This window comes from Arthrobacter sp. 2RAF6 (assembly GCF_052115205.1).
GTDB lineage: Bacteria > Actinomycetota > Actinomycetes > Actinomycetales > Micrococcaceae > Arthrobacter.
In genome coordinates this window covers 1-41,338 of the sequence record NZ_JBFRGF010000044.1, presented here as the reverse complement: position 1 = coordinate 41,338, position 41,338 = coordinate 1, and the positions used below count along the sequence as shown (strand labels likewise).

Genomic DNA, 41,338 nt, shown 5'->3' with positions numbered 1-41,338 from the left:
TGTGCTTCTTCATGTACTGGTGTGCCGGGTGCTCGGGGTTCGGGGCCTCGGCTTCGAGGGCGAGGAGGAGGCGGACGGTGGTCTCCTCCGTGAGGACCAGACGCGCCGCCCCGGCAGGGTCCCAGTCGCCGGAGACCAGCTCGCTAGCCATGGACTCGGCTGTCATGCGTGAGCCGATTTCCTCGTCGGCGAGCTCCATGGCCGCGACGAGGACGTGGTCGCGGGAAGGGAAGTGGTACATGAGTGCGGTCTCGCTCATGCCCGCCGTCGCTGCGACCTCTGCGGTGGTCAGGGCCTTGTGCCCCTTCTCTTGGATGATGTCCAGGGCGGCCCGGGCGACGGCCGCACGCCGTTCGGCCGTCTTGGCGTAACGCCCTCGCGTCTTCGTCTGCTCCATGTGATCCACGTTACGCGAATTTTGAATAGACCACAATATATGTGACCAAACTAGGTGAATCCAATCGGACCAACGCCGGATTCACGATTAAAAAGATGGTCTTCCTCCATTTTGATCGTTTACTGCGTCGGGGCGCCGGTAAACCTCGAATGGCCGGCAGACCTTGTGGGTCCCGAGGTGCTGTCGGGACCCACAGGTTGATTAGGCAGACGTCGGTATTGTCTGTGTCCGTTTCAAGAAAGGTGCCGGCCCTTCATTTGATGGCGCCGGCTCCGATCCCCTTCACGATGTGTCGTTGCGCCAGGAGGTAGAACACGATGACGGGCACGATCGAAATCGCGGTCGCCGCGAGAAGGATCTGCTGTTGCGGTGTCTCCGCCGAATTGAAGCTCGTCAGCCCCCGCTGGATCGGCATGAGCGAGTTGTCGTCGAAGATAACAAGAGCCATGAGGTACTCGTTCCACGCGGCTAGTCCTTGGATCACCGCGACCGCAGCCAGACCGGGCTTCGCCAGGGGAAGGATGACGCTTGCGAAGATCCTCAAGGATGACGCTCCGTCGAGGGCTGCAGCCTCCTCGAGATCCTTGGGTTGGCTGGCGAAGAAGCTGCGCATGATGAGAGTCGCCATGGGGATCCCCGATGTGATGAGGATAAGCACGTAGCCGACCCTGCTGTTGGACAGTCCCAGAGCGACCAGAAGACGGTACTGCGCAAGGAACATGGCGGGCGCCGGGATGATCATCACGGCGAGGATCAAGAACGTGAAGATGTTCTTGCCCCAGAACTCGAGCCTTGCAAGCGCGTACCCTGCCATGCTCGAGATCACGAGGATTCCGAAGACCGCGGTCAGCGTGTACGTCACGCTGTTTAGCAGGTACGTCCCCAGGTCGCCCTGGACCCACGCCGTGACGTAGTTGCCCCATTGAGGGGCGCCGGGAAGGAGGCTCTTTCCTGACAACAGCTCGTCGAGGGACTGAAGCGAGCCCGACACCATCCAGAGGAGAGGGAAGAGCGCGATGAGCGCCGCGACGACGAGCAGACCGTACAAGCCGACCCGGTCTGCCCGAATAGGATGCCTGCGACGTGTCTGGGGCTGAGGGTCAGGGGCAACGGGGCGTCGCGAACCCGTCTCATTCCGTTGGATCTGCTTGGAAGACATCACCATCTCCGTTCAACTTCCGTGATCGTCTTCATGCTCGAGACCGCCGCGCCGAGATACCGAGCTGGATGAGGGACAGCACGACGAGGGCTCCTCCGAACAACACCGACATTGCGGCCGCGCTCCCGTAACGGTGGTTGGTGAAGGCCTCGGCGTAGATCTGTAGGGTAGGCACCATCGTGTGATAGCCGGGGCCGCCGTTCGTGAGCACCTGGACGGTACCGAAGACCTGCAGGGCGGCCAGGAGAGTGAGCAGGCTGACGATGGTGGTAACCGGCGCGAGTTGAGGCCAGGTTATGTAGCGGAATTTTGCCCACCCGCGTGCGCCGTCCAACTCGGCCGCCTCGTACAGCTCCGCCGGGATGTCCTGCAACCCCGCAAGAAAGAGGAGGAAACCGAATCCCCAATGGAACCAGATGAACACAGCGACAACGGACGGCAGTGCCACGGCGGGATCGCCGAGCCAGTTCTGCTGAAGCCCGCCAAGGCCGGCCATCTCGAGCAAGCGGTTCAAGACACCGGTCCGCGGTTCGAACAACGATGAGAAGATCAGGCCGACGACGACGACCGAGAGCACCCCCGGCAGGTAGAACACTGTGCGGAAGACCGACCGCAACCGCCTCGCGCTGTTGACCGCCAGTGCCATTGCTATCGCGACCCCGTTGCCGACGAAAAAGCCGACGACGCCAAAGACCGCCACGTTTGTCATCGACGCCCAGAACGCTTCGTCCTTGAAGACGAACTCGTAGTTCTGCAGCCCCACGAAAGGAGTGTCCGGGCTGACACCATCCCAGGACTGGAAGCTCAGAAGGATGGCCTGCGCGAATGGCGTGATCGTGAAGACGCCGATCACGACAATCGCCGGAGCCAGGAACAGCAGCCCCACGAGATTCCGGCGGAGAACCCGCCTGCTTTGCGGCGCCCGGATGGAACGCCGCAAAGCAGGCTGAATCAGCTGGGACATCGTCAGCCTTTGTTCTGCGCGGTCTGGATGTCATCGAGGACCTGATCCACCGTGAGCTCTCCGAGCACCAGGCTCTGGGCATCGCGGACGATCGTTGTGTTGACATTCGAGGTGGGAGTGTTCGGCAGAACCTGCATGTCCTTGACGCCCGCTCCGAATCCGGCGAGCTGCGGGGGCAGCCCGCCGTTGGCCAGGAGAGCCGGGTTGGTCGGCATAATACGGCCCACCTCTGCGAAGACCTTCTGCTGCTGGGGCGCGGTCAGCCACTTGACGAAATCGAGCGCCTCTTTCGGATGCTTGCCCTTCGGGTTGACGACGGCGCCCTTACCGGGAATACCCGGAGACCGCGGGGCTAGCTTGCCGTCAGCAGCAGGCGGCAGCCCGAGGGAGAAATAGCTGTTGTAATCAGGGGCGGTGCGCAGACCCACCGAGACGCCGGGTGAGGCGTCGAACACAGCCCCGACGTCGTGCTTGCTGAAGAACGACGTCTCGACCGTGGGATTGTCATTCTGACCGCCAGGGAGGGCACCGTTCGCAATCACACCGGCCTTCTTCAGATCGACGAGGAGCTGGAACGCCTTGCGCCACCCATCTGACTTCCAGCTTGTCTTTCCATCGAAGGTCGCGGAGATCTCTTGGTCCGTCAACCAGTTGGACGCGAATCCCTGGATCAGCTGCGGCGTCAGGGATGCGGCCACCGAGAATGTGCCGTGGCCGTCTTTGCTCGCGGAGGCGAGCTTGGTGACGAGCTCTTCGCTCGTCTTCGGCAGCGCGTTCGGATCGATTCCCGTCGCTTTGGGGTCTACGAGCAAGCCGTAGGTCTGGGTCTCCCAGTGCGCGGTGTAGATGCCGGCTGGAACCCCGAGGTTGTTGCCGTTCGCGAAGGTCGACATCTTGATGACCGCAGGGGTGAAGTTCTTGCCCCAATCGCCCTGGAGCTCGGGTGCAAGGTTCATCGCCCATCCAGCCTTGTAGAACGGGGCCATGTCGGTTGCGTTGAAGGACGAGTAGATGTCAGGCATCGAGTTCGACTGTGCCTTGGCCTGAAGCTTAGGCAGGTAGTCGGTTGGACCGGGCGAGTCGACGGTGATCTTGATGCCCGTCTCCTTCGTGTACTGCTGCGCGAGCTGATTGAGTGCCGCTTCCTGCCCGCGCGACTGGTTCAGGAAAGTCAGCTCGATCTGACCGCTGGAACTGGAGCCATTGCCGGTCGAGCATCCCTGAAGCATAAGAGACGTGGCGACCGTGAGGGCTCCGAGCGCCAAGGCTACGGAGCGGCGGCCAATGGAGCGGGGTGTGGGATTCGTGATGCTATTTCTACGCATGATTCTCACCTTTGAAAGGACGTAGTGGAATGTGATGGATCGGATGCCGCTATAACGGCGTTTGACTCAAGGCGTTGGGCTTCATCAGCTCCGGTGGGGCCGGACCGCCTGAATGTCGCACTCTGGCACCGGAAAATTTGGAACGGATCACGTCCTCACCCCCGATTCCGTGATGTTGAAGCCAAGCAGGGTCGGCTCTGTGCTCATACAACTACCTGCTTCATCGGGCTCGAACCGGGCGAACCGGGTGGGACGACTGCTGCGACCTCCTGTGGCGCGAGAACCCGCCCGGATGCCGGTTCTCCACTGTGCAGATCGGTCCCGTCGATTGCGAGGGTGACCGGTTCGTCACCGTGGTTGATGACGAAGGTCAGCCCGCCGCGGCGCACTGTCTCGACCCAACCCGCCGTCGTCCCGTCGTGCACGGGCGTGATGGCAATGCCGGCTTCGGCGAGCATTGTCTGGACAAGCGCTGCGACTGCGTCCGGTTCCAACCGTGTAGCGAGATACCAGGCGGCGCCTTTCCCGGTGCCTCGTCGTGTCAGAGCGGGCAGCCCGTCGAGAGCTCCGCCTACAAAGGTCGCCTTCACCTCGGCGTCGCGGACCCGCACAACCTCAGCCCACTCAACGCCGGTGGCACGGCCACCGGGCAGCAGTTCGCCGAGCAGCTCGATGGTCGGCGCGATCGTTGCCTCCGGTCTGACAGGCACGAACCCGGGACGCGCCCACGCTCCGGCGAGCGGTGCGAACTCCTCGATCCAGAGGCCGAGGGTCTCCTGTAGTCCGCCTAAATAGCCGTTGAGCCGCACCCGCAACGACTCGTCGACGATCGCCGACTGTGCGGTCACGAGCACCGTTGACCCGGCATAGGCAGCGGCATCGAGCGCGGCAAGCTGGGCCTCGGTTGCCACGAACATGTTAGGCGCGACGACGAGAGAATATCCGGTGAGGTCCTCGTCACCGTGGACAAAATCGACCACCGCACCGGCCCGGGTCAGGGCAGCATGCCACGGCGCGATGAGTGCCAGGTACGTGGAGTGCACCGGCAGTCCGCGCTGTTCGATGGCCCACCAGCTGTGCCAGTCGAGAACAGTCGCGGCATGGGCCGGTACCGGCTCGCCCATCACTTGTCCAAGCCCGCGCAGTTCCCGGCCGAGCTGCTTGACCTCGCGCCAGACGCGGGTATCGGTGCCGGAATGCGGCAGCATCCCGGAATGGAACTTCTCGGCGCCGGCCGCCGACTGCCGCCACTGGAAGAACAGGATCCCATCCGCACCGCGTGCAAGCGCCTGATAGGAGAGTGCGCGCATCTGGCCAGCCGCCTTCGGCGCGTTTTGCGGACGCGTGTTGACGGCGCTGGTGGCCTGTTCCATCAGTAGCCATGGGCGGCCGCGCCCGAGCGAGCGCATAAGGTCGCGTGCCATCGAGGCCTTGAGCGCCGCGTCCGGATCGGCCGGGTCGGGGTAGAGGTCATCCGATATGACGTCGACGTGCGGCGCCCATGTCCAGTAGTCGATACCGCGGAACAGTCCCATGAAATTCGTGGTCACGGGCACATCTGGGGTCACCTCGCGCAGGATGGCTTTCTCGGCCAGAAAGCATGCGAGCAGCTCGTCGGAGCTGAAGCGGTCGAAGTCGAGCAACTGGGTGGGGTTGCCGTAGGCCGGGGTCACTCGCGGCGGCATCACCTCATCGAAGCTTGCGTAGCGCTGCGACCAGAACGCCGTGCTCCAGGCTTGATTCAGCCCGTCGATGTCGCCGTACCGCCACTCGAGCCATCTACGGAAAGCGGACGCTGACTCGTCACAATAGCAGCGCGAGACGTGGCAGCCGTATTCGTTGTTGATGTGCCATAGTGCGAGGGCGGGGTGGTCGCCGTAGCGCGCCGCAAGTGCACGCACCAGACGACCTGCAGCCGCCCGGTAAGCCGGCGAACTCGGGCAATACGCCTGCCGTGATCCCGGCGATAGCCGGACTCCTTCCGCGGTCACCGGCAGCGATTCGGGGTAGGAGTGCGAGAGCCACGGAGGCGGCGAGGCCGTCGCCGTTGCGAGGTCCACCCGCACGCCGCCGAGGTGCAGCTCTTCGAGCACGCGGTCGAGCCAGCCGAAGTCGTACTGGCCCTCACGCGGTTCAAGCATCGCCCACGAAAAGACACCGACGGTAGCGAGGTTGACTCCGGCGCTCTTCATGAGCCGCACGTCTTCACCCCACATCTCTTCCGGCCACTGCTCGGGGTTGTAGTCGCCGCCGTACCACGGCGTGGAGGAGAACGCGGAACGCATGAATGCCTTTCGGGAAGGAGGGTGGGTAATGGAGGGGCGGCGGCGGCGCCGCCGGGTTCTACCGATCAGGCAGAGGAGACGGGGGTGTCGACCATGCGGCGCTGTGTGCCGAAGCCTTCGGCCGTTAGGCTCCACCCCGCCGGAAGTTCAGCTCCGCCTTCGACAGCCGCGACGAGGTGGGCGATCGCGGCGAGCAGACCCCCGTTCGCGGGGAGGTAGAGCGTTAAAAAGCCGGGCATCTGCGGGTTGTGGCCGTTGGCGAGGAACTGGTTCTTCGACGACGGCAGAAGCACCGCTTCCAACGCCCTTTCGACATCACCCAGACGCGCGGCGGTCATGGCCATGACCGGGTAGTCCCAGCCCCAGCTGCTCTGCAGGTCCCAATTGCTCCATACGGCATCGAGGGTTGCTCCCATGATGCCGGCGTCGATGATTTCGGTGTCAGGCAACCAGCCCAACGCCATGAGCATCGAGGGGTGGTCCTTGCGCAACAGATAGGGTGGCGTCGCGAGCGCTGCGTAGGTGCCGTCCGGAAGTAATGCCGGGCGGTGCATCCGGCGCCCGACCCGCTCCCAGTCCTCGCGGATCGGCAATCCGAGCCGCTGGCGCCACTCATTTGCGACCCGGAGGGCCCACGACCAGTAGGCGAGCTCAAAGGTCGGGTCAGTGTTGGTGGCACGGTCGACGAGGTAGCTCTCCTGTGCCGGGATGAGCGGTGGCGGAAGCACGAAGCTGCCGTCTCGCTCCTGCGCGAAGTCGGCCATGAAGTCTGCGGTGGCCTCGATCAGCGGGTAATGCCCTTCGAGGAACGTCGCTGGACGGCCCTCGCTGTACAGCAGTTCGAGGAGGTAAATCAGGTGCGGCTGCTGCCAAATAAGGAATACGCCGATATGGCTCGGTGACTCTTGCGCGGAGTTGTCGGTCTGCTTCGGCCAGCGTGCGCCTTTGTATCCTTGACGCCGGGCGGTGTCCCGCGCCGCCGGTAGGGCATCGTGGTACCAGCCGAGGCTGCGTTCGAGCAGGGCCCCGCGTCCCCAAAGCGGGAAGTGTGCGGCGTGCCACCAGTGCATTTCGAGGTGGAACTTGCCGTTCCAGGTGTTGTAGGTCAAGCCGGTCTCTGCCGGGGGGGTCGAGCCGGCGCTGTTTACCGCGGTGAGGTATTGCGAGAGAACGGTGCGCCGCTCAAGCTCCTTGGCACGGTCGTCGCTGCTGCCCTCGAAACTGACTACGGCGCCGCTGCCCCAGTAGTCCTCCCACCACGCTGCGGAAGCGTCATGCACGGAAGAGAACGTTGCGGGTATCCTGGAGGACGTCGCGGGGGATGGGTCCTCCTCATGGAGGGTGACGACCACCTCGAGTTCGGCCTCATCTGTGACCGCCGTGACCCTTGTGGCGCCATCGTGGGAGCTCAGCCGCCCGGTTGTGTCGATCTGGACCATGTAGGTCGTTGACTCGACACTGCGGCGGCCGCGCCAACATCCAGAGGTGGACTTCTCCCAGCTCACGTCCTCGGCGAGTGGTAGTTCAAACGGGGCGAGGTCGTCTCGCTGCGGGTCGAAGACCCACGACACGGCGAGCCCGCGGCCGAGCAGCGGAGAGCTTACGCGTACCGCGAAACGGTGGGCCGTGGGATGGGCGACCGTCGTCACGACGACGGGGGCGCCGTCGAGCTGGTACTCGGAGTGTACGGTGCCCGACCACAGGTCGAGCTCGGAGCGCGCGTCGAGCAGCTGGTTTGGATGCTCGATCAACGGGCCGTCTTTCGTCGCGTCGAGTGCGAGGCGCCCGAGATGCATCCGCCTCGGGTTGTAGGCAAACCAAGCACCTGGCGCGAGCTCGTCCGGGATCGGATCGGCCGCGCGCTGGAGTCCCATGCGGTCGAGGTACGGCACCGGCCCGCGCATGGTCTGGTACTCGGTCGCCGCTTCGTCGAGGCCGTATTCTCGCTCGGCGCGGGTGCGGTACCAGCCCCAACTGGACTGTGTGCGCAACGGGATCTGGAAGTCATCGCGGTCGAAGGGTCGCTGCCGCTGCTCGGGAAGGCCTGTGCTGCCATCGGCGACCACGCGTAGCGGATCCGGCCTTAGCTCGTGGAACGACGGGAAGGTTTGCAGACCCGAGAGGTCCACCGTCATCGCGATGTCGCCGTTGCCCACCGTGAGGGTGTCGACAGGATGCGGTGCGGTCAGCACAGGGTTGTGCCGACGGATCAGTCGGCGCCGATCCACCGTCACTTGAGTGCTCCCGCCGCGGGGAACGTGTTTCGGGGGATTGAGAGAGGACCGGCCACCGGCCGGTCGAGGGGCGTGCTTTGGGTGGGCATCCTTGCCTCCTGCGCCAGAACCAGGCGCGAATTCTGAGTCGACTATAATTTTGTTAGGGATAGCGTAGCCTTAACTATTGAAACGACTCAACCCCCAATTTTGAACGGAGCTGCGATGGCAGAGAAACGTGGCACCTATGCAAAGTCGAACAAGCGTCGGCAAGCCCTGAGCGAGGCGACCCTCAAACTCGTTCAGGCGAAGGGGCACCGCAGCGTCACCGTCGCCGAGGTCGCCGAGCTGGCAGGGACGAGCGAGCCGACGGTGTTCTACCACTTCCCCACCAAGGAGAGCCTGCTCATATCGGCGCTAAAACAGTTCGATGACGAGAACATCCGCGGCGCTGGTGCCGAAGCCGGCGCGATAGGCGACATGGGCCGTCGCGCGGAACTGGGTGTGCGTCGCCAGCACATCCCGTTGCTCTACGCCGAAATGGCAGGGGCCGCCGTCGACCGCGAGCATCCGGCGAACGCGTATTTCCAAGAGCGCCTGGCCCGATCGCTGAAGGTCATCTCGACTGACATCCGCCGGCTCCAAGCCGACGGCGCCGTGCCGAGGGACATTGACGCGGAGGTCGCCGCGAGAATCCTCCTGGCTGCTTGGGAGGGATTGCAGTTCCAGTGGCAGCACGGACCCGAATTCGACATCCGACTCCACCTGGAATGCCACATCCGGGCGGTCCTTGGTCCGGACGCACTCATTGAGCAGACCGCCCCCGGCTTCGAATGAGGCCGCCACGCGTTGCGCCTGCCGATCGCCGGACCTTGGCGTTGAAGGCGAGGTGCCGACCCAGTTCCCCTCATCGATCAACTTGCGGACGTCGGGCCCACCCGAAGGGAATTCGATCGGGCCGCAGGATTGGGGGAATGTGGTCGTATCCGTCCGCGGCAAGGACCTGCGCGTGACACTCCGACTACCCATGCCGGACCATTTGGCGTGTGAAACGCCCAATGTGTTCACTTCGGCGGTGCTGGCCCCGGTGATGTCGGATGACCTCGACTTGACCCTCGGCGCACGCGTGCCGAGCTCTGCCGGAGCTATGCTTCTGACGCCAGCGATAGCGCCCGCTATGGCAATCAAAAATTTAGGTCATGGCGTGCGGTTCGACTGTTCAATCGCTCCATTTCTGACCTGATGGCGCGCAGGCCCTTTTCAAGGGCCTTTAGATCATGCAACTCGAGTTGGGCGAATGTCCGCACCGAATTCCGGGTGGGCGGCTATGAGGCGACGCAGCATTGGGCGGCACTTGGGTGTGGCGTTCACTCTTCGGACCTATCCGTCTTCGGCGTCTTCGGAACGGGCCGCCGCGCCTTGGGTGACAAGTCCGTCCAGGAGGCCTGACATGGACGCCATGCACTCGCCGAACGACCGGGACAGCCCCGTCCTGTTACCCGTCTTCAGTCGTTGCCAGGACCGTCAGCACTTTGACCTGCTGGATCGTCAGCCCGATCGCGCGCAAGGGGACCACGGCCCCAAGACGCGGAACCGGATGTGTGCGAAGTTCACCGGGTTGGCGTCCTTAAGCGGGCCGAGGTGGAAGAGATTCGGAAAGCCGTGGCTGTAGAAACCGTGCAAGCCTGTCTGGGGCATGCTACGTTATGCGGCTCGTGGTATCGCATGATCATCCGGTTCAGCAAACAGATTCATGTAATTCGCCGGGTTCCGGTGCAGCTGCACCTAGTCACCGTGGACTTCGTCGGCGAGGGTCGGGACGTTCGAGGTCGGCACGAAACGAAAAATTCCCCCGGCAATACTGCTCGGGGGAAGTCGTAGTCACTGTCGGGGGCAATTCTTAAGCCAATGCAGCAATCATGAGACCTCGATCGCAACGGCTACCACCGATCTGATGACAAACGCAAACGGCTCCGGGGAAATCGGCGAGCTGCCGCTGCTGGTGAGCCCACAGATGCCTCCTTCACCTTTAAGAGCGCTAAAGCTAGGTGACGTCATGTCGCTGCTCTCCGTCCCCTCCATGAAGTCGTGAGCCCACACAGCTCATTCCTCTGGAAAACGACGGACGGAGCACTCGATGTTGCTGGCAGCAGTGGATCCCGGGATCACCCCGAATCCTAACTTCCCCTTTCTTGCCTCGTTGAAGGAGATCGGGGGCGGCATCCTCGTCGGTGCCTTCATTGTCATCGCTATCGTCGCGATTGTCGGAGCGGCGATGCTTCTGGCCGGCAAGTTGAGTCAGTCGTCGCGGTTGGCGTCCGGGGGCGGCATGATCTTGCTCTGGACTGGCCCTGTGGCTGCGATCCTGGGCGGGATCAACGGCTACATTCTCTGGTCCCAATCGGCATTCCCGCTCGGATTCTAGGTCCGATCTGTTATGCCGGTTCAGTGTGATCTGGATGGGTGGTGGCCGCCCGGGTGCGGGCTCGTCTCCCAGGCGAACGATGGTTTCCTCGGGGCTGTCACGGCCCTTTTTGCGAATATTCTCCAGAACATCGCGTCCTGGATTTGGTCATTTATCACGGGGGCATTCAGCGTCTCGAACGTTGATGACTCGCAGTGGATCGCCGTTCAGGGGCTGACGAATTGGTGGGTGGTCGTCATGATGACGCCGCTCGTCGTGGCTATGATCCTTCAGCTTCTATCGGGCCTGATCAGCCAACAGCCCCGCCGCTTGGTGAGGGCGCTTGTAGGCGGTGCAGCCGCCATTCCCATGGTGGCCGGAGCAGTTTTCCTAGCTCGCCAGCTCACTCACATCGGCGACTCCGCGTCGCAATCAATCCTCGACTCAATGGGGACGGATCCCTACGTGGTGTTCATGCGGCTCTTCGGCTTCGAGCGGGCACCCGCGGGATCCGGCCGGGATTGGAACGTTGTGTCCTTGGCTCCCGGCTCTAGCAGTGGGGCGGCCGGGGCAGTGATCGTCACGGCGATGGCCGTCATTGTTGTCTGGATTTTGGCCTTCATCCTCATGTGCTCGATGATCTTCCGGTCCTTCGCGCTCATCGTGCTTGCCGCCGTCGCCCCGGTCGCCCTCATGCTCATGCCGTGGGAGAAAACGAAATCCTGGGCACGACGGTGGTGCGAGATCGTCGTCGCACTGCTGCTCGCCAAGCCCCTGGCCGCGACCGTTCTGGCGGCCGCCATCAAGCTCTTCGCCGAGTCGAAGTCGTTCGCCGGACTGGCTGCCGGCGTAGTCGGAATGACACTGGCGTGCGGCGCTCCTCTGATGGCCTTACGGCTTGTCGGTTTCGCCGGCGGGGAACTGGCGGCGGCTGCCCAAACTGCCGGCGGCGGCCACATCCTTTCGCGCAGCTCCAGCTTCACCGCCAGACAGATCAGCCGACAGACCGGTGGTCGATTCACGCTCGCTGGCATGGCTGCCCGCTCGTCGATAACTCGCCCGATCCCATCGAGTCGCCCCCAATTTCCGACGACCGCGTTGCCGCCCAGAGTGCCACTTCCGGGAACGCCGAGCGGCACGGCTGCGTCGCGAACTTCCGTCGGAAGCGCCCCTACCTTGATGCTCGACGTCGACGCGTCATCTCCCGATCCAGCCTCGCCTCTGGCGCGGGGCACCAGTGCGTCACCGGCGACGTCTGGGGCGCAGGCCCATGGATCAACTCACGGCATCATCGACGATCGGCCGGGGCCTTCGGCGTCACGTCCTTCGTCTGTTCCTAATGCCTCTCCATCACTAGCGCCGTCGGTGCCACCACCTGTTCGACCAAAAACGATCGGGCAGCCCCCGAAGGACGGTGATTCTCGTGTCTGAGAATTCGCGAACCCTCGAGGCCGTCAAGTTTCCTCGTTACGAACGTCGCGGCTTGTTCATGGGCTTGAAGTGGTATCAGTTGCTCCTGCTGGGGTGCGGCGTCCTTGTGGCGAGTGTAGCGTCAGCCGCTAACGGGCCGGTCGGACTATTCGCGTCGGGACCGATGTGGCTCGGGCTGATGCTGCTCGGATTGCTGCAGTACTCACGGATTCCATACCCGGTATGGGCCAGTCACGCCGTCGTGTATTTCTATCGATCGGTCATCAACCAGACTCGGTTTTTCGTCAGGCCCGAGCGGGCTGTCCTTGCGGGCCGCCTGGCCCTCCCGGGCGGCATGGGAAACCTCGAGCTGCGTCGAACCTCTCGGGGCGAGTCCTTCATCATTGACGCCCGGGGCAACGAGGCCATCGCGGTACTGCGGTGCAGTACAAGGTCTTTTGCGCTCTTGGACACGGACGACAAGGCCTGGGCAGTGCAGGCCTGGTCCCGTGTTCAGGCAGGTATGGCCCAGCGCAGCACCGTCGCGAGAATTGCCGTCCAGGACTACACGGTTCCGTATCCGTCGCAGGCTCTGCGTGACTTCTACGAACACGCAGTACCGCATCGAATTGGAGACACGAGAGAACTCACCTGGGGCGAGCGTTCGTATGAGGATCTGATTTCTGCAGCTGGGTCGGCGATGAGCCATGATCTGCTTTTGACCCTTGTTGTGGACACGGCCAAGGCCCGACGGCGGATCAGGGAGTCCGGCGGGGGAGCGGTGGGCGTTGAACGTGTGCTCCGCCTGGAGGTGGAGGCCATGATCACCGCACTCGGAACACACAACGTCAAGGTCGAGGAGTGGCTCCCCGAGGGCGAAATCCTTAACGTCTTACGCGGTGCTTTCGACCCGGCCGCAGTTGCCGCTCCTGTTCGGCCCCCGGCGCAATTTGGCGCGCACCCCGACCCCGAAAGTGATTCGGATTCCAAACTGCCGTCGGGGCCTATGGCTGTCGAGGAGCACTGGACCTATGTGCGCACTGACTCCGGTTTTCATCAAACGTTCTGGGTCGCTGAGTGGCCGCGGCAAAAGGTCTTTCCGGGCTTTCTGCATCCGCTGATCTACGTAGGAGATTTCCGCCATACGGTGACTGAAGTGATCCGGGCAGTGCCCACAACTGAGGCACTGCGGGATATCCGTTCTGCCCAGGAGGCCCATGAAACCCGGCGGCGAATCAACACAAGATTCGACAGGCCCCTCACGCGTGAGCAAAAGGCAGAAGAAGAGGAAGTGGCCCAGCGCGAGGAAGAGATCGTCGCTGGCCACGGTGACGTGCGGCCCGCGGCGTACGTCACGATCACGGCAGCCACGCTTGAGGATCTGGCGAGACACAGGCAGGAGCTTGAATCGGCGGCGGCAGGTGCCTTTGTTGAATTGCGGCTGCTGGCGGGGCAGCAGTGGGCGGCATTCGTCGCCGGTGCCCTTCCGTTCGGTAGGGGGCTGCGATGAAGCGGACCATCCAAAATGTTCAATACCTGCCGTCGGGTGGCAACCGCCGGCAGAGGAAGGAACGACGCCGGCACAAGGTAGCGGGGGAGAGCGGACTGGGGGTGTCGGCGCTGCGCAGCTTCGGAGAGAGGCTCGACGACCGGCTGGACGGGGGCGAACACCGTGGTGATTGGGGGAGTAGGGAACCAAACTCTTTGCGTGGTCCGCATCGGCTGCGTCCAGCACCGCACCGCGCTTCCACGCTGACGTTTGCGGCGGCCTATCCGTTCATCACGGAATCGGGCTTGGGCCATGAGGGAACGTACATCGGCACGGACGTCTTCGGGTCTGGAGCTTTTTCCTACGATCCGTGGATTCTCTATGACAAGGGTGTCATCAGTGGCCCGTCGATCGTTGTCATCGGCACCGTGGGCACTGGCAAGTCCATGTGCGGAAAATCGTTGGTGGCCCGTTCGATCACGCTGGGGCGGAAGGCGGCCGTGGCGTCAGACCCCAAGGGCGAATGGGTGGCCGTGGCCAAAGCTGTTGGGGGCAAAGTCATTTCTGTTGGCCCCGGCCGCTCAGCCCGTGTGAACCCCCTCGACGCGGGTCCGCGTTCCAGCGCGCTGAGTGAGGCGCAGTGGCAGGCCGTGGTGCGCCAACGCCGTCGCTACCTGCTCGTGGCGTTAGTGTCCCTCATGCGGCAGGGGATGCCGCTCCGGCCCGTCGAGCATACGGCGCTGGATATGGCGCTGATGGAGACTGTAGCGCAGAACTCGAACCCGACACTGCCCATGGTGCTGGATCATCTGTTGAATCCGTCGAGGGAAACGATTGGTCTCGTGGGCAGGGACGGCGGAACGGCTGTCAGCCACTCGCTGCGACGAACGGTGTCAGGCGACTTGGAGGGCATGTTTGATGCTCCTTCCACTGTCGCCTTCGACGCCGATGCGCCCATGATGGTGATGGATACCTCCGCCCTGATCGGCTCTTCTGAGCAGGCCCTGTCACTCGCCGCAGCGTGCGGGGCGACCTGGCTGGAAGCGGCGGTCACCAATCCCGACGGCGGCAAGCGGCTAGTGGTCTACGACGAGGGTTGGCGGATGCTTGCCGATCCCTACATGCTGGCCAAAATGAGCGAGCAGTGGCGACTCGCCCGCACTTACGGGATCGCGAACCTGCTCATCATGCACAAGGTCGCCGATCTCAACGAGATCGGCGACAGCACCAGCGGGCACCGCCAGAAAGCCCTTGGGCTCCTCACGGAGGCCGACACACGGATCATTTACCGCCAGAAGCACGACGCTATGCGCCTGACCAAAGAAGCCCTCGGCCTGACGGAAGCCGAATGCGACCACGTGGAAAACCTCCCCAAGGGCGTAGGACTCTGGAAAGTCGGAAACCGCTCCTTCATCGTTGCCAACCGCGTCACCACGGACGAGCTTGAAGTCTTCGGCACCGACGACCGGATGATCTGATGTTCACCCACCCACGAGCAGGAAACACCAGCCCCCTCATCACCGCCGGACTCGTCACGCTCTCTGGCTTCGTGGGCCTTTCCTTCTTGGTTCAGGGAGCGGCGCGCCTCGTCGTCACGTGGCGGTGCGGCACCACGCCGCCGTCGCCCCCAAACCCGGCCGCCGCCGTCGGACTCTTCACCGGTCGGATCGATTGGATTGTGCGCCGCGATCCCGGCTGCGAGGTCAGCACGGGCGATGTGTGGTGGTTGGTCGCCCCGGTACTGGTCGCGGTTGCTGGGCTCGCGGTGTGCGGGATCTGGGCGTGGCGCAGGTGGACGCAGTCAGGGGCTTGGCTGCGGCAGGAGATCCTGAATCGCGATGGCATCGCGCGCCGCTCGGAGATCCTGCACGATTTCGGTGCCCGAGCTGTCCGTAGGCGCGGGAAGTTCACCCGTCCCGGGCTAAGCGACCCGAGTATTCAGGACGTTTCCTGGACGCTCGGCCGGTCGCGCGGAGTCACGATCCACGTCTCGACCGAAGAATCCATGGTCATCCAGGGCGCGCCCCGTTCGGGCAAGGGACTCTACGTGGTGATCAATGCCATTCTGGATGCGCCCGGCGCCGTGGTGACGACATCTACCCGGGCGGACAACCTCGTCGTGACGATGAAGGCCCGCGCCGCGGGGGACAGGCCCGTGATCGTGTTTGATCCGCAGGGAATGTCCGGGCTGGCGTCGACGCTGCGCTGGTCTCCGGTACGTGGCTGCCAGGATCCGGATATCGCGACGCGCCGGGCCCTGGTCATCACGGCTGATACGGAGATGAAAGGCGAAAACGCGGCATGGCAGAAGCGCTCCTTGATTGTCCTGCAGTGCCTTCTTCACGCTGCTGAGTTGTCCGGGGAGGGGGTCCGTGCCTTTCGGCGTTGGTCCTCGAACCCGGTGCTGGCCCGTGAAGCCCTGGAGGTTCTCAGCCGCCCCGGGGCTGCACTGGGGTGGCAGGCCGACCTGATGGGAATCCTCGAAGACGACCCCAGGAACACCTCCAACTCATGGATTGGCGTCTCGGCAGCCGTCGCGCCGCTGTCCTCGCCAAAAGTGTTGGCTGCGCTGGACCCCCAGGACGAGTCGGAGGAATTTGATCCGAAGAGTTTCATCCGTGATCGCGGCACGCTCTATCTGATCGGCACACGAGCAGGAGCCGCCGCGGCAGGCCCGTATCTTTCCGCGTTGATTGACGACATCGACTATGCTGCCCGGGAAATGGCATTCGTCTCGCCGGGTGGTCGGCTCGACCCGCCCTTGTCTTTGATCCTGGACGAAATCGCCAACCTCGCCCCGTGGCCCGGCTTGCCCATCGCTCTGTCGGACGGTGGCGGCATCGGCATCTCGACCCTTGTCGTGCTCCAGTCGCTCTCCCAGGCCCGGACCGGATGGTCCATCGACGAAGCAGCAACGATCTGGGACTCGGCCATCATCAAGGTGATCTTCGGCGGCGGCTCCGACGAACGCGACCTCCGCTCGCTCGCCGGACTGCTCGGGGAGCGGAGCCTCACGTTGACCACCCGTTCGTGGTCCTCACAAGGACGCCAGGACGGCGAGCAGATCCGCGAGAGCCCCGTCATCGCACTCGATGAGATCCGCCGTTTGCCGGTCGGCACGGCCCTCATGCTCGGCCGGCGGACCAGACCGATCCTGTTGGACCTGCGCGAATGGCACAAGCGCAAGGACGCAGCCGAGCTCGGACGCTCCAAGGCAGAGACCGAACGAGCCTTGACCGAAGGCCACAGACAACGCCAACAGACAGCCGAAGGAACCAGCGATGGGGAACTATGACGACGTCGAACACTTCGACATCCCGTCAGCCGGAGCGGACGACGACGAACTGACAGCCGAACTCTTCCGCTCAGCCTTCCGCGCCACAGGCGGATCCCCCGGAACGACCCACCGCTGGCGGGACATGGGCCCGCAGCAGGCCGAAAGCGTCTGGGCTGCGCTCGCAGCCTGGGTGAGGTGGCTGGTCGCCACCTATCAGCTGACGACGTCGGTTGTGCCGGACTGCTGGTGGAAGCACCAAGAGATCGTCGCCGAGCTCTACGCCCTGCAGCGGGCAGAGCAGGTCTCCTACGCCACCGACGATGCCGGCTTCGGCCCCCTCGCGTTTCACGAGAGGCTGCCACACGCTGTCGAACGCCTCCGGAACCACACCCGGACGGCCGGCTGTGTCGGGCTGCAAACGCACAAAGAACCAGCCCCGAGGCTCCTCGCGGTTGAGGAACCGGAGTTCCTGGAGTGGCAGACCGCTCACCATCAACCTGGTGTTGAGCTCTGACGTCATGCCGTGAGCCCGGCAGGGGGACATGAACGGATATCCGCGTTTGCGGATTTCAAGAGGCATGGAGGTGGCCGTTGTGGCTTCCAGAGGTGAGAGCGCTCCGCGTTCAAAGTGGCCAGACACCGATGCGGCCGAACCCGCTACGTCGCGCCTGACACCGGAAGAACGCATCGCGGCACTCACGGACGGTCTCCACACAATCCTGGAAAAGGCCGTCGAATCGCCGTCGCACTGGCAGGTGCTGTTGGACGCTTCGGCCACTCTTTGGCGATACTCTGGCGGCAACGTTGCCCTGCTCATGATGCAGATGGCCCAGCGCGGCACCGAGGAGCCGACGCTCGTGGCCGGGTTCAGGGAATGGGAACGCCACGGGCGTTCAGTTCTGAAAGGCGAACACGCACTGTGGGTGATCGCCCCGCGCACGGCACGCATGCAGGAGTTCACGCTACCCGACGGGACCCGACAGCGGATCCGCGTAGGCGAGAAGCCTCCCACGGGCGCCGCCGATGAGGGGAAAAAGACCGTCATAACAGGCTGGCGCGGGCAAGCCGTCTTTGATGTCTCGCAGACTCAAGGGACTCCGCTGCTGGTGCCGCGGGACGTGGCTCGGCCCGGCGTCGTCGCCTCGGAGCTCTTTGACTCGCTGGCGGAGGTCGCACACAAGCATGGCTTCGAGGTCCACGTCGATGACGCCCAGTACGGGCTGACCAGCGGTTACACGGATTTCGCCGAGCACCGCGTCCAGGTGGGGGAGTGGCTGAGTCCCGAGGAACGCACCGCGGTGCTCGCGCACGAGCTCGGACACGTCCTGCTGCACGGCCCGGACGACGCTGTCGGGCGGCTTTACGGCAGCAGCGCGGACCACCGCGGGCTGGCCGAAGTCGAAGCGGAATCGGTCGCCTACACAGTTCTGCGGGCGCACGGGATTGACCGCGGATCCCAGTCGGCGTCGTACCTGGTCGGATGGGCAGACGCCGTGATCGAGACAGAGACCGGTGCGTCGGGGTGGGATGCGGGCAGCAGAATGCCTGCCTCTCGTGTGGATATCGCGAAGTCCGTGCTCGGACGAGTCACGGCTGCGACGAGGGGGATCCTTGACGTCACTCATCCACCTGGGTTCGGTGGCAAGGTCCCCGCCGTCGAAGCAGGTCCTCGCCTGACTGAGCCGGTGTCCTACTCGGGCGTTGGGCTGCCTAGGCCATCGTTAGACGGACCTTCGATCGCGGGCCCTGGACTTTGACTCCAGCTAATTGTCCGGCGGGAGAGACCCGTCGGCGTCGGAAAGGACAAAACTATGAGCACCAAAATCCCGATCAGCATCGCCGGCAACCTCGTCGCCAACCCGGAGCTCACCTACGGTGACTCCGGAGTGGCCCACGCCAAGCTGCGCGTCGCTGTTAACCAGCGAATCCAGGGACCCGATGGGACCTGGCAGGACGGTGAACCCGTCTTCCACAATGTCTCGGCCTTCCGCGCGCTCGCAGAGAACGCATCGAACTCACTGAAGAAAGGCGACCCCGTTACTGTCGCGGGAGAACTTGAATTCCGTTCCTACGAGAAGGACGGCGAGAAACGAGAAGCCCGCCGCATCGTCGCCGACACCATCGGACCGGACCTGCGCTTCGGTACCGCCGCCTACCAGCGCTCGGCACACACGGCGGTTTCTGGGCCGGAGGCTGGCATTCAGGTTGGCCCTGAGGTCTCGGCAGACGCGGAGGCCGCCTCGCCGGTGTACAACATTGCGACGAAGAGCCCGGTTGTGGTGCCCCCTTTCGGGGCAGCGGCGGGAAATGAGATGAGCTATTAGCACAGGCAACTCGTCTGGATGGGTGATGGGACCGGGCACGGGAATAAACTTTGCTGCTTTTTGAGGGCCGAGCAATGTGTCCGGTCTCAGCATTGCTGAGTCCTGACGTGGGAATTGACAGGTTGAATCTGACGAAGAATGGTCGTTGCCGTCTCAACGAAGGTCTCAGTTCCGTAAGATCCGCCGGCCAGACTGAGGCCAGTGGGCCGCTGGTGCATGACCACCGGCACCCAACGCGGAACGTAGTAATTCCAAGCGAATTACAAAATTGTAATTCAAATACTAGAATCCCCGGTAGCGCTCACCGCAGCGCCGGCTGACGGCGCGGGGCTGCGCCGTCTGATATTTGAATGGGGATCTTGTCTTGTCGAATCACATACCACCGGGAAAGTGCCGGTTCCGGCTGCCCGTGTCCACGATTGTCGTGGGCATCCTCCTGCTCCTCTTCCTTGTTCCCGCCGCCTTCGGGTCCGGGATCGGCGGAGTCCTGATCATGGCCGGAATTTTCTCTTTCCTGACAGGTCTCTATGTCGTCGCGACAGGCCGGCGTTCCTGGGCGATGGTGCCCGGAGGCCGCAAAGCCGGGGCTATCGTCCTGACCGGTGCACTCGTGCTCCTCATTACCGGCGGCGCCCTTACCCCGGCGAAGCCGAACGACGGCCTTCAGGCGTCTCCGACCAGCGCCGACAGCCAGAAACTCGCGGGAACGGCAGCTTCCCCGAGTTCCAGCCAGACCCCTACCCCGACGGTAACGGAGACAGGAACACCGCTGGATCCGGACAGCGTGACCGAGCTGTCCAGGACGGCCAGCTACACGGCGCCCAAATCCCAGCCGGGCTATGCCACTAAAGCCGTAGATCTGCTGGCTACCCTGCCGGTGAAGGGCCGGGCACCGATGACCGGGTATGACAGGGACCAGTTCGGGCAGGCCTGGGCCGACGTCGACCACAACGGCTGCGACACCCGCAACGACATGCTCAATCGCGACCTGACACAGGCCACCTACACCAACAGTGTCCACTGCAAGGTCCAAAGCGGCACTTTGACCGACCCGTACACGGCGAAAACCATCGGCTTCGTCCGCGGCGCCACGACCAGCAGCGCCGTGCAGATCGACCACGTCGTCGCTCTTGGCGATGCCTGGCAGACCGGCGCCCAGCAATTGAGGCTGGAACAGCGCACCGCCTTCGCCAACGACCCGCTGAACCTCCAGTCCGTCGACGGGCCCACCAACACGCAGAAGGGCGACGGCGACGCCGCCACCTGGCTGCCGCCGAACAAGAGCTTCCGCTGCGATTACGTCGCCCGACAGATCTCCGTCAAGGCCACCTACAACCTCTGGGTCACCGAAGCCGAACACGACGCCATGGCACGCGTCCTGGGTGACTGCCCGAACGAGACAGCCCCCACCAACCAGAAGCCGCCGGCAACACCCGAACCCACACCGGCCGCCCCGGTCGCCACGGCCCAGGACGCTGCACCTGCACCGGAAGCGCCGGCCCCGGTAGTTCCTGCGGCACCAGTGCCCGCAGCGCCCGCGGCCCCTGCCCCTGCTCCGGCTCCGGTTCCGGTTCCTGGCGGGGGTGCGACCGCACTGTGCAACGACGGCACGCTGTCCTTCTCCGCGAACCACAGCGGAACGTGCTCGCACCACGGCGGCGTGGCCATCTGGTACAAGTAACGTCCCATGTCGGCTATGGCTGGAACGCCTGACGCCGTTTGCGCAACTGCCAGCGGCGTCGGGCGCCACCATGCGTCGTCGTGAGTGGGGCGGATCCTGGACGCCGTCACGCCTCGGCGGACACGGGCTTCGGAAATGGCGGCAAAGGGTGGACAGGATCAAGGGGACTCTAATTAGGAGCGCGAAGAGCCAGCCGACCCGGCGAGAAGCTTTCCGATCAATTCAGCTGGGCGCAAAAGGGATTCGGGCTACTTGAAGCTCATCGATTTACCTCCGGGTCCGATATCCGGTCTTGAGAGAGTTTCGCTATTGGGGGCCCAGGCAAGGAAATTCGAAGCCTGTACATAGTACAGGGCCGGCCATGGCGAACCAGGCCTGACCTGGGCTGGATCCGGTGATATCAACAGAACGGACCCTGCCCAGATGGGTTCTGCCAGGGCTTCGAGCCATGCACTCTGAACGTGACCGAAGCGGTTCCAATTGATTGTGATCCACGAGCCGGTGGGTTCCAGGGCGTCGACGCTGAGTACTGTGATTTCTGCGGTCGTGCCGTGTGTTCGCTTCGCATCCTCGAGGTGACGCCATTTTGCGCTGGCTTCCAGAAGCCACGCACGACGGCGACTGGACCGTATCATCCACACTCTGCCGACGATGACGGCGGAGCTGAGTACAGCAGCCCAGCCAAGCACATAGGCCGGATCAAGTTGCCAACCGACCGCCAAGCTTCCAAGAAGGTATGCTGCGCAGAGTGCCACCACCGCGCTGGCGAGAATCAGAGCGGGCGTCGCGACCTTCGGCTTGATGACTGGGTTCGAGATCATGGCATGCCTTCCCGACCAGTTTAGAGTTGCCAACCGACATTGATAAGGCTGGCCCCTCGGGAAACCGAATCTTCCACCCACGAACCAGGCTGGGGGTGCGCGACGGAGCTGAACCTCGTCTGGTCAATAGAGCGCCGAATGTTCTCGAACTGCGATTTCTGTTCCCACTCGTAGTCCGCTGGAATAGGTCCGAGCGGAAGCGGCGAGTTGTCGATGCCCCATCTGTCTCGGTAGGCAGCGACCCTGCCAATAACGGGGACTGTGTCATCCACGCTTGCCACCTCCTGCAGAATCTCGAGGAGGTTTCGCTTCCATTCGGGGTCCGTAATGAGTGCTCTTCTGCTGACCTCATCGGCCCTGCGCTTGATCCGTTCCGCCACCTGGCTGATCATGTCGGTGAGATCGGGCCGGTCCGTGTGAACCGGGTCTGGGATAAGTGCAGGTTCACGTTCGGACATTCCTGCCACGAAGTTACGGAGCCGGGCATGGATGACGGCAGTGGCGTCTTCCGCTGTCGTGCTTGTCTCCAAAGCATTTGCAACGATCCGCTGAGCAGTTGATCGGCTTATTCCCGTCGATCGGCGCCACGTTGCTACAGTCGCGCCCCACGAAGGGGATTGCCGGAGTTCGCCAACATTGCCAGGGCTTTGCACCCGGAGGAATTTGGTCAGGTCTTCCGCGGATGCGATTTGTGCGAGGTAGTCGTATTCGGCGCTGAGCCGTTCCAAACTGTCGGCGCTGAGCTGTTCGGCGTCGCGGACTTCATGGGCGGTCCGTTCGGCACCTTCGGCAGCGAGTACCTCGCCCAAGATCTCCCGCCATGATGGATGCGAGGAAGGATCAAGAGGCTCGGCATCGTTAGGGTCAACGTCGCAGACATAGGCGTAGTTTCCCAGGCGTCCGCGGGTCATGCTCACGTACAGAAGCTCGCGTGTGAGTCGGCCCCGCGTGACGATGCTGTGCCCGGCATCTACCGTGAGCCCTTGGGAGCGGTGGGCGGTCGTCGCGTATCCCAGCTCCACTGCAGACTCAACATAGTCTTTGTGCAGCATGACGGTGGCTCCGGTATCCCTGCGGACCGCGGTGAGGGAGCCGGCGCGTTTGCTGACACGTACGACGTCAAGCACGGTCCCGTTGCGGATGAAGTCGCCGTTGCTGTCGGCAACGGTACGGTCGTTTCGGCGCGCGATAACCTTGTCACCACGCCCTGCACGCAGGCCGTCGCCCAGAAGTACCACCTGTTCGGCGTCCACATGACCCTGGATCACCCGGTCTGCCTGGGCGCGTTCGTTGAGCATGCCGACGGTGTCGTTGTCCGCCGCGATGAGGATGGACGACCTTCCGGCCAGGATGTCAGCTCGCCAGTTCAGATAGGCCTGATCGACCATGGCCAGATAAGCGCCGTGCCGGATCCGCTGATGTTGGTCGTAATCAGTAATCGCCGTGATGTCCCCTCTGCGGAGTTTCAGCGAGGCCTCGCGTTCCCAACGCTGCTCGAACCGCCAGATGGTGCTCAGCCGCGCGGTTTTGCCCCGCCGGTCCAGCCAGCCGAGAACACCGCCGGCGTCAATCGCATCCAATTGCCCGGGATCGCCCACCAACAGGACCTTCGCCCCGGCGTCCCTGGCCTGATGCACCAGGGCCGACAGCTGAAGGGTGGACACCATCGAGGCCTCGTCGACGACAACCAACTGGTTCCGGTGGAACCGCCACCTGTTCTGCTCGGCAGCCAGACGCGTAGCCTCCTGGACGAGCCGGGTATTCGCAGCCACCGAACTGCCAAGGTGCTCCTCGACGGCGAAGAACCGCCCAGCCCGCCGGCCAGCTCCGCCGCCCGCGGACTCGTAAAGCCACTTCGCGACGTTCTCCGTGACCATCGACAGCTCCCGCCCCAAGACCTCGGCGCTCGCCGCCGCCGGAGCCAACCCGACGACGCTACCGGTCCCGAATTCCGCTTCCCAGGCAGCCTTGACCGCGCCGAGGGTGGTGGTTTTTCCCGTACCGGCGGGACCGACGACGGCGTCGAGCCGGTTCCCGCTCACCAGCACTTCGGCAGCGGCGGCGCGCTGGTCAGAGTGCAGGCCGAATTTGCCGTGGTGTTTGTACCCGACGAGCGATTCAAACGCAACCGCCGCGCCCATTGCAGGGCCGCCGTCGTCGTTCCTTGCTTCCATGACGGTCTCCTCGCACGCGAGGGTGGTGGCGTCGGTGTAGAGGCGGGACCCGTGGAAGTCGAAGACGCTCCGCTTGCCGAGCCGGAGATCGGGCTGCGCGTCCGCGGGTACGCTGTACCGGTAGTCGTTGAGGGGCAGCGATTGGGCTTCGGCAGCGGTGGCGACGGCGTCGATCAAGGCGTTGCGGTCCTCCGGTGTGTGGCAGCGAATCGCGGCGCAGACCCGTTCGGCCTCGGCGAGGAGGTTCCACCGGTTCCAGGTCGCGCGTTTGGCCGCAACACGATCCCGAGTCAGGGAAGCCACGGCGTCGATCCAGCCGGCGGTGAAGTCGGTCGAACGGAACGGATTGGTCCGTGACCGCCGGACGGTGGCGGCGAGAACGAGGCGGGGGTCGAAACCCTTGTCGATGGCCCGTGCGCGCCACGCGGCGGAGAGCTCGTGCAGCGGGGCGATGGCGTCGGGCTTTGGGGTTCGGGTGGAGAGGGTTGCCTGCTGGCGGAGCTTGATGGTGGTTGTCGCCGTTGGGGGAGTGCCGCGGATTGCGGTCCATTCGGCGACGAGGCGGTCGGTTTCCTGATCGATGAGGCGGGAGCGGTGGGAGAATTCGCGGATCAGGGCGCCGTCGACGCCGGTGAGTTGCGGGCCGGGATTGTGTGTGTTCGCGGCGGGTTCGCGGATCTCGGCGTCGGTCCCGAGGTTCCGTTGGAGGGCGTCGAAGAGGAGCCCATTGTAGTGCTCACTCGCGGCGACGGCGGCCTTGTAGAGCGTCCTGGAGTCCAGGGTGACCCAGGCGCCGTCGGTCGTCCGTTGGACGCGGTTGGCGATGACCAGGTGGGTGTGTAGCTGCGGGTCCCCGGAGCGCGATTCCCAGTGGTCGAACGCGGCGGCGATGGCGCCGCGGGTGCCGATGCGGGCGACGCCGTTGCGTCCCGCACGGGTGTGGATGACGAACTCTTCCAGCCAGTCCAAGGTGGCGGTGACGGCGTCGTGATGGGTTTGCAGGATCTGGTCCTGGATGCTTCTTGGGCTCAGCGCCCAGAGCACGGACACGGACTTGGGGACGCTGAACGTCAGGTCGAAGCCGGCGACGGCGCGGCGTATGCCGCTTTGTCCTTGGGTGTTTTGGCCAATGGTTGGCTGGCCGTGCGGCCGGCCGAGGGGAGCACCGGTGTCTGGATGGATCGCGCTACCGAAGATGGCTTTGGCGTCGGTTTCGGTGACTGCGTCACCACTGGTTCGGTTGATTCCGTTCAGGCCGGAGCCGAGCCAGCGCCCTTGCGGGGTCGCGGCCTTCATGTAGTAGGTGGTTGCGTCCGAGGGAGTGGGCGACACATCGTCCATCATCGTTGTCTTGAACAGGTACTTCAGGCCCGACTGCGCCGAGAGCCTGGCGATTGACATGGTCATGGCGTTGGGGTGGGGGATTGTTGACGGGTGGGTTTCCATCCGCGACGGCGAAGGATTTCCAAGGTTGGGCGGTCTAGTGCGACACGTTGGGCATTTGAGACTGCAACCAATCGGGCGGCGACGTGCGCCAAGTCCTGGATATTGGTCCGTTGGGCGCGTTTCAGGCGGGCAAGTTCGGTTTGGAGGAGTCTGATGCGGTCGTGCTGCTCCGTGTTCTCAGCTTCGAGGTGTTCGAGTTCTGAAGACTGAGATCGGAGTGCCGTTTGGAGGGTGTCGATGCGCAGTAAGTAGATCTTGATAGGTACGTTGTGTTCTTGGCTCGCGGCAGATTGGTGGGCGCTGAGCTTCGAAGCGCGCGCCGTTTCGGGGCCTTGGGTGGTCGCCAGCGGGACCCTCGCTCCTCGCGTCCGGAGCCGCCGTCGACGGTCACGATTCCTGTCGGCGCACCGTGTCGTGCAAAACCGCTGCGAGGTGCGAGAAGGCTCGAAGTCTTCGCCACATTCGTCGCAAGCTCTCTTGTCCACGTTCGTTCATCAACCTCGGATCCCACCGCGACATGACATGCCGTGAGTCATCGCTCACGGTCTACTGGCGGAGGGGTCGTATTCTGATGGGTCGAGTTTAGCGTTGCGCGATGTAGGCGTTCCAGTTTCGGGAGGAGAGCGCGGCCCAGCGGACGGCGGTGGTCGTGGAGATACCGAGCAGCTCTGCCAGGATGGGCGTCGGGATTTCGCCGGCGAGTTGGAACAGGGCTGCTTTGCGGGAGTTGTAGGGTTTGATGCCGTGGTCGACGAGTTGTCCGCGGATGTTTTCAGTGGCCAGGTGGTTGCCCGGAATCCCGCCGGGAAAGAGCCAGCGGCTGTTCCGGCTAGCGTAGGAGGCCTGGCCGCGCCGGTTCATGTGCTCGATGATGATCCGGTCCAGGGGTTCGGGCATGAGGATCGGTGTGCGCTCGAACGTGACGGTGACCTGGCCGTCGTCGGTGAGGGTGACTTGGTCCGCGTGCATGCGGCAGATCGTGGTCAGGGGCTGGGCGAACAGGAGCATGAACAGGCCGCCGATGCGGGTGTAATGGCGCATCGTTTGGTCGTGGAGCAGGGTCTGGACGTGGCCCCACCGTTCTTCCTCGCTCATCGTGACGGAGGAAAAGCGCCGGGGCTGCTTGGGGATGCGCAGGCTGGTGTTGATGCCGCTGGTGCGGACCCAGCCGATGAAGGCATGCTGTGATGTTTCGCTGCCTGGGTGGGTGATCAGGTAGCGTTCCAGATCGGCCTGGCCCATGCCGGCGAGCGTGGTGTCGTGGCGGGTCAGCCAGGCCAGGAATCGGGCCGCACCTTTGATCTGCGCACGGCCTTGCAGGACCATGGATTTGGTGAGTTCATCGTGCGCGGCCTTTTGCCGCAGGTGGCGCAGGACACGCCAGTGGGCGAACCGCCGGACGATGTCCGCGTCGGCTTTCGGGATGGTGTCCAGCAGGTCTTCGAGCCAGGGCAGCATCCGCTCGATCCTGGCCTCGTAGTGGGGGAGGACCCCGAGCGCGGTGAGGAAGTCGCGCAGGTAGTTGGTGGTCTTGTTCGAAGGCAGCTGCTGGAATGTTTCGTGGCTGATCTGCAGTTCGCCGCTCGCCATCCGGTGCAGGATGCGGGGTCCTTCGGAGCGGCGGAACCAGTAGAGCGTGGTCTGCGGGCGGTCCACGTTCATGAGCGCGTTGAACACCGGCTGCAGTTGCTGGTGGATCTGGCCGGTGTCCGGGTCGGTGAGCAGCTCGGTGGCACGCTCGGTGAGTGTGCAGGGGCCGCAGTTGCGCCCGTAGCAGTTGTCTTCCCGGCCGCATTGCCGGCAGGAGTAGGTGGGTTTTTCCCCGGCACAGCCGGCGCAGATCTGCCTGTTCTGCCGGTCGTGGAACGCGAGCACGCGGTGCTGCCGGCAGCCCGGGCAGGGCCCGGGGTTGCGTTGGAGTCGGGTGCGGCAGCCCTGGCAGATGCTTTTGCCTTGCACGGTGATGGCCGCGGGCCGGTTGATGCCGCACCGGGAGCACGCGGGTGGCTTGGATGCGGGGCCGGTCACTGTGGCTCGTGTGGCCTGCGGATCGTCGCCCGGATCGGTCGGAGCTCACCGATGCCCGGGCCGGTGTCGCCGGCGACGTGGCGCAGCTCGCGGACTTCCTCGATGCGGAACTCGAGCAGGTCGGCTGCGGTGCATCCGAGGATGTCGCAGAGCGCGGCGAGCAGCTCGATGTTGACCCGTTGCGGGGGCTTGGTCACCAGGCGATGGACGTATTGCCTGCTCAGGTGGACGTCCCGTTCTTCCAGCAGCGGGATCAGCTCGCTGGTCTGGAACAGGCCCTTGGCGGCCATGAGCTGGCGCAGGTTCCATTGCATGCTCAGTTTCCGTGCCATCTACGGCTCCTTTGTCGGCGTCGGGGTGTAAACGCGTTTCAATGCGGCCTGGAGGGCCTTGTTTTTGAAGTCGTTGCTGACCGAGGTGTAGATCGCGGTGGTCGAGGCATAGGAATGGCCGACCTGTTCCTGGACGAAGCGTTCCGGGTAGCCGAACTCGATCAGATGCGTCACGTAGGAGTGCCGCAGGCAATGCAGCGTGAGCGCCTCGTCCAGGCCTGCTTCGGCACGAAGCCGGTTGAACCGTTTGTCCAGGTGCTTGGCCGAGACCCGGCTCAGCCGCTCGCTCACCCAGAGCGCGGCGTGGTTCCTCGGGCGCACGATCGGGCGGCCCTGCTCGACCCACTGCTTGAGACCCTCGATCGCCCAGTCGAACTCGGGGACGGCCAGCACCGTGCGCCGCTTCGGGGCCCCGCCCTTGGACGATTTGCCGTGGCGGACGTGGATGGACCCGTAGGTTCCCCAGTGCGGCATGTGCGGATTAGGCCGCAGGTCGGCAACATCGAGCTGGCACAACTCGTTGCGGCGCAACCCGAACGCGTAGGTCGTTTTGATCATCTGCGCATCCCGCAACGCGGCCAGTGCGCCCTTGCGGCCCGAGCGTGCCACCTGCTCCACCCGGGTGTCCAGGAAATCGAACAGGTGCTGCAGCTCGTCGTAGGTGAACGGGCGCCGTTCCGGCCGGCCCTCGTAATCATGCAGATGCGCGACGGTATTGAAGTCATGACATACCTGGGAGGGGATCTGCTCGAACCGGTCCGCGCATGCCTGGATCCACCCGTAGCGCCCGTCGGTCAGATAGTCGCAGAACAGCCGCAAGGTGAAGTGGTAGCCGCGAATCGTCGAGGGCGCCAAACGGGCGGTGCCGGACATCAGCGAGACCGTGAAGTCTTCGAGATCGCCGGCGGTCCACTCCCACGGATAAGAGCCGGAAAATTCCGTGAACCGCCGCAGCAACGCCATCCGGGGAGCAATCGTCGTATCTGCCAGCAAGCGGGACTTCTGCTGCCGCTCCCACCCCGTCAGCATCGCCTCGAACACGGCCATTTCCTCGTCAAGGTGGGTGATTCCGTCCACCAGGATCAACCGCGCCGATCCCGGAGCCTCGGTCACTCCTACCCCCAATGATGTCTACGTAAATCTTACGATGTCACCTTTAAGTTACCATGATCGAGGAAGGCCAATCACCGCGCGGGTCGCGCACCAAGACATTGGAGAATAGACCCCAGGCCCCAGTGCTGGGCTGTCACCTTTCCGTCTATAGGCGTGAGTCCGACCTTTGGTGCCAGAGGTGTAAACGGATGGGGAAGTTCCTTCCGTTTGCAGGGGGATGAGAATTGTGGTGCCGCTTGGCGACGTCGAGGCACACTGGTGCGGGTGAGCCCGTAGAGGTGTATGACGCGGGGTCTGTGGGTGTGCCGGATTGTTGCGGTAAAGCACGTGGGTCTGTGTCCTGATCAGAGGATCCTCCAAGCGGCGTCGATATCGATTCTCGCTTCAAAGGATGGGTGATTCTGATGGACGTGATGTTCGAGCGCGTTGCCGGGTTGGACATCGGCAAGAAGTCGGTGACCGTGTGCGTGCGCACGCCCGGGCCGGGGGTGTTCGTCATGGCGAGACGCGCACGTTCCGGACCATGACCCGGTCACTTGAGCTGATGCGGACTGGCTGGTCGGGCAGGGCGTCACGCTGGCGGCAATGGGTTTCGTTGCCTCGTTGAAGCGCCTCCGCGATGCCTAGTTGTTCCAGGCGCGGTTGACGGGTTTGAGGGGTGCTGGTTTCTTGACTAAGGCCAGTGTTTCCAGTTGCCCGGTGAGCGCCAGGATCTGGCGTGAGAGGGCTCCGGGCTTGATGCGTTTGAAGGCGGCGTTCATCTGGATGACCGGGCGTTTGTGCATCCGTTCATGCCGGATCGCGCGTTGGTGGGGTGTGGCGGGGGCGTCGTGTTTCTTGGTGACTTTCGCGCCGTGTCGCTGCTTGGAGAGTAGCTTCTGCTGGGGCAGCAGGTAGTTGGTGAAGACGCGGTCCAGCTCCCAGATCTCGTTGAGTTTGGCCAGTTCCGCGGCGGTGTCGTAGCGCAGGTAGCCGACCAGTTCCCGGACCCTGGCCCAGTTCTTCTGCTCCACGTGGGCTCCGTCGTTTTTGTTGCCGGGCCGGGAGCGGGTGAAGGTGATCTCGTGCGCGTGGCAGTAGGCCAGCAGATGCTCGTTGATGAACTCGGAACCGTTGTCTGAATCGATGCCGATGATGGGGAACGGGAACACGGCAGTGACGTGTTCGAGGGCCTCGAAGACCCATTTGGCGGCCTTGTTCCGCACCGACCGGTTCACGGTCCAGCCCGTGGCGATGTCTGTCACCGTCAGGGTGCAGCAGAACTCCCCGAAGCTGCTGCCTCCTTCGTGGCCCACCAGATCGATCTCCACAAACCCCGGGACGGCGTCATCCCATTGGGCCCAGGTGCGGATCGGGATCTGGGATTTGAGCAGCGTGCCCGGCTTGGTATGGGACCGTCCCCGCGGGAAAAGTTTTGCCCGTTCGCCGGCGAGTTTCCGGTCGATGGTCGCTGCGCTCATCCGCATCAGCAATCCGGGTTGTTCATCGGTCAGCTCAAGCTCCCGGTCCCGGCGCGGCAGCGGCACCAGGACAGGCAGCATCGGGGCCAGCAGCCTGCGGGCAGGGGCGCGCAACACAGCCCAGCACTTGATGAGGGCAGGCAGCAGATCAGGCCCGTACACCGGGGTCCTGCCCGGTCTGGGCCTGACGATCTTCAACACCACGGCATCCCGCAACCCCGCACGGGCGTAGTCACGGTGCCAACCGGTCAGTTCGACCAGTTCGTTCAGGATCCGGGACTTCCCTGCACGATCAGCACCCCTAGAGGCGAGGGCCTTCTTCTTCGTCACAGCTTGCCGCTGGGCCATCGTTAGCTCCATGAAAACGGGCATAGCCGCTAACCGCCGCCCCACATGCGAACCATGCCGCTACGCGGAGGTTTTCAATGAGTCAACGCGCCCTCTAGACAACCCATTCAGTAACCACGTAATATCTTTACATTCCCTAAAGGTTAATGGAAACGTTTACAACGACTCTTGTAAACGTTTCCAAGACCCTGTGGGTCAAGCCGAGAACCGAGCCATCCCTGCCCAGTGATGGAAACGTTTACAACATCTCGGAGTACTCAACAATTCCATCTCAATGGAGAGAAGCATGCAGGAAAAACCAAACCTTCACCAGGTCGCCAAACTGGCGGGTGTTTCTATTGCCTCGGCCTCGAGGGCACTGACCGGTCAGTCTGCAAGTGCTGAAACGGTGAAGAAAGTGCGTTCTGCGGCCAAGCAGCTGGGTTATGTCCCGGACGCGACGGCGCGATCGCTGCGTCTGGGTGGAACCCGCCAGATCGTCTTCGCAGTGGATGACATCGGCAACCCGAATTACGTCGCAATGCTCAGGGCCATCGAACTTGAGGTGGCCCATCGCGGGATCCGGCTGAGCGTCTCCGCTACAGGACGCGAAATGAAGCAGACGCTTGATCTTGTGCGAAGCCTGAACGCAGGCGTGGCCGATGGCCTCATTATCTCCCCGATCAGAGTGACCCCGGAACTCCGGCGGGCCCTGGAAGAGTGCGTCGTACCGGTCGTTGTTATCGGATCGCTCAACAAAGAGAGGGTCGCTATCGACCGGGTACGCGTTGACTCCACCAAAGCCGTGGAAATGGCCGTTGATCACCTTGTCGAGACGGGGCGCCGGCACCTCGCCTTCATTAACGGTCCGCTCGATACCAACCCGGGCGCTGCACGGCAACTCGGATTCGAGTCAGCAGCTTCCAGCCACGGATTGACTGTCTCATCCGGGCAGATGATCTGCGCGGACGACTTTACGGCCGCGGCTGGCCTGGCTGCGGCCAACAAACTCCTCAAAAACATCAGAGGAGCAGGTGAACCCATCGACGCCATCGTCGCAGCAAACGACCTCATCGGCGTTGGCGCCATCAGCGCCTGCGTGGCTGCAGGACTTCAGGTTCCCACCGACGTCGCTGTCACCGGCATAGATGACACCGAGATAGCGGCCGTGTTCAATCCACCACTGACGAGCGTGTCGCTGAGAGCGGCAAAACGCGGCCGGCAAGCCGCGCAACTGCTGCTGAAAAGATTCGAGGATCCCTTCCGCGACCCTGAACTGCTGACCGTCGATCCCGTTCTCAAGGTCCGTGCATCCACCCTCCCACCCCAGCTGGAAGGAACCTACTAATGCCGCTGGACTTGAAAGCACGCAGCGAAGCGACAGTGCCCAAGCCAACAGCGCGTTCGGGAAAGCAGTCGGCACTCGCCAGACGCCAGCGCAATGAGGCGGTCGCGCTGGCGGTACCCGCACTCATCCCGGTCATCGTTCTCAGCGTGATACCGCTACTGATCGGGGTGTCACTGGCATTCACCAACTCCCAGCTGATTAGCGAATCCCCGCCCGAATTCGTCGGCGTCGACAATTTTGTGCGGCTGCTGCGAAACGGAGCCTTCTGGAACGCTTTCGGTATCGGAGCCATCTGGTCGGTCTCGGTGACAGCGCTCCAATTTGTCGGTGGACTCGCCCTCGCACTGCTGCTGAACACGGATCTGAGGTTCCGCGGAGTCGCACGGCTGCTGGCGATCATCCCTTGGGCCATGCCACCGGTAGTCGTCGCAATCATGTGGCAGATGATCTACTCGCCCACAAACGGGCCGCTCAATTGGTTGATCACGAGCATCGGCGGACCGCGCATCAACTGGCTGGGCGACTTCTCACTCGCGCTCCCGGCCGTGATCCTGGTGGGCGTGTGGGCCGGGATGCCGCAGAACACGATCAGCTACCTTGCCGGTCTGCAGCAGGTTCCGGTCGAACTGCTGGAGGCAGCGCGCGTCGACGGAGCCGGGGCCTGGACGCGGTTCGTTCACGTGACACTGCCGGCGCTCAGGCCGATCATCATCTCAATCGTCTCGCTGAGCTTCATCTGGAACTTCAACTCATTCGGGATCATCTACGTAATGACCGCCGGCGGACCCGGCGGCAAGACACTGCTGCCGATGCTGTTCGTCTACATCGAAGCATTCCGGAACGGCAACACGGGCATGGCCGCTGCAATGACCGACGTAATAGTGATCTTCCTGCTCATCGTGCTCTCGCTCTTCCTGCTCCGCCGCTTTCGGAAAGGGGTCAAGGCGTGAAAACCCAACAGGTTGTTATCCGAACCCTTCAGTACCTCTCGCTCGGGGGCTTCCTGCTCTATCTCGGATTCCCTTTCCTTTGGCTAATCTCAACAGCATTCAAGTCACCAGGTGAGCTCAACTCGCTCATTGTCAACCTCGTGCCGCTGCAGCCGACCCTCGACAACTTCACGGCGGCATTCGACGCGCAGGGACTCGTGCGAGCGGCATGGAACAGCGTTTTCGTCTCGATCCTGACAACCGTGATCGTAATTGTTATCTCGGTGCCCGGCGCCTATATGATGGCCCGCTACCGCGGCAAGATCAGGGCCATGGGATCGGGCTGGATCCTGGTGAGCCAGATCGTGCCGGTCGCGCTCTTCATGCTGCCACTCTTCGTCATCCTGCGGATGATCGGGCTGATCGACTCACTGGGCGGTCTCATCGTCGTCTACGTCGTCTACACCCTGCCCTTCTCGCTATGGATGCTGCAGGGCTATGTCGCGGCGATCCCCGTCGACGTCGAAGAGGCCGGGGCCACCGACGGCGCCACGAAGCTGCAGGTGCTGAGCAGCATCGTTTTCCCGCTGCTGAAGCCCGGGCTCATCGCGACAGCAATCTTCACCTTCGTCGCCGCCTACAACGAGTTCTTCTTCGCTCTTGTTCTGCTGCAATCACCCGATAACTTCACGCTCTCCGTCGCGTTGAGCACCTTCTCGAACGGGGAGGGCCTCTCCCAAATCGGTCCGCTCGCCGCCGGAGCACTCATAGCGAGCATCCCAAGCGTGATCTTCTTCGCCATTCTCCAGCGTCGATTGACAGGAGGGCTCCTCGCCGGGGCCGTCAAAGGCTGACGCCGGTCCCGGCAAACAGGTCAACGCAGCGCCGCAGCACCTCAACGCACCACCGCACCGAATCCGAACCGAAAGGAACGAAGTAATGAAGCTTCGCCACACGATGGTAGCGACGACCGTCGCCCTGCTCGCGCTGAGCGCGTGCTCGAGCCCAAGCCCTAGCGAGAGCGGCAAAACTACCCTCACTTACCAGTACTTCAACAACCAGCCTGCCGCCATAGCAGCCACCAAAGCCATGGTTGACGGCTGGAACAAAGCCCACCCGGATGTGCAGGTCAACCTGGTTCAGGCCCCGGCCGACAACCTGCAGGACAAGCTCAAAACACAGTTCTCAGGCGGTGTGGCTCCCGACATCATCCAAAACGACGCACCCAGCAACATCCTGCCGTACGCCAGCTATCTGGCTGACTTGAGCAAGTTGCTCCCGTCCGAGACCATTAGCGACATCGACGCGGGTGCCAAGGATTCTCTGACCACCGCGGGTAAGCTGATCGCCGCTCCGACCGAGGTTCAGACCTACGTCGTGTTCGCCAACAAGAAGCTGCTCGAACAGGACGCCGTGAAGATCCCGACCGGCGACACCATGACCTGGGACACCTTCGAGAAGCTTGCTCAGGAGACCACCAAAGACGGTGTTCACGGTCTGACCTGGGGTCTTAAGAGCCCGACCTCGGCGTTCGCTTACCTGGGCACGGGGTTCGGCGCCAAGTACTTCACCGGTGAGGGCAGCGAGGTGAAGGCAGTCTTCGGCGACTCCGAACTGCAGGTGCCCGAGCGCGTCCAGGCGATGATCAAGAGCGGATACATCGACCCGACCGGGGTAACTCAGTCGAGCTCGGATGTGCTGGCCACGTTTTACGGCGGAAAGGCCGCTATGACAGTAGCTGGCTCGTACCAGATCGCGAACATTGATTCTGAGGTGCCGGCCGGATTCGACTGGATGGTGCTCCCGGCGCTCGAGGGCAGCCAGGGCGCCTCGCAGCTCGCTTCGCCGATCACCCTCTCGGTGAATGCGAAGTCGAAGAATGTGAAGGCCGCGGCGGAGTTTGTGAACTTCTACATGCAGGCCGACAACCTCGCGAAGATCAACCTCGCCGACGGGCAAGTTCCGCCCACCAAGTCGGGTCTGGACGCGCTCTCCAAGCTGACCGCCGACAAGAACGGCTGGCCCCAGATCATCGCCTCGGGCAAGAACCTAACCAATCCAGCCTTCAACAGCCTCAAAAAGTACAACAGCTGGAAGACAACTATCGCCACCCCGGGCTACCAGCAATACCTGGCCGGGCAGATCTCGTCGGAACAGCTCAGTAAGCAAATGGTCGACGGCTGGACCGGAATCAACCAGTAGCGGCGAACAGCCGAGGAATACAGCGAAAAGGAACCCACATGAACTGGATTCGTGAACGAACGGCGGCCGTCCTGGCGGGCTCGGCCATCGGAGACGCCATCGCAGGCGCAGCAGAAGGCTTGAGCCCCGAAGCCATCAACGAACGCTACAACGGTCCCATCACAGGGATCGTCCCCCCTTACTACGGCGACAACTGGAAAACCGCGCGACCCGTAAGCCCGTACCACAAAGGTGACGGCCACATCACCGATGATACCCTCATGACCCAAGCACTCATCCAGGTCTACGACAAGCACCGGGACCACCTGGACGCTTTCGCGATAGCCGAAACGCTTGTCCCGCTGCTCCAGACAGAGATGCGCTGGATCCCGGAACTGGAACGCGAGTCCATCCTTCTGCAGCGTGTCTTCCTCGCAGAAAAATGGCTGGTCACCCGGCTCCAATACGGCCACGTTGATCCGCGGGAAGCCGGCGTGGGCAACGTCGTCAACTGCGGCGCCGCCATGTACATGGCGCCGGTCGGCATCGTAAACGCGGGCAACCCCCGGCGCGCGTACACCGAGGCCATCGACATCGCCGGCGCGCACCAGTCCAGCTACGGACGAGAAGCAGCCGGTATCTTCGCCGCAGCCGTGGCAGCCGCAGTAGCACCCGGAGCCACGGTCGGCTCAGTCATCGATGCCGCCCTTCGCTACGCCCACGACGGCTCAAAGGCCGCCATCGAAGCGGTCGTCCGAGCAGCAACGTCCATTTCAGACGATGCAACAGACAAAGAGATCGGCGTGATCCTGCGGAACGCAATCCGGCCCTTCGACACGGTTGGCGACAAGTATCGCGAACCCAACATGGACGCACGCCTGCCCTCCCGTACAAAGGCAATCGAGGAGCTCCCGGTTGCACTCGGCTTGCTTGTGGCCTACAACGGCGACTTCCGAAAGACCATCCTAGGGGCCGCAAACTACGGCCGTGATTCCGATTCGATCGCCAGCATGGTCGGTTCCCTCGCCGGCGGGATCGGCGGCATGGCAGCAGTAGCGACCGACTGGCTCGATTCCATCGCAGAGGCCAGCCGCGTGGATTTCGATGCCTATGCAAATCAACTTGCCAACATCGCAGTGGAAATCTTCCAGAAGGACCTGGAACGGGCGCACCATGACGCAGCAGTCATTCAGGCCCTTGACCTGGAACAGCCAGGACGTGCCCGCAGCATCGACATGGCGCGGGCAGCTTTCAACGGGGTAGCCTGATGCTTCGCCTGAGCTGGACCCAGCCTGAAGACCTGCTGCCGCACGCACTGGCTGCCGCAGAACTGGACGGCCGTGACGTCGCAGACATCAGAAAGCGTTGGGAAGGGTTCGGGGGAGAACCTCACGCCGCCGTTTCCGGCGCGACGCAGCACCCGGCACCGCCATCACTGCGGCGCCTTGCCCGTGAGTTGCTCACCGAGCTAGACGAGCGGCCCGACCCGGCCGCGCTGGTGGCCGCAGAACCTGACGTGCTTGAAGACATCCTCGCAGCCGGCACGGGCACGGCCTTCGGCTCCGCCTCAGGTGCCCGTGCCGGAGATCTGAAAGACCGGGTACTCGGTGGGTGGCTGGGCCGGGCCTCGGGGTGCCTTCTCGGGAAACCGGTTGAAAAAGTCTCCCTGGCAGGGATCCGGGCGATCGGCCAATCGACCGGGAACTGGCCCCTAAAGTCGTATTTCACCGGGGTCGGGCTGGGCGCCGGGACGGCGGCACGCTATCCCTGGAACCGCCGCAGTGGGCAGAACAGCCTCGTGGAAAACATCGATGGGATGCCGGAGGACGATGATCTGAACTTCGCACTGATCGCACTCGGCCTCCTGGAGTCAGCAGGGCGCTCCTTCACGACAGACGATGTGGCCCAGTCCTGGCTGGATAATCTTCCCGGCGGCCGCGTTTTCACTGCCGAACGGATTGTCTACCGAAACCTATTGGACGGTATTGAGCCAGAAGTCGCCGGCTGGCACCAGAACCCGTTCCGTGATTGGATCGGCGCCCAGATCCGCACCGACGTGTATGGTTGGGCAAACCCGGGAGACCCGATCGCCGCGGCACGGCTAGCCTGGGTCGACGCACGCTTGAGTCATGGCCGCTCCGGACTCTACGGGGCCATGTTTACTGCCGGGGCATGCGCTGCCGCTGTTACAGGGGCGACCGTGCAGGAGACGATAGCCGCCGGCCTCGCCGTCGTGCCGGTGGGGAGCCGATACGCTTCCGCCATCAGACACGGGGCGCAGCTGGGCCAGGGTGACCTTAGTGACGAGGCCGCCGTGGACGCCCTGCACGCCGAGTTCGGGCACCTGCACTGGGTACATGTACTGAATAATTCGGCCCTGCTCGCATTTGCCCTCACCAGGGGCAACGGCGACTTCGAACGAACCATCACCCTTGCCGTGTCCGGGGGATGGGACACCGATTCCGTGGGTGCCACCGCAGGTTCAATCGCCGGTGCGCTCAGCGGCGCCGCCGCACTGCCCGCCCAATGGATAGACCCTTTGGACAACAGGCTAGCGACCTCCGTGCCTGGTTTCTCCGGTGCGAAATTCAGTGACCTTGCCAACCGTACCCTGGCGGTGGCTGCATGAGCACGGTCGTCCTCGGCAGCGCCAACCGCGACCTCGTATACCGGGTGGAACGCATCCCTTCCCCCGGCGAAACGGTGCTGGCCGGACACGCAACCGCGGTCGCAGGCGGCAAGGGCAACAATCAGGCCACTGCGGCGGCGCGTTCCGGAGCCAAGGTTACGTTCATCGTCGCACTGGGAACCGACGAACCCGGTGATCGTCTGGCCGCCGAGGCCACAGCGGCCGGAATCACCTTGCAAGAACGTCGCGTCACCGAACCCACCGGAACGGCAATCATCACCGTCGACGACAACGGGGAAAACGCGATTGTCGTAGACTCCGGCGCCAACCGCCTCCTAGAAACCCTGAACGTCAAGGAAACAGCGGCCATTGCAGCCGCCGATGTCCTCGTACTGCAGCTGGAAACCCCCCTGAGTGCGGTCATCGCCGCGGCCAACGCCGCGAACGCGGCATCCACGACCGTCGTGCTCAACGCCTCACCCATCCAGCCGCTTCCTGCCGAACTTCTGGCCTGTGTTGACGTCCTCATTGTCAACGAGCACGAGGCGAGGCACCTTGCGGCACATACCCACCGCATTCAGACCCAACACGGGGATGAGAACGACCTTGCCTCGGCTCTAAGCAAACTGGGCCCAGCCGTCATTCTTACCCTCGGCCCGCGGGGTGCCATCGTCTGTGTCCCAGGTGAACCACCGGCGCTCGTGCCGGGACGTAACGTTACCGCTCTCGACACGACGGGCGCGGGGGACACCTTCTGCGGTGCCCTGGCAGCCGCACTGGACCAGGAAACCAACAGAGCCCTTGACCTTGGCACCCTGGTCCGTGCTGCCGAATTCGCCACCACGGCAGCAGCAATCTCAGTCCAGCGGCACGGTGCCGTCCCGTCCATCCCCACTTTGGAGGAGATCCGTCATTTCCATTCAGTCAACTAAGCCAGACTTCGACCCGGACGAAGAGAACACCAACGACTTCAACCCGCTCGTGCCACGCGCCATCGACAAGCCAACCGCCTTGCCACAGGGCGGGGCGATAGATCCCTCTGTTGGGGACATCGCCAAAATCTTCGCCGCACCCGAGGATCCCGCCGACTGGCCCAGATGGCGTGAAGACCTGGCAGCATGGCGAAAGGAAGCCAAGGCCCGGCTGGCCTACAGCGGTGACGCCTACGACCATGAAGCAACACGTTGGGCCAGCACCGCCTATGCCGTCGCGCAGGTGTGGTTGTGGGACGAACGACTGTTCGACCACGAACGGCAGGAGTTCACGGTTGACGCCTTCCTCGACGCGGTCGCGGACCAGGGCGGGCTTGACGGGATAGTGCTCTGGCACGCCTACCCGGTCATCGGCATCGATAACCGCAACCAGTTCGATTTCTACCGCGACGTGCCGGGCCTGGGTGCAGTCATTGCCCGCCTGCACGAACGCGGCCTGCGCGTGTTCGTCGACTACAACCCCTGGGACACGGGCACGCGCCGGGCGGCACGGGACGACGCCGGCGAACTGGCCGCGCTCGTCTCCGAACTCAACGTCGACGGCGTGTTCCTGGACACCATGAAAGAGGGAGATACACACCTCATCCGCGCCCTCCAGGAAGCCACGCCCCCGCAGGTCCTGGAAGGCGAGTCGCGCGTCCCGAACCAGCGCATCGAAGACCACCAGCTCAGCTGGGCCCAATGGTTCGCTGACTCCAAGGCCCCGGGCGTGATGCGTGCCCACTGGTACGAACGCCGCCACATGATGCACTCGACCCGGCGCTGGAACCGCGACCACAGCGCCGAGCTCCAATCCGCCTGGATGAACGGCACCGGCATGCTCGTCTGGGACACCGTGTTCGGGGTCTGGGTAGGCTGGAATGAGCGCGACAAAGCAACACTTCGGCGGATACTCCGAGTGCAACGGCAGTTCTCGGACCTCCTGATCCACGGTCACTGGTCACCGCTGGAGGGCGCGACCGCCGAGGCGATCGATGCCGGTGTCTACATCTCCCGCTGGTCAAAAGCCGGCACAACGTTGTGGACGATCGTGAACCGCAGCGAAAGTGACTGGACTGGCGACCCGCTCGCAGCCGTCCCCGCACCAGGAACGCGGCGCTTTGACGTCACTGCCGGAGCCGCTGACGTATGCGGGGTGAAAGTGCCAGCGCGTGGGGTCGCTGGCATCCTTCAGCTCGAACCCGGCGCACCCGAACCTGCCGGGGTCGCGGCCCTGATGGCAGCGGCCGCCGCCGATACCGGTTCAGCCGACACCCGCTTCCCGGACCGTCAAGCAATCCGCGTCACCCCCCGGCCGGCCAAAGTAACCGCCTTCCCGGCGGCCGCCCTTGTCCTCGAACCCGGCGCCCGCGAGCTTGAAGTAACCTTCCGCCGTCGTGAAACCGGCTTCTACGAAGGGGCCCCGTACGTCGAGGAATGGAAGCCTCTTCCTCCGCGCCTGCACGACCAGCGCAGCGAGCAACTAAGTGTCACGATCGACAGACCTGTCGCCGTGGCACCGCGGGAAGTGTCGGTTGAGGACTTCCGCGACTTCATCGTACGAACCGGTTATCGGCCCAACGTTGACACCCGATTCCTGGCAGGTACGGAAGGCGCACCGAGTGACGCCCCTGTCACCGGCGTTTCCCTGGCCGATGCCCGCGCCTACGCCACATGGGCCGGCGCGCGCCTCCCCAACGAGTTTGAATGGCAGCTCGCGGCCGAACAACCGGGATTCGAACGCCGCACCCGCGCAGTCTGGAACTGGACTGAAAGCGAACACAGCGACGGCATCACCCGCTTCGTCATGCTCAAGGGGGGAAGCGACCGCCTCACCACAGGCTCCGACTGGTACACCGACGGAGGCGTTCTGGACCCCTCGTTCAGCCTGAAATTCCTAATGCCCGGCCTCGGTATCGAACGCTCGTCAAGCATCGGCTTCCGACTCGCATGGGATGCCTAGGAGTGCACTGACTTGTAATGACAGCGGGCAGCACGCTGCCGTATCTTCAAGGCCGGGAGCAGCGCCAGGTGGATACCGTGGCCGGTGACCATAACCACTGGGTCTACGGGAAACACCCGCCTTGAAAAACAGTCACGTTCCTGGACCGTCAGGACCGCTGCCCGGCAGTGCCCCGCGGGCCCTCTGCTGGTCCTGACGGTTTCACGCAGGTCGCCCAGGGTCCGCGGACGCCCAGGCGCAAACGCTCGCCTGAAGTCTCCCGGTCGAGCGCCATCGCCCAATCCTCGGATGAGGCCAACTCCCCAGCCCACCTCAATTCGAATATGGGTTATTGGATAAAACGTGTGCAAATCCCGGGTGTCATGAGCGTCCTGCCGAGGCTGTGCGGTGCCAGAGGCCTTCATCCGCAGCGAGACTGGTGCTGTAGAGCTCCGGTCCGGCTCCTGGTCGGTGATGGTTACGGCGTCGGTTTTGGCGGGGCGGTAATGCTTGGCTTTGATGAGTTTGGCCGGTGGCAGGGGCTGTTCACTCTAGAGCTAGTAAGAGATAACCCTCGTGTTCCGGGGTTCCTTGGTTGGGCTGCGAGGGTCCATTCCCCACGGTACTAGGGCGTTCCCGTTCCTTCAGGTGCTCATCGGCGTTTTGATTCAACTTCAGCTTTTGTGAAGGGGTATCGTGAAAGTCGAGG

At 63.5% G+C, this 41,338-nt stretch carries 31 protein-coding genes; 19 read left to right on the top strand and 12 right to left on the bottom strand.

Annotated features, from left to right (window positions below; genetic code table 11):
* The 6 genes from AB4Z38_RS22235 to AB4Z38_RS22210 all read right to left on the bottom strand — a co-directional run.
* Window positions 1-397: TetR family transcriptional regulator (locus AB4Z38_RS22235; protein WP_441431711.1), on the bottom strand; the 397-nt coding region annotated here is incomplete at its 3' end.
* 253 nt (window positions 398-650) lie between these two features.
* A complete protein-coding gene (locus AB4Z38_RS22230; protein ID WP_441431710.1) occupies window positions 651-1,556 on the bottom strand; it encodes a carbohydrate ABC transporter permease in 906 nt (301 codons plus the stop codon).
* Window positions 1,557-1,587: 31 nt separating this feature from the next.
* On the bottom strand, window positions 1,588-2,520 hold the full coding sequence (locus AB4Z38_RS22225; protein WP_441431709.1) for a carbohydrate ABC transporter permease: 933 nt from the start codon (window positions 2,518-2,520) through the stop codon (window positions 1,588-1,590).
* Between the two features lie 2 nt (window positions 2,521-2,522).
* Window positions 2,523-3,845: an ABC transporter substrate-binding protein gene (locus tag AB4Z38_RS22220; protein ID WP_441431708.1), complete on the bottom strand. Its 1,323-nt coding sequence runs from the start codon at window positions 3,843-3,845 to the stop codon at window positions 2,523-2,525.
* A 203-nt stretch (window positions 3,846-4,048) separates the two neighbouring features.
* Complete coding sequence (locus tag AB4Z38_RS22215; RefSeq protein ID WP_441431707.1) at window positions 4,049-6,130, bottom strand: beta-galactosidase; 2,082 nt, start codon at window positions 6,128-6,130, stop codon at window positions 4,049-4,051.
* A 65-nt stretch (window positions 6,131-6,195) separates the two neighbouring features.
* A complete protein-coding gene (locus tag AB4Z38_RS22210; RefSeq protein WP_441431706.1) occupies window positions 6,196-8,364 on the bottom strand; it encodes a hypothetical protein in 2,169 nt (722 codons plus the stop codon).
* Between the two features lie 204 nt (window positions 8,365-8,568).
* On the opposite strand from AB4Z38_RS22210, the gene AB4Z38_RS22205 reads away from it, so the two are divergent.
* From AB4Z38_RS22205 to AB4Z38_RS22160, 10 genes are all read left to right on the top strand, one after another.
* The gene (locus tag AB4Z38_RS22205; RefSeq protein ID WP_441431705.1) at window positions 8,569-9,180 is read left to right on the top strand and encodes a TetR/AcrR family transcriptional regulator; all 612 of its coding nucleotides are present in this window, start codon (window positions 8,569-8,571) and stop codon (window positions 9,178-9,180) included.
* Between the two features lie 1,300 nt (window positions 9,181-10,480).
* Window positions 10,481-10,768, top strand: a complete 288-nt coding sequence (locus tag AB4Z38_RS22200; RefSeq protein WP_078108165.1) for a hypothetical protein — start codon at window positions 10,481-10,483, stop codon at window positions 10,766-10,768.
* A 12-nt stretch (window positions 10,769-10,780) separates the two neighbouring features.
* On the top strand, window positions 10,781-12,178 hold the full coding sequence (locus tag AB4Z38_RS22195) for a type IV secretion system protein (protein WP_441431704.1): 1,398 nt from the start codon (window positions 10,781-10,783) through the stop codon (window positions 12,176-12,178).
* Window positions 12,171-13,667, top strand: a complete 1,497-nt coding sequence (locus AB4Z38_RS22190) for an SCO6880 family protein (RefSeq protein WP_441431703.1) — start codon at window positions 12,171-12,173, stop codon at window positions 13,665-13,667. Before AB4Z38_RS22195 ends, AB4Z38_RS22190 begins: the two co-directional genes overlap by 8 nt.
* Window positions 13,664-15,124 (top strand): ATP-binding protein, encoded by a 1,461-nt coding sequence (locus AB4Z38_RS22185; RefSeq protein ID WP_441431702.1) that lies wholly within the window; start codon window positions 13,664-13,666, stop codon window positions 15,122-15,124. Before AB4Z38_RS22190 ends, AB4Z38_RS22185 begins: the two co-directional genes overlap by 4 nt.
* Entirely contained in the window at window positions 15,124-16,941 is a 1,818-nt protein-coding gene (locus AB4Z38_RS22180) for a type IV secretory system conjugative DNA transfer family protein (protein WP_441431701.1), read from the top strand. The genes AB4Z38_RS22185 and AB4Z38_RS22180 overlap by 1 nt, the downstream gene beginning before the upstream one ends.
* Entirely contained in the window at window positions 16,928-17,437 is a 510-nt protein-coding gene (locus AB4Z38_RS22175) for a hypothetical protein (RefSeq protein ID WP_441431700.1), read from the top strand. The genes AB4Z38_RS22180 and AB4Z38_RS22175 overlap by 14 nt, the downstream gene beginning before the upstream one ends.
* Window positions 17,438-17,516: 79 nt before the next feature.
* On the top strand, window positions 17,517-18,680 hold the full coding sequence (locus AB4Z38_RS22170; protein WP_441431699.1) for an ArdC-like ssDNA-binding domain-containing protein: 1,164 nt from the start codon (window positions 17,517-17,519) through the stop codon (window positions 18,678-18,680).
* Window positions 18,681-18,734: 54 nt separating this feature from the next.
* Window positions 18,735-19,247 carry a single-stranded DNA-binding protein gene (locus AB4Z38_RS22165; RefSeq protein ID WP_441431698.1) on the top strand — a complete coding sequence of 171 codons (513 nt, stop codon included), beginning with the start codon at window positions 18,735-18,737 and terminating at the stop codon, window positions 19,245-19,247.
* 364 nt (window positions 19,248-19,611) lie between these two features.
* Window positions 19,612-20,928 carry a GmrSD restriction endonuclease domain-containing protein gene (locus tag AB4Z38_RS22160; RefSeq protein WP_441431697.1) on the top strand — a complete coding sequence of 439 codons (1,317 nt, stop codon included), beginning with the start codon at window positions 19,612-19,614 and terminating at the stop codon, window positions 20,926-20,928.
* 248 nt (window positions 20,929-21,176) lie between these two features.
* On the opposite strand, the gene AB4Z38_RS22155 is transcribed toward AB4Z38_RS22160, so the two are convergent.
* From AB4Z38_RS22155 to AB4Z38_RS22135, 5 genes are all read right to left on the bottom strand, one after another.
* Window positions 21,177-21,749, bottom strand: coding sequence for a hypothetical protein (locus AB4Z38_RS22155; protein WP_441431696.1), 573 nt, complete (start codon window positions 21,747-21,749; stop codon window positions 21,177-21,179).
* A gap of 20 nt (window positions 21,750-21,769) precedes the next feature.
* Window positions 21,770-25,324, bottom strand: a complete 3,555-nt coding sequence (gene mobF / locus AB4Z38_RS22150; protein WP_441431695.1) for a MobF family relaxase — start codon at window positions 25,322-25,324, stop codon at window positions 21,770-21,772.
* A 627-nt stretch (window positions 25,325-25,951) separates the two neighbouring features.
* Window positions 25,952-27,397, bottom strand: a complete 1,446-nt coding sequence (locus AB4Z38_RS22145) for a hypothetical protein (protein ID WP_441431694.1) — start codon at window positions 27,395-27,397, stop codon at window positions 25,952-25,954.
* Window positions 27,394-27,729, bottom strand: a complete 336-nt coding sequence (locus tag AB4Z38_RS22140; protein WP_059388322.1) for a helix-turn-helix domain-containing protein — start codon at window positions 27,727-27,729, stop codon at window positions 27,394-27,396. The genes AB4Z38_RS22145 and AB4Z38_RS22140 overlap by 4 nt, the downstream gene beginning before the upstream one ends.
* Window positions 27,730-28,842: a tyrosine-type recombinase/integrase gene (locus AB4Z38_RS22135; protein ID WP_441431693.1), complete on the bottom strand. Its 1,113-nt coding sequence runs from the start codon at window positions 28,840-28,842 to the stop codon at window positions 27,730-27,732. It abuts the gene before it with no gap.
* Window positions 28,843-29,237: 395 nt separating this feature from the next.
* Here AB4Z38_RS22135 and AB4Z38_RS22130 point away from each other — a divergent pair, with 395 nt between their 5' ends.
* Window positions 29,238-29,369 carry a hypothetical protein gene (locus tag AB4Z38_RS22130; RefSeq protein WP_441431692.1) on the top strand — a complete coding sequence of 44 codons (132 nt, stop codon included), beginning with the start codon at window positions 29,238-29,240 and terminating at the stop codon, window positions 29,367-29,369.
* 96 nt (window positions 29,370-29,465) lie between these two features.
* Here the strand turns inward: AB4Z38_RS22130 and AB4Z38_RS22125 are convergent, their stop codons facing one another.
* Window positions 29,466-30,650 carry an integrase catalytic domain-containing protein gene (locus tag AB4Z38_RS22125; protein WP_441431691.1) on the bottom strand — a complete coding sequence of 395 codons (1,185 nt, stop codon included), beginning with the start codon at window positions 30,648-30,650 and terminating at the stop codon, window positions 29,466-29,468.
* A gap of 286 nt (window positions 30,651-30,936) precedes the next feature.
* On the opposite strand from AB4Z38_RS22125, the gene AB4Z38_RS22120 reads away from it, so the two are divergent.
* The 8 genes from AB4Z38_RS22120 to AB4Z38_RS22085 all read left to right on the top strand — a co-directional run bounded on the left by AB4Z38_RS22120 (window position 30,937) and on the right by AB4Z38_RS22085 (window position 40,650).
* Entirely contained in the window at window positions 30,937-31,977 is a 1,041-nt protein-coding gene (locus AB4Z38_RS22120; protein WP_441431690.1) for a LacI family DNA-binding transcriptional regulator, read from the top strand.
* A complete protein-coding gene (locus AB4Z38_RS22115) occupies window positions 31,977-32,927 on the top strand; it encodes a carbohydrate ABC transporter permease (protein ID WP_441431689.1) in 951 nt (316 codons plus the stop codon). The genes AB4Z38_RS22120 and AB4Z38_RS22115 overlap by 1 nt, the downstream gene beginning before the upstream one ends.
* On the top strand, window positions 32,924-33,760 hold the full coding sequence (locus AB4Z38_RS22110) for a carbohydrate ABC transporter permease (protein WP_441431688.1): 837 nt from the start codon (window positions 32,924-32,926) through the stop codon (window positions 33,758-33,760). The genes AB4Z38_RS22115 and AB4Z38_RS22110 overlap by 4 nt, the downstream gene beginning before the upstream one ends.
* 85 nt (window positions 33,761-33,845) lie before the next feature.
* Entirely contained in the window at window positions 33,846-35,108 is a 1,263-nt protein-coding gene (locus tag AB4Z38_RS22105) for an ABC transporter substrate-binding protein (protein ID WP_441431687.1), read from the top strand.
* A 38-nt stretch (window positions 35,109-35,146) separates the two neighbouring features.
* On the top strand, window positions 35,147-36,355 hold the full coding sequence (locus AB4Z38_RS22100) for an ADP-ribosylglycohydrolase family protein (protein WP_441431686.1): 1,209 nt from the start codon (window positions 35,147-35,149) through the stop codon (window positions 36,353-36,355).
* Window positions 36,355-37,716, top strand: a complete 1,362-nt coding sequence (locus AB4Z38_RS22095) for an ADP-ribosylglycohydrolase family protein (protein WP_441431685.1) — start codon at window positions 36,355-36,357, stop codon at window positions 37,714-37,716. The genes AB4Z38_RS22100 and AB4Z38_RS22095 overlap by 1 nt, the downstream gene beginning before the upstream one ends.
* Window positions 37,713-38,648: a ribokinase gene (locus AB4Z38_RS22090; protein WP_441431684.1), complete on the top strand. Its 936-nt coding sequence runs from the start codon at window positions 37,713-37,715 to the stop codon at window positions 38,646-38,648. Before AB4Z38_RS22095 ends, AB4Z38_RS22090 begins: the two co-directional genes overlap by 4 nt.
* A gap of 49 nt (window positions 38,649-38,697) precedes the next feature.
* The gene (locus tag AB4Z38_RS22085; protein ID WP_441431683.1) at window positions 38,698-40,650 is read left to right on the top strand and encodes an SUMF1/EgtB/PvdO family nonheme iron enzyme; all 1,953 of its coding nucleotides are present in this window, start codon (window positions 38,698-38,700) and stop codon (window positions 40,648-40,650) included.
* The last annotated feature ends 688 nt before the right edge of the window (window positions 40,651-41,338 follow it).

Coding starts and splice junctions, on each gene's coding strand:
- AB4Z38_RS22230 (WP_441431710.1), bottom strand. CDS start 1,556: ATGTCTTCCAAGCAGATCCAACGGAATGAGACGGGTTCGCGACGCCCC.
- AB4Z38_RS22225 (WP_441431709.1), bottom strand. CDS start 2,520: ATGTCCCAGCTGATTCAGCCTGCTTTGCGGCGTTCCATCCGGGCGCCG.
- AB4Z38_RS22220 (WP_441431708.1), bottom strand. CDS start 3,845: ATGCGTAGAAATAGCATCACGAATCCCACACCCCGCTCCATTGGCCGC.
- AB4Z38_RS22215 (WP_441431707.1), bottom strand. CDS start 6,130: ATGCGTTCCGCGTTCTCCTCCACGCCGTGGTACGGCGGCGACTACAAC.
- AB4Z38_RS22205 (WP_441431705.1), top strand. CDS start 8,569: ATGGCAGAGAAACGTGGCACCTATGCAAAGTCGAACAAGCGTCGGCAA.
- AB4Z38_RS22200 (WP_078108165.1), top strand. CDS start 10,481: ATGTTGCTGGCAGCAGTGGATCCCGGGATCACCCCGAATCCTAACTTC.
- AB4Z38_RS22195 (WP_441431704.1), top strand. CDS start 10,781: ATGCCGGTTCAGTGTGATCTGGATGGGTGGTGGCCGCCCGGGTGCGGG.
- AB4Z38_RS22185 (WP_441431702.1), top strand. CDS start 13,664: ATGAAGCGGACCATCCAAAATGTTCAATACCTGCCGTCGGGTGGCAAC.
- AB4Z38_RS22180 (WP_441431701.1), top strand. CDS start 15,124: ATGTTCACCCACCCACGAGCAGGAAACACCAGCCCCCTCATCACCGCC.
- AB4Z38_RS22175 (WP_441431700.1), top strand. CDS start 16,928: ATGGGGAACTATGACGACGTCGAACACTTCGACATCCCGTCAGCCGGA.
- AB4Z38_RS22165 (WP_441431698.1), top strand. CDS start 18,735: ATGAGCACCAAAATCCCGATCAGCATCGCCGGCAACCTCGTCGCCAAC.
- AB4Z38_RS22155 (WP_441431696.1), bottom strand. CDS start 21,749: ATGATCTCGAACCCAGTCATCAAGCCGAAGGTCGCGACGCCCGCTCTG.
- mobF (WP_441431695.1), bottom strand. CDS start 25,324: ATGTCAATCGCCAGGCTCTCGGCGCAGTCGGGCCTGAAGTACCTGTTC.
- AB4Z38_RS22140 (WP_059388322.1), bottom strand. CDS start 27,729: ATGGCACGGAAACTGAGCATGCAATGGAACCTGCGCCAGCTCATGGCC.
- AB4Z38_RS22125 (WP_441431691.1), bottom strand. CDS start 30,650: ATGGCCCAGCGGCAAGCTGTGACGAAGAAGAAGGCCCTCGCCTCTAGG.
- AB4Z38_RS22120 (WP_441431690.1), top strand. CDS start 30,937: ATGCAGGAAAAACCAAACCTTCACCAGGTCGCCAAACTGGCGGGTGTT.
- AB4Z38_RS22115 (WP_441431689.1), top strand. CDS start 31,977: ATGCCGCTGGACTTGAAAGCACGCAGCGAAGCGACAGTGCCCAAGCCA.
- AB4Z38_RS22105 (WP_441431687.1), top strand. CDS start 33,846: ATGAAGCTTCGCCACACGATGGTAGCGACGACCGTCGCCCTGCTCGCG.
- AB4Z38_RS22100 (WP_441431686.1), top strand. CDS start 35,147: ATGAACTGGATTCGTGAACGAACGGCGGCCGTCCTGGCGGGCTCGGCC.
- AB4Z38_RS22095 (WP_441431685.1), top strand. CDS start 36,355: ATGCTTCGCCTGAGCTGGACCCAGCCTGAAGACCTGCTGCCGCACGCA.
- AB4Z38_RS22090 (WP_441431684.1), top strand. CDS start 37,713: ATGAGCACGGTCGTCCTCGGCAGCGCCAACCGCGACCTCGTATACCGG.